Genomic DNA, 57,671 nt, shown 5'->3' with positions numbered 1-57,671 from the left:
CGCCCTCCTTCGTTGCGGCTGGGCGACGTGGCTGATCTTCGTCGGAGCAGTCCTCGGTGGGCTCTACGGCGAGCACCACCTTGACCAGTTCGCTCAGTGCCCGGGCCAGGTGCGGATCTGCCAGTGCGTAGCGGACCTGGCGTCCCTCGTAAGTCGCGACGACCAGTCCGCACCCACGCAGGCACGAGAGGTGGTTCGACACGTTGGAGCGGGTCAGGTCGAGTTGAGTCGCGAGCTGGCCGGGATAGTTCACTCCGTCGAGCAACGCGATCAGGATCCGGCACCGCGTCGGGTCGGCGAGCGCGCGGCCCAGTCGCGCCAAAGCGGACTCCCGCGTCTCGCATGTCAGCATGGGCAAAACTGTACAGTCACGACTGATCTATCTCAAGTTGCTGCCGGATCAGGCGAGGCCACCGCGGAACACCGCCAGCAGAAGACCGGCGAGCGGACCCACCACGACCGACGCCGCAGCCGTGACATAGGCCGTGGTCTCCGACCACCGGTCGAGCTCGGGCGCGGTCTCAGTGGAAGCTGAGCGCATCGCGCCCACGATCCACCGCAAGTAGTAGAAGAGGCTGGCCACGGTGTTCGCCGCGGCCACGACGACGAGCCAGGCGTACCCGCCGTCGAGAGTGGCGGTGAAAACCGTGAGCTTCCCGGCGAACACCGCGGTCGGCGGGGTACCGACCAGGCCGAGCAGGCACACCGCGAGGCTGATCGCGAGCCACGGCTTGTGACGCAGCAAGCCGCGGTAGTCCTCGACCGTCTTCAGCCGCGGCAAGGCACAGACGACGGCGAACGCGCCAAGATTCGTCAGCGCGTAGGCGGCCAGGTACAGCAGCATGCCGGGCAAGGCGAGGGAGCTGCGGGTCGCGACGGTGACGGCCATCAGCAGGTAGCCGACCTGGCTGATCGTCGAGTAACCGAGCAGCCGGCGCACGTCCTGCTGGAAGAACGCCGCCAGGTTCCCGAGCGTCATCGTCGCCGCAGCGATGATCGCCAGGAGCAATGGCCAGTCGACTGCGGTACCGGCCATGGTGGACGCGACGAGGCGGTAGGCGGCGATGACGGCGCCGATCTTGGGCACCGTCGTGAGGAACGCGGCCGCGGGTGGCCGGGTGCCTTCGGTGACATCCGGGACCCAGAAGTGCGCCGGGACCGCGCCCATCTTGAACAGCAGCCCGGCGAGCACGCCCACGAACCCGACGGCGACCGCGGCCGCCGGTGCGGCGCCGAGCGGCTTGGCGATCTCGGCGTACGCGCTGGCGCCGCCGACGCCGAAGAGCACCGTCGCGCCGGCGAGCATCGTGATGCCCAGCAGTGCGCCGAGCAGGTAGAACTTGAGCGCGCCTTCGGTGCCGAGGTCGTCCTTGGCGAACCCGGCGATGGCGTAGAGCGGGATGCTGGCGAGCAGGTATCCGGCCACGAGCAGCAGCAGGTCGTTCGCGCCGGTCAGCACGATCGTGCCGAGGGCGGCGAGCAGCACGAGGACGTACAGCTCGCTTTCTCGCGGCGAGGACCGGAACTCACCGGCCGTGACGCCGAGCGTCAGCAGGACGGCGACCACGACGATGGCGCGACCGGCGTTGGTGGCCACGTCGATCGCGTACGTGCCGCCGAACACCGTCCGGGCCGGGTCGGACCAGACCGTGACGGTAGCGACGAGGGCGCTGATGCACGCGAGGGCGGTCAGCAGCCGCACCGGCCATTGCCGCTGCCGGGGCAGGTAGGACCCGAGCAGGAGCCCCACTACCGCGGCGAGCGCGAGGATGATCTCGGGCAGCAGCGCGAGTGGGTCCTCGTTCATCATCTCCACGGCCGCGTCACCTGACCAGCAGGTTCAGGACCGACCGCGACGCGGGTTCGATCAGGTCGAGCAGGAACCGCGGGAAGACCCCGATGACGACGGCCAGCACCAGCAGCGGCGTGATCGATATCCCTTCGGCCACCGTGAGATCGGTGGCCGGTGTCCCCGGTTTGCCGAGGAACACCTTCTGGAAGGCTCGCAGGAACAGCGCGGCGGTGATGAGGATGCCGAGGAACGCCAGCACCGTGGCCACCGGGGCGGCGCCGAGCGATCCGGTGAAGATCTGGAACTCGGCGATGAACCCGGAGAAGCCGGGCAGCCCCAGCGAGGCGAACGCCGCCGCCGCAGTGAGCCCGGCGAACCGTGGTGCGCTGTCCGCGAGACCGCCGTAGCGGTCCATGTCGTAGGTGCCGCCGCGCTCGTAGAGCACTCCGGCGAGGAGGAACAGCGCGCCGGTGATCAGGCCGTGGCTGACCATCTGGGTGACCGCGCCGGTGACGGCGAGCTGGCGTGCTTCGGTCGCCGAGTTCGCGACGAGCCCGGCCGCGCCGACGGCCAGCACGATGTAGCCCATGTGGTTGACCGAGGTGTAGGCGATCAGCCGCTTGAAGTCGCGCTGGCCCAGGGCGACCAGCGCGCCGTAGAGCACGCTGACGACGCCGACCACGACGAACACCAGCGCGTAGCGGCGCCACGTGTCGGGCAGGATCGGCATGGCGATCCGCACGAAGCCGTAGGTGCCCATCTTCAGCAGGACCCCGGCCAGGATCGCCGACCCGGCCGCGGGTGCTTCGGTGTGCGCGGGCGGGAGCCAGGTGTGGAACGGCACGGTCGGTGTCTTGATCGCGAACCCGACGCCGAGGGCGAGCAGCACCAGCCCGGCGGCCCACCCGCCACCGGCCAAGGGCATCTGGCGGGTCAGGTCGACGATGTCGAAGGTGTGTGGCGACGCGGTGACGTACAGCGCGATGAACCCGACCAGCAACGCCAGCGAACCGACGAAGGTGTAGAGGAAGAACTTCAGCGCGGCACGGGCGGCGTCACGGTGGCCCCACCCGGCGATGACGAAGTACATGCCCACGATCGACAGGTCGAAGAAGACGAAGAACAGGATCAGGTCGAGCGCGACGAACAGCCCGAGGCACACGGACTCGAGGAACAGGAACAGCACCGCGAAGGACCGGATGCGGTCGTCCTGCCGCAGCGAATACACCGCGCAGGCCAGGAAAAGGACAGCCGTCAACGCGATCAGCGGGAGGCTCAGGCCGTCGACGCCGAGGTGGTAGCCGGAGCTGACGCTGGGGATCCACCGCAGGTTCACCTCGTAGGCGTAGCCGTCCCCTCCGGGGTAGCCGGCCCAGAGCGCGACGATCAGCGCGAGCTCCACCAGGGACGCGCCGATCCACCACCAGCGGACGAACCCGCCGGCGGCGCGCGGCACCGCGAGCAGGACCACGGCTGCCACCACCGGCAGGAACACCACGACGCTGAGCACGCTCTACCTCACGTTCGTCAGAGAACCAGCAACAACACGGCGAGCACACCCAGCGCGACGGCGGCTTGGGCGTAGTAGTGGTGCAGCTGCCCGGTCTGCGGGCGCGGCGCCTGCCTTCCGAGGGCACGCGCCCCGGCGGCGATCCCGCGGACGACGGCGTCGATCGAGACCTCGACGCGCAGCGTCGCCAAGCGCCCGAGGGCCGCCCCGGTCGCCGCCGCGGCGCGCACGCCGCCGTCGACCACCCGGTCGTCGAACCGGGCCAGGCCCGCGGCCAGCCGCTCCACCGGCCGGGCGACCGCGACTTGCGCGGCTCGCTCCAGGTGCAGCCAGCCGGCGAGCACACCCAGCCGTGGGGACGAGCGCCGCCACGATGCGGCGGCCACGACTCCGGCCACGGCGACCAGGCCGGACGCGGCCAGCTCCCACCATGTCGGCGCCGGAGTCGCCGGGCCGCCGATGAGCCGCGAGAACCGATCGGCCAGGACCGGCAGGCCGCCGATCCCGAGCAGGGCGGCGGCCGCCGCGAGCACCGGCAACGGCCAGAGCAGCAGCCGGCTCAACGGATTCGCGGCCGGGTCGGCCGGTTTCCACACGATCGCCAGGACACGGCCGACGTAAGCGCCGCTCACGAGCGCGGCCGCCAAGCCGGCGACGTACAACGCCGTCGAGTCCGCCAAAGCCGTGGCCAGGACGGCGTCCTTGCTCAACCAGATCGACAACGGCGGCACCCCGGCCAAGGTGAGCGCCCCGATGGTGAACACGACGCCAAGTAGCGGATAACGCCGTGCCGCGCCTTCCAGCCGCCGGAGGTCCTTGGTGCCCAGACCGACCAGCCAAGCGCCGGCGCCGAGGAACAGCAGGCTCTTGGTCGCCGCGTGCGCGACGAGCTGCCCGGCCCCGGCGGCGGGTCCACCCGCGCCCGCGGCGAGCACCATGAACCCGATCTGAGAGCAGGTCGAGGCGGCCAGGACCTGCTTGAGGTCGCGCTGCACCACCGCGATCGCCCCGAGCACGAGCGCGGTGACCACGCCGAGCCACGCCACCACAGTGGACGCCCACGCCGTCGACGCCAGCAGCGGCTCGAGCCGGATCAGCAGGTACGCCCCGGCCGCGACCATGGTCGCCGAGTGCAGCAGCGCCGAGACCGGGCTCGGGCCGTCCATCGCGCGGGAGAGCCAGAAGCTGAACGGCAGTTGCGCGGACTTCCCGGCGGCGGCCAGCACGATCCCGGCCGCCACGACGTCACGCCAGCCCTCCGCCGCGGCCGGCAGCCCGGCCAAGGTGAGCCCGCTGACGCCGCCTGCCAGCGCGGCCCCGGCCGCGAGGTACAACCCGAGGTCGGCCGTGCGGGTGGTGAGGAAGGCGAGGGCGCCGGAGTCGACGCGGTGGTCTTCTCGCCACCAGAATCCGATCAGGGCGTACGAGCAGGCGCCCATGACTTCCCAGGCCATCAGCAGCACCACGAGGTCGCGGGCGGTGACGGTGACGAGCATGGCGCCGGCGAAGACCAGCATCAGGCCGTGGAAGCGGGCCCGGGACTCCTCGGAGTCGAACTCACCGGCTGCGAACACCAGCACGGCCACCAGCACCGCGGTCACGGTGAGCACCATGACCGCGGACAGCCCGTCGACGGCGAGGCCGATCCGCAGCCCCGCCAGCAACGGCGCGGAGACCTCCGGGCGGGTGATCGCGGCGACGATCGCGAGCACGACGGACACGACCGCGGCTGCGACACCCGTCGCGGGGGCGACGCGGTCGGCGGGGCGGCCGGTGACCAGCAAGGCGGTCCCGGCGACCAGGGGCAGCGCGATCAGCAGCCACAGCGTCATCGGCTCAGCCCTTGAGGTCCGTGGCGGAGTCGGTCAGGTCGACGTCGCGGCGGCGGAAGATCGCGGTCGTCACGGCGAATCCGATCGCCATGTCGACCGCCATCAGCGTCACCGCGACGAGGACGACGACCTGGCCGTCCGGGCGGGTGGGGGAGGCGAAGTACCAGAACGCGGCCCCGCCGACGATCACGGCGTTGGCCATCAGCTCCAGGCCCATCATGATCATCACGATGGACTGCTGGGACAACGCGCCGTACAGGCCGACGCTGAACAGCGCCGCGGCCAGCAGCAGATACTCCTGCAGCGTCAACGGTCCAAGCCTCCTCGCACCGGGTCCTCCGGCCGTTTCGCCCGGAGAGCGTCGCCGTAGCGGTCGTACCGGCCGCGGTGGGTGGCCAGTACGACGGTGGCGACCATCGTCGCGAACAGGCACAGCCCGAGCACCATCATCACCAGCATCTTGGAGCCCATCAGCGCCTCGCCCAGCGCGCGCGTCGGGTCTGCCGGTCGTGGCTGGTCCGACGTCGGCCAGGGGACGAGCAGGATGCCGGCGGCGAGCGCGGCGAACACCCCACCCGCGATGGCGAGGGAGCCCTTCTGGTTGTGCACCATCGTCATCGGCATCAACCCGGCCGGGTTCATCATGTACATGAGCATGAACACGACCATGACGACCATCTCCATGATCATCATGAGGACGACGAGCACGCCGAGGTAGGCGAGGTTCAGCAGCAGGATCGTGCCGGCCGCGAAGAGGAAGGACAGCAGCAGCGCGAACGTCGCGCGCGCCATCGAGTCCACCCGGAACACCGCCACGCCGGTCACTACCGAGCCGGCCGCGCACGCCCAGAAGACGATCTGTGTCCACATGCGACGGTGCTCCTTTCGTCAGCGGGCGAGGACGACGACGGCGACCACGAGGGCCTGGACGAGGGTCAGCGGGATGAGCACGATCCAGGCGATCTCCTGGTAGCGCTCCATCCGCAGCGTGGGGATCCGGCGCTTGGCCCACACCAGCAGTGCGAGCACGGCCAGGGTTTTCGCCAGCGACCACAGCCAGGCGGGCAGGACCGGGCCGGCGCCCCCGCCGAGGAACAGCGGTACCGCGAACGCCGCGCCCGAGGTCAGCAGCAGCCACCGGGCAGCCGTGAACACCAGCCGGTCGACTCCCGACAGCTCGGCGGCGGCACCCCCGGCGGCGTCCGCGCCGACCGGCTGGTCGAACGGCCCCCAGAACGCCATGGCGAGCACCGACGCCAAGTAGACGACGAAGGCGAGCGGCATCCAGACCACGAACCACACCGAGCTCTGCGCGGCCACGACGTCGGCCACCCGCAGTGAGCCGGCGCCGAGCGCCGCGGTGATCAGGGCGAACATGTGCGGCAGCTCGTAGGCCAAGCCCTGCGCGATGAACCGGTAGCCACCGACCAGGCCATACGCCGAGTTCGCACCCCAGCCGACCAGCCAGACCGCCGCCCAGGCGACGACCTCCATCGCGTTGAACCAGACGATCCCGATCGACAGGTCCGCCACCGCCCAGTGCCCGAGCGGGGTCACGAGCGACGCGAGCACGGCGGCCAGCAGCAGCGCGAGGGCGCCGCCGCGGCCCAGGAGGACATCCGCGGCGAGGGTCCGGCGGCGTTGCTGGACGAGCAGCCCGCCTGCCTCGCGCAGCGGAAGCGTCATGGACGCTCGCCAACCGGGGCCACCGCTTGCCCGGTCGTGCAGGACCGCGTCCCACGACGCGGTGGCCCCGGCCAGGGCCAGGAGCACGATCGGCAGTAGGAGGCCGCCCCACCAGGGGAGTTCGTCAACCATGGGTCACCCGCACGCGCTCGAGGTCGGGGTCGAAGCTGGCGACGATCAGGCGAGCCGTCGCGAACTCGGCGCCGGCCAGCAGACCCGGCAACGCGTCGAGGACCGCGGCCGGGTCCTCGTCGACCGCGCTCGCGGTACCGTCGATCGCGGCCTCGGCCTCGTCGATCCAGCGGGTCAGGCGGTCCAGGGCGTCGCCGGAGTCCGCGTGGATGCCGACGCCGGTCAAGGACCACCGCAGGACCCGAGAGCGGCGGACCAGCTTCGCCCAGCGCGCGAACCGTGGGCCGGGTTCCTGCTCGGAGAGCAGGTTGTCCCGCAACCGGGCAGCCGTGACGGCGGCGTGCTCCCAGCCGGCGACGGTCAGCAGCCGTGCGCAGCTGTCCAGCCGCCGCGCGGCGATCCTGATCCGGTCGGAAGCCAGGCTGTCCCAGAACGCGGCCGTCCCGTGGGCCGGGGTCAGCACGGTCTCGACCACCGCCTCCTGCACGACGTCGCCCTGGAGGACGGCGTGCACGAGCAGGCCGGCCGGCCACGCCGGGAGTACCGGTCCGAGCGGCACGGTCAGCCGGTCGAGCTTCAGACCGTCGCGGTCGTCGGCACGGTCGGCCATCGGGATGCCGCCGGGCATCTCCATGCCGCTCATGTCGTGCCCGTGGTGGTGGCCGTGGGCCATCTGACCGGAGTGGCTGCCGTCGGCGTGCTCGTCCTGCGACCCGTGCCCCTCGTGCCGGCTGTGCTCGGTGTCACCGTGGCCCGAGTGGTGAGAGTGCTGCTGGTCGTCGTGGCTTCCCGGCGCCGCGTGGTGCGCCTCGATCGCGGGAGTGTGATGATGCTCGGCGTTCAGCGCGACCGTGTCTTCGGTGGCCGCCGAGCGTTGCTCTTCCGGCGAGCGCAGCCGCCGCTCGGCGCTGGACAGGGCGGACGCAACTTCGGACGCGTCCACCAGATCGAGCCGCACACGAGGCGCCGGGATCAGCTGCCACACCGCGTTGGTGAACGGGGCCATTGCCGGGTCGGCGGGACCCGGGACGATCAGCAGATTGGCTTCTGCCGGGTTCAGTGCGGGCCGCCAACCGCGTCGGCGGATCTCCTGCTCGACGGCAAGCCGGGCGCCGGTCCCGCCGACTGTCGTGGCGACCAGCGGCCGGACCGGGGTCCGGCCGAGCAGCCAAGCCGTCAGGTCCATCGGAAGACGCCCTCGCGCCCGGCGTACCAGACCCCGGCGAACAGCACGGCGAGGAACGCGAACATCTCGACCACAGCCGTCGTCCCGACCTCCGCCACGACGAGCGTCCACGGGTACATGAAGACCATTTCCATGTCGAAGGCCAGGAAGACCATCGTGATCGTGTACCACCGGACGTGGTACCGGGAGACCGCGTGCTCGGCCGGGGAGCCGCCGGAGAGGAACGGCAGAACGTCCCGAGCCGCCGGGAGCAACCGAACCAACCTCGCGACGCCGTAGACCGCGGCGACCAGCGCGAGGAGGCCGACGAGCGCTACGAGCGCACCTTGCACGACACCTCCTCGGCTTATCGATCTACTAGGAAGCTTAGCAGGCTGATCTCGTTGGAGTGGCCCGAAAACAGATCATACATACGGTTAGGGGGTAAGGCTATTCAGCACTGTCGGCGTGCTCTTCTTCGTGGTCAGGTGGCGCGGACGCAGAACCGGGCGGCATCGCGGGTGTGCGATGCCGCCCGGTTCTGTTCTTCGAGATCAGGCCGTGGGCCGGGTGGCCCCGGTGTACTGGCTCTGCAGTGGCGAGATCTTCACGACGTCGCCGCTGGTCGGCGCGTGGACCATCTTCCCGTCGCCGATGTACATCCCGATGTGGTGGACCGGGGAGTAGTACGCGACGAGGTCGCCGGGTTGCAGTTGGTCGCGCGGCACCGGGGTGCCGTACTGGGCCTGGGCCGCGGAGTTGCGCGGCAGCGTGATGCCGGCCTTCGCGTACGCCCAGAGCATCAGGCCCGAGCAGTCGAACGAGCCCGGCCCGGTGGCGCCCCAGACGTACGGACTGCCCAGCTTGCTCAGCGCCGCGTTGACCGCGGTCTGCGCCGCCGCTGTCGGAGCCTTGACGTTGGGAGCCTTGCCGCCGGTGTCCCGCTGCAGTGCCTTGTCGGCGGCGCTCAGGTTCTTGTCTGCGGCCTTGACCTGCTCGATCTGGTCGTTGAGGGTCTTCTGCTTGGCCTTGATGTCCTCGGTCAGTTTCGCCGCGGCGTCGCGTGCGTCCTGCGCCCGCTTCGCGGCGTCCGACGCCTTGTTCGTGGCGTCGGTGGCCTGCTGGACGGCGCCGGTGAGGTTGTTCATCGCGGCGTTCTTGTCCGTGGCCAGCACTTCGAGCGCCGAAGACCGGTCGAGGAAGTCCTGAGTGGACGTTCCGGACAGCAGGGCCGACAGCTTGTTCAGCTGGACACCGCTGGTGAAGGACGCTCCGGCGAACTTGTCGACCTCGGTCTGGTACTTCTTCTGGTTTTCGGTGGCCTTGGCGCCTTGTTCCTTCGCCGCGTTGACGTCGTTGCTGGCCTTGTCGAGTTCACCTTGCTTGGTCGTCAGGTCGGCTTGTGCCTTGAGAAGATCCTCGTTGAGCTTCTCGGCCTGCTCCGCGAGTTCGCGGTACTTGGCCAGCGCATCCGACCCGCTGGGCGGAGCTTGCAGGAAGGGGACTGGGGCGGCGTCGGCCGTCGGCTGGGCGACCGTGACCACGAGGATCACCGAGGTCGCTGCCAGGACACCTGAAACCACGCGCCTGATGGGATGCGACTGCACGTCGCGCGGATCTCCTTTGCTCGTCGCCCGCCGGCCGGCACCTGGGACGAAGAGGCCGGGGGATCCTCTGCTCGCTGTCCCGACGCGCATCTGGCCGTGCTCTTCCGCAACAGGTGATGCGCGCGGTGTGTTTCCGGTTTCCGGCTTCCCGGCAAAGCCATGCCCGGCGGCGATCCCGCGTCGCCGTCCGGTCGACGGCAACGCCGCGAGATCTCGGACAGGCTACGAAAAGATGTCGGCGACGTCTACCTTTCAGGGAAAGAAATTCGGGGGCTTCCGCTTCATCGCTGGTCAGGCCGGGGAACCGCGCAGACGTCTGTGACAGTCTGCTATCTGCCCTAGTACTACCAGTTATCGTTGGTACTGAACGAGTGATCGGCATCACCGTCACTGGTTCATCTTGGCCGTTGCGGTTCTGGTTCGCCGGCCGATGCGCGTGGCCGGCACTCGCCGATGCCGGGCGGCTGGTTGCGTTGGCGCCTGTGCCGGGTGTAAAACCTTGTATACCCCCATAGGGTAATTGCCGGGAGGATTCGTGGCATCACAACCCTTTCACCATGGCCGCCTCCGCCGTGCTGTCCGTTCGCCGGCCGCCCGTGCGGTCGTCGTCTGCGTGCTCGGCTGTGCTATGACCGCGCTGCGGGCTGCCCACGCGGCTTCCATTGCCTCTCGGCCTACTTCGAAGCGGGGTACTTCGTGCCGCGACTGAAGGTGCTCGATCCCGAAGAGGCGCATCCGTCGGCCGGGCGACTGCTCGGCGACATCGTTCAGCGGCACGGCGACGCCGGCGAGATGGTTCGTGTCATGGCCCATTCGCCGGCGCTGCTGCAGGGCTACCTGGATCTCTCGCGGGCGGTCAAGCGGATCAAGATTCCGCGTGCGCTGGCCGAGAAGATCTCCCTGGCGGTGCAGGAGTGGATCGGCTGCCCGCGCTGCCTCGCTGCGCACGTCGATGCCGCGCGCGCTGCCGGGCTGACCGATGCCGACATCGAACTCGCCCGGCAGGGCACGTCGATGGACGGCCGGGAAGCGGCCCTCGTGACCCTGGCCGTCCGGCTGCTCGTTGAGCCGTCGTCGATCGAAGACGCCGACATCGCCTCGATCCGTGAGTGCGGCTGGAGCGACCGCATCCTCGGGGATCTCGTCGCCCTGGTCGCGCTCAACCAGCTGACCGGCAGCTTCAACCTGCTCGTCGGGCTCGGGGTGGACGAGACCCAGCTCACTTGAAACCCCTACCCCCTAGGGGTATATTCAATATATGAACGGCTACAGCGGCGACAAGGACGCCTTCGTGCAGCGCATGCGACGCGTCGAAGGCCAGGTCCGCGGCATCGCCAAGATGATCGAGGACGACAAGTACTGCATCGACGTGCTCACGCAGGTTTCCGCGGCGACGAAGGCTCTCGAAGCCGTCGCGCTGGGGCTGCTCGACAACCACCTGCGGCACTGTGTTGCGCAGGCAGCTGCGGAGGGCGGCGACATCGCCGACACCAAGGTCGCCGAGGCCAGTGCGGCCATCGCACGTCTCGTCAAGTCCTGACCCGTCATCCACGAAGGAGAACGCCATGACCACCAGCAGCTACACCGTCACCGGCATGACCTGCTCGCACTGCGTGGCTTCGGTCAGCGAAGAGGTCGGCGCCGTCGACGGTGTCACCGACGTCGCCGTCGACCTGCCCACCGGGGCCGTCACCGTCACCAGCGACCGGCCGGTCGACGACGCGCAGGTTCGCGCCGCCGTCGAGGAGGCCGGCTACCAGCTCGCCGGGTAGACCCGGCTTCACGCGAGGGAAGCAGACATGAACACCACAGCACGGCTCGCCGGGTTCGGCGGAGCGCTCGTCCTGCTGGCAGCCGGAGGGTTCGCCGTGGGGAACGCGGTCGGTCCGGTCTCGGCCGCAAACCGCGAAAACCCCGGCCACGGCGACATGGGTGGCGAGCACGCCGGCATGGCCGCTCCGGTGGACGGCTTGCCGGGCGGGCTCGCCTCCAGCAAGGACGGCTACACGTTCACGGTCGCCGACCCGACTCCGGAGCCCGGCCGGTTCTCGTTCACGATCACCGGCCCCGACGGCGAACCCGTCACGGCCTACGACGTCGAGCATGAGAAGCAGTTGCACCTGATCGTGGTCCGCCGCGACACCGCCGGCTTCCGGCACGTCCATCCGGACTTGGCGCCGGACGGCACGTGGAGTGTCCCGCTGACCCTGCCGGCGGCAGGTTCCTACCGCGCGTTCGCCGATTTCGCGCCCACCGGCGGGCCGTCGCTGACCCTCGGCGCCGACTTCTCCGTCGCGGGGGACTACCGGCCGGCGGTGTACGCGCCCAGCCGCACGGCCCAGGTCGACGGTTACACCGTCGAGCTCGCCGGGGACCTGACGGCGGGGAAGACGTCGCCGCTCACGCTGACCGTCAGCCGCGACGGCGTCCCGGTGACCGATCTGCAGCCCTACCTCGGCGCCTACGGGCACCTGGTCGCGCTGCGCGAAGGCGACCTCGCCTACCTGCACGTCCACCCCGAGGGCGAACCCGGTGACGGGAAGACGGCCGCCGGGCCGCACGTCAAATTCGCCGCCGAAGTTCCCAGCGCGGGGACCTACCGGCTGTTCCTCGACTTCCAACACGGCGGCGCCGTGCGGACCGCCGAATTCACCCTCACGACCGCCGGGACTCCGGCGGCAGCGGCGCCCGCGTCGGCGCCCGCCGACGGCCACGGCCACTGAACCGCGAAAGGAGCCGATCATGACCAGCACCACCGCCCCGACCGGCGGACCGGTCACCGAGATCGAACTCGCGATCGGTGGCATGACCTGCGCCTCATGCGCCAACCGCATCGAACGCAAGCTCAACAAGCTCGACGGAGTCACCGCATCGGTCAACTACGCCACGGAGAAGGCGCGCGTGTACGCGCCCGAGGGTGTCGACCCGGAGATGCTGGTCGCCCAGGTCGAAGCCGCGGGCTACCACGCGACCGTGCCACAACCGGAGAAGCCCGAACAAGCCGAGGAGGTCGACGACCCCACGCGGCCGCTGCGGCAGCGCCTGATCACCAGCGCCGTGCTCGCGGTCCCGGTGATCTTGCTGGCGATGGTGCCGGCGCTGCAGTTCACGTACTGGCAGTGGATCTCGCTGACGCTCGCCGCGCCGGTCGTCACCTGGGGCGCCTGGCCGTTCCACCGGGCGGCGTGGACGAACCTCCGCCACGGCGCGGCCACCATGGACACCCTGGTGTCGATGGGCGTGCTCGCGGCGTCCGCATGGTCACTGTGGGCGCTGCTGCTCGGCACCGCCGGCACACCGGGCATGGTGCACCCGTTCGAGCTGACGATCGCCGCCTCCGACGGCGCGGGCAACATCTACCTCGAAGTCGCCGCCGGCGTCACCACGTTCATCCTCGCCGGCCGTTACTTCGAAGCCCGATCCAAGCGCCGCGCCGGCGCCGCGCTGCGCGCCCTGCTGGAGCTGGGTGCGAAGGAGGTCGCGGTCCTGCGCGACGGCGCCGAGGTTCGCATCCCGACCGCCGAGCTGGCGGTGGGGGACCGGTTCGTCGTGCGCCCGGGTGAGAAGATCGCCACCGACGGCGTGGTCGAGGAAGGCAAGTCTGCGGTCGACGCCTCGATGCTCACCGGCGAGTCCGTTCCCGTCGAGGTCGGCGAAGGCGATTCCGTCACCGGGGCGACTGTCAACGCCGGCGGCCGATTGGTCGTGCGCGCCACCCGCGTCGGCACCGACACCCAGCTTGCCCAGATGGCCAAGCTGGTCGAGGACGCCCAGAGCGGCAAGGCCCAGGTTCAGCGCCTGGCCGACCGGATCTCCGGCGTGTTCGTGCCGATCGTGATCGCGCTGGCGGCTGCGACGCTCGGCTTCTGGCTCGGCACCGATGTCGGTACGGCGGCCGCGTTCACCGCGGCGGTCGCGGTGCTGATCATCGCCTGCCCGTGCGCGCTCGGGCTGGCCACCCCGACGGCGCTGCTGGTCGGCACCGGGCGCGGCGCCCAGCTGGGCGTGCTGATCAAGGGCCCGGAGGTCCTGGAGTCGACGCGGCGTGTCGACACCGTCGTGCTGGACAAGACCGGCACGGTCACCGCCGGCCGGATGACACTCACCGACATCCACGTCGCCGACGGCGTCGACGAAGCCGAACTGCTGCGGTTGGCCGGCGCGCTCGAGGACGCGTCCGAGCACCCGATCGCCACCGCGATCGCCCGCGGGGCGCGGGACCGTGTCGGTACCCTGCCCGCGGTCGAGGACTTCACGAACGTGGAAGGGCTCGGGGTGCAGGGAGTCGTTGACGGGCACGCGGTCTTGGTGGGCCGTACGGCGCTGCTGGAGGACTGGAGCCAGCCGCTGCCGGACGACCTCGCTACCGCGAAGGCGGCGGCGGAGGAACGCGGGCAGACCGCGGTGGCGGTGGCCTGGGACGGCGCGGCCCGTGGCGTGCTGCTGGTCGCGGACACCGTGAAGCCGACGTCGGCCGAGGCCGTCGCCCAGCTGCGTGAGCTGGGCCTGACTCCGGTACTGCTCACCGGCGACAACACGGCCGTCGCCAACGCTGTCGCGGCCGAGGTCGGGATCGACGAGGTGATCGCCGAGGTGCTGCCCGCCGACAAGCTGGACGTCGTCAAGCGGCTGCAGGATGAAGGCAAGGTCGTCGCGATGGTCGGGGACGGCGTGAACGACGCGCCGGCGCTCGCGCAGGCCGACCTCGGGCTGGCCATGGGCACCGGCACGGACGTCGCGATCGAGGCCAGCGATATCACCCTCGTCCGCGGCGACCTGCGTGCGGTCGCCGACGCGATCCGGCTGTCCCGCCGGACGCTTCGGACGATCAAGGGCAACCTGTTCTGGGCGTTCGCGTACAACCTGGCGGCCCTGCCGCTGGCCGCGGCCGGGCTGCTGAACCCGATGATCGCGGGCGCGGCAATGGCGTTCAGTTCGGTGTTCGTGGTCGGCAACAGCCTGCGGCTGCGCGGCTTCACGTCCCGATCGACGGCTCAGCCGAACCGGACCTGAGCGCTGCGCGGTCCGGGCCACCCGACCGGGTGGGCCGGACCGTTGTTTCTCGAGCGACTCAGTGCCGGTCCGGCGCCAGGGTAGGGCGAAAAGGCGTCTGATGGCAACGTATGTGCTCGAAGAATTCCTTTCGATCAGCGCCATGGCGGTGGTGCGGGTTATTCGCTGGCTCGCCGACGTGGAACCGTCGATGTCGATTTGGTCGCCAGCGTGGTCGACGTCTGCTTGTACGCCCCGGCGATTGTTAGTGGCTATGCGAAGACGATGATGGTCGCCGGGCTTCAGCGACGCGGAACTCGACGCCGACAAAGTGCGGGCAGCCGTGAACGGCGCAGGCTACGAGATCGTCGCCTGACCGCGGACCGCCTCGAAGGAGACCTTGTGGCCGTACAACAGGAGAACGAGCCGGCGGTTGTGATCAAGATCGTCGACAACGGCCCGTACCAGGTGAAGGGACCGATCAAGGTCGTCGATCACGTGGGCAATGAGTACCAGCTCACGGGCAGGACGCAGCTCTTGTGTCGTTGTGGCCGCTCGGCCAACAAGCCGTTCTGCGCGGCGCACACGCCAGAACCGAATTCGAGGCGACAGGTCGTGTGTTGTTCACTGCACGGCGCCTCGCGCCTCGCGCCTCGCGCCTCGCGCCTCGCGCAGTGAACACCGTGGACAGAAGTTTGCCGGTCGATCAGCGGCAGGCTACGAACCCGGCGATCAGCACCAGTGCCACCGCGATCACCTGTGGGGCGAGGAATGCGGCGATGCTGCCCGCGACCGTCCTCAACGCCATCGACCGCGGTGGCGACGAGCGGGTGTCGAGTCGGCTCAACCGGATCGCCGTGTCGCCGCCGGCCATCGCGAGGGCGCGTCGGGGACCGTCCACCGCCTTGATCGTCCGGAGTGCGGAGCGGAGCGGCTCGCGTCCGCACTGCGCGGCCGCCGTCCGGTCGGCGGCCAGTTCCACCAGCAGCCGCGTCGCGCCAGGCAGTTCCCGCATCAGCGGCATGAACCGCAGCGTCCGGCCGAGTACTTCCGACCAGCCGATGAGCAGGTGATGGTGCCCGTGGACGTGGGCTCGTTCATGCGCCAGCACCGCGCCCAGTTCGCGTTTCGTCAGTCGTGCCGCGAGGCCGTCGCTGGCGACCACCAGCGCCCGGCGGCCGCCGAGGCTGTACGCGATCGGTTGCTCTTCCGGCAGCCACAACGTGGGCAACGGCCTGGTGTCGCGGGTGCCGGCGAGCCGGAGCGCGGTCAAATGGCGCCGATGCAGAACGTGTCGCCGTCGGCGGCGGCGTAGTGAAGCCAGCGCCAGCCGACCGAGCGCGGTGGCCAGGACGGCGCCCGCGACGGTTCCGACCAGCGGGTCGAGGCCGGGAACGTCGTCGTGGTTCAGCGCTGACCAGCAGTCGTGGAGCACTCCGATGACCGCGTCGGCGGGGCCGTGTCCCGGCAGCACGAGCAGCAGCACCGCGGCGATCGCCCCGGCGACCACGCCGACGGCGGTCAGCAGCCACCAGACGATCGCCGTTCCCGGGTCGATCCTCGCGGCCAGCCTGCTCAACAGCACTGGAGACCACCAGCCGATCGTGATGGTTCCGAGCAGCAGAGCAGCCGCGAGGATCACTGCTTTCTCGGCTTCCGGCGCAGCGCCCGGCGGAGGACGTCCGACTCCTCCTCGGTGACGGTGCTGATGAAGTGCAGCAGGACGGACTCGCGGTCGTCGACGGAGTCGAGCACCTCCCGCAAGCTCTGCGCGGTGGCTTCGGCCCGCGTGGTGACGGGACGGTAGTGGTAGGCGCGGTTTTCCAGGTCGCGAGTGACCCGGCCTTTCCGGTGCAGGTTGTCCAGGACAGTCATCACCGTCGTGTATGCCAGGTCCCGATGCTGGTTGAGCTCGTCGAGCACCTGGCGGACCCGCATGGGTTCCGCCGCCTTCCAGAGCACGTCCATCACCGACGCTTCGAGCTCGCCCAGACCCAGCATGACACCTCCGAAAGCCAGGATACTTCCTGCGCGTCGGGCTGCCGATGATCGCCGGGGCAACGCCTGCCGCCCCGGCGATCGGTGATCAGCTCTGCGTGAGCAAGCCCTGCATCTCGGTGATCTCCGCCTGCTGGGCGTCGATGATCTTCTGGGCGAGAGCCTTGGCATCGGCGTTGCTGCCCTTGGACAGCTCGGTCTTGGCCATGTCGATCGCACCCTGGTGGTGCTTGATCATCATGCCCAGCCACATCTTGTCGAACTCGGTGCCCTTGGCGGCCTCGAGCTGCTTCATGTCATCGGCGGACATCATGCCCGGCATGTCGTGGTCCATGCCGGGCATCGACTCGTGGGTCATGCCCGGCATGCCGGACGTGCCGGCGCCCCAGGTGGTCAGCCAGCTCTGCATCTGCTGGATCTCTGGGTCCTGGGCCTTCGCGATCCGGCTCGCGAGGTCGACCACCTTCGGGTTCGTGCTGCGCGACGGGACGAGCTTCGCCATGTCGAGCGCCTGGCTGTGGTGCGGGACCATCTGCTGGGCGAACGTGACGTCGTCGGCGTTGTGCTCGGCCGCCGTCTGCGCGGAGGGCGATGGCGCCGGTGCCGACGAGCTGTGGTCCGTTCCCGACATGGAGTCGTTGCTGCTGCAGGCGCCGAGCAACACGGTGGAAGCCAGGGCGATGCCACTGATGAGGACGGTTTTGCGCATGACAAATCCTTCTTTGTGCTTGTTGGTACGTGAATCGACGGGGCCGTGTAGGCGGGGCGATCACGTACGCAATACGCACAAAGAAGTCAGGATGCTCCGGCCGGATCTGTCAGGCGGACGCCCTCGACGTGGTGAGCCGCGAGGCTCGGTCATCTGAAGGAGCAATGCCTTGCGATGTGACATCGCCAGGAAGGCGGCGACGGCCGCGAGGAGGGCGCCCGCCGCGGCCAACACGGCCAGGCAGAGATGCAGGATGTCGTGCATGTCGCTAGGCATGCCCGGTCCGTGTTCACCGGAGGCGGCGACCTGCGGAGCGGCGACCGCCTCCATCCCGGCGACGGGCATGGCGTGTGTGGTTGCCGCTGCGGTATCCGACATCCCGGAGGTCGAGCTGACGTGATGCATCGCGACGACGCAGAAAGCCAGCACGCACAGCAGAACGATCCGCTGCACGTTGCTGAACCGATTCGTCGTCACTACCGTTGCACGAGGAATCGTGCGAGCCGGTTCACTGCGTCGGCGAGGGGGAGGACCGACGCAGCAAGTGCGACTCGTCGCTCTGCATCTTCGGATCAAGCGCAGGCGATGCCTCGGAGGACTGCTCAACGAGTACCAACCCGCCGCATAAAACCCCAGCTCGCAGCCAGTCGCATCGATTTCGACCAGGACAGGATCCTCTGGCGGATCTTCTGGCGGCGACGGAGGCGGAGGCTGTGTCTCGTCCCGGAAGCATTGCCCGGGACCACCCGTCCGTCACAGCGCCCGGTGCTGTGACGGACGGTTTACGCCGAGGGGCCCAGCTCGGTGCGACGCCAGGTCAGGGGGTCGGCCGTGTCCACGTCCCACCGTTCGCGGAGGAGGATCTCGGTTTCGTCGTCCGGGTACAGCCACGAGTACGTGTGGACGGTGGCTTGCTTGCCCGACACCATGGGCGCGGTGGCTGGATCGAGGAAACGGGCCACTGGCTGGGGTTCCGCGTACTGCGCCACCAGGTTCGCGATTTCCAGCGGCGAGGGCGAGGCCTGGCGGTGGAAGGTCCGCAACTGCTCCTCGTCGCCCAGGCGGAAGGCCTGGCCGTCGGGCAGGACCGCGAAAGCTTCCACGGGTTCGCCGTTGTCCATTGTGGCCTTGCCCGCGGTAAACAGCCGGTAGCCCTCGTCGGACGGCAGCGGTTCCACCCGCCAAGCGGTCCGGGAGGTTTCCACGATGGACGCGGCGGTGCCGTCCCGCACGTCCAGGATCTCCTCGCCGGCGGGGAGCAGGAAGCCGGCGATCAGGTGGCGGCTGAGGTCGGCGTTCACTGGGTCTTCACCGTCTTGATGATCCAGGCGGACGACTCGTCGAAGTTCTTGAACGTCACCGGTCCCAAGCCCAGCTTGTAGCGCGCCGCGACGTGGGCGCTGATCGCGGCGTTGTCGGCGGTCATCAGCCACTCGTAGCCCTTGGGCACGCGGTGAGGCGGGAGGTTGAGGTTCCGGAGGAACTGCTGCTGCGCGTAGAACGCCTGGAACTCCATATGCATCGTGCCCATGTTCTCCAGGCCCACCAAGAGGTTCTGCTTCTGGTGGGTCAGTTCGTGCGCCAGGGTGGCCGCCACCGAAGACGCCGACCTGTTGCCCTTCACGATGATCGTGTCGGTGACCGGGTCGTAGATGCCGGCGACGCCCGCCCGTTCGATTTGGGCGCTCAGTTCGGCGGCCCGTTTCCCGGCGTTCACCCCTCTCTTCGCGTGGCGTTGGACCAGCGCGAGCACCATCGCCTGCTTCTCTTCCGCGGTGCCGGCGTACAACGCGATCTTCTCCTGGGCCATCGCCTTCTCCGCCGCCTTGAGGAACGCCTCGGTCAGCTCGGCGTCGCCGCCCACCTTACGAGCCCGCTTGAACACCTGCAGGATTTGATCGAGGCTGGTCGCGACCTTCTTGGTGTCCTCGCCGGTACCCATCGCGGCGGCGACGAGCCTGCTTTCGGTCTGCTCGGACAGCCCCGCGCGGCGGGCGGCCTGCACCAGCTCGGCCGTCTTCTCCGCCGACTGCGCGGCCTTGGCCTCTGCCAGCAGTGTCTTGACCGTCTTGAACGCCCCGGCGGCGGCCTTGATATCGACGATGGCGGTCACGATGTCCACGGCCAGCCAGAACACGTCCGGAGGCTCGCCCTGCGAGATGGCCTTGGCCTTGTCGAAGCTGGACGCCTGTGCGGCGGCGGCCAGTTTGTAGTCCTCGTAGTGCTCGTACGCGCCGTAGATCGACAGCACCATACTGCCCACCGCCGCGGCGGTCACCACCCCGGCAACGACGAGGCTGCCGCCCGCGGTGGGGATCGCGGCGATCAGTCCCAGGCCGATGGCGATGGCCGCGATCATCAGCTGGGTGTTCTGCTCGGTGGCGGCGACGGCGGCGACTTTCTCGTCGATGACCCGGCTTTGCCACGACTCGGCCTTGACCTCTTGCTTGGTCATCTCCCGCAGGTGGGGTTCCTTCCACACCGAGAACCGGCCGCCGATGTCGCCCCGGACGGTTTTGATGTTCTCAAGCTTCTCCTGCGCGATCAGCGCGATCTTCATCGCCATGTCGTCGGGCTTGCGTCCGGCCAGGTCGATGAGCTGCTGGAGCGCGTCGGGCCCGCTGGTCACGGTCGCGAGGATCGGAAACGCCCGGTGCTTCTCGGTGACCAGCGCGTCGTATTCTCCCGCGACACGCAACCCGTCCGCCTTGGTGCTCTCCACCCGCCGGTGCAGTTCGGGCGGCAGTATCAGTTCCGGCAGGGCCTCGGCCAGTGACGGGGCGGAGTTCCGCGCGAAGATCGCCCGTGCCTCGTCCCGTGCCTTGAAATAGACCGACGCGACCTTGTCCGCCTCCCGGCGTTTGGTGATCAGCTCCTGGGTAGCGGCTTTGAGCGCGCCGGACTTTCCTCCGTCCATGACGTAGCCACCGGTCTTGAAGCCGAGGAACGTGTCCTCCTTGATGCCCAGCGCCGTGACCTGCCCGGTGATTTCCCTTTCGCTCGAGGTGAGCACCTCTCCGGCCTTGACCACCGATTTCTGCTCGAATTCGAGCAGAAATCTCCTGCGCTGATCGGACAACAGGTCGAGCTGTTCGTTCAGCACGTCCCGGAGCCGGCGCAGGACGTCGCGGGGGATTCCCGGGCCCAGTTCGCCGTAGCGCAGCTCCGCGGTCATATCCATGTTGATGAACCGGGTGGCCCAGCCGCGTGCGCTGTCCCAGCCCTTCAGCACTACCTGCTGTTTCAGCGTCTCGGCGACCTGCGCGGCGTCGGCGGTGATCACGGCGCCCTCGTGCACGGCCGTCGTCGGGACGGCGGTCTGCGGGACCCGCTGGAGGACCGCGCCAGCGACGGCGTGGTTGCCCGCCGCCCGCTGTAACCGCAGCAAACCCGCGTGAGAGCGGGGGAGCGGCGCGGAGGCGTGGGCAGACGCCGGGTGAGGCTCCCGCCGCCCCGCTTCCCCCTCGGCCTTCCGGTCGAACTTCTGCGCCATGGTTCTCCGCTCCCGGGCGGACATTCCCGGCTAACACGGTAGGGGGCCTTTCACGCCGGGGGAACGTCCGGCTGACCGAGCGAACGCGCAGCGCAGGCTGCCCGTTCGGGCGGACCATAGCGGCAGCCGCCGTTGCCGGATTCTGGTCGCTGAGGCGATAGTGGCGCCAACGGCGTCGGCGAGCGCATCGGCCGCACCCACCTTGTATGTCACGAACGGGGGCACTGACAACATCTCAGTGTTCACGATCCGGCCTTCCGGGGACCTCGACCCGGTGGGTGATCCGGTCCCGACCCTGGATATGCCACGCGGCATCGTCTTCTTACCGCGCGGGGACGCGCCGACGAAGTTCGACCGCCAGATCCGCTCGACCCGAACCACCAGACCCCGATCCGGCGCATCGACCATCTCCTCAGCCGAGACCGCGATCCCCACATGCGTCATCGCTCTCGGCCCGGAACCGAAGAACACCAGATCGCCCGGCAAGATCGGCTGCTCAGCAGGCACACGAGGACCCGCGTTGTACTGGTGGCTGATCTTCAGCGGCAGTGTGTGGTCGATGGTAGTCGTAGTGGATGTTCCAGACGGCGAGGGTTGCCGTGCGGTGGGCTTCGCTGGTCCAGGCGTGGGCGCGGTAGCAGGCGCCGTTGTCGGTGACGATGCGGTGGATGAACCCGATCGCGGTCCGGGCTTTCTCATCGGGCAGGGTTTCGGTGTAGGCCAGGCGTGAGTAGCCGTCGACGGTGGAGTGCACGTCGAGATGGACCATGTGCCCGGGCCAGCGAGCGATGATCCGCCTCGGGCCGCGGTTGGTGGCGCCGGTCGGGTCGATGAAGCGGGTCTGGCAGCGCGCGACGAGCCAGCGGCGGCCTTCGACAGATAGCGGGGCATTACGGTGGTGCATGGACGGGTCTTTCTGCTTGGCGGACGAGTTGGTCGCACTTCTCATCCTGCCGCCGAAAGACCCGTCCTCTCGTCTCAGGCCCCATCAGCCGTCACCGACGTCATGACCCGCAACAACCAGCCCTGGTTCGACGCGAGGTCGATGATCATCTGGCAAGAGGTGAAGCTGCTGTCCGTGCCGGTGACGAGGAGAGTCCGGCCGTCGTCATCGTCGCGACGAGCAGGGAGGTAGGCGATGGCGCGTCGGCTACGGGCTGGTGCAGCGCGGTGGGGCAGTCGGCGATGTGCCGTTGGCGAGGAAGCCGAAGGTGGTCGAAGCGGACGCCTGCAGCGAACCGTTGTACGAGACGTTGCCGATCGAGACGGACTCGCCGGACGTCGTCAGGTTTCCGTTCCACACCTGGGTGATGGCCGGGCCGCCGGACGTCCAGCCGACCGTCCAGCCGTTGATCGCCACGCTGCCTGCCGTCACCGTGACCTCGCCCTGGTAAGCGCCCTCCCACGAGCGAACCGTCCGGTAACTCGCGCTGCAGGCGCCGGTCGGGGTGGTGGGCGTCGTCGTAGTGGTCGGCGTGGTCGTAGTGGTCGGCGTGGTCGAGGTCGGCGGGACCGAGGAGCTGAACTGGGTGATGAACTTCCACACCTCGCCCGAGGTCCAGGTCTGCCAGCCACTGCAGGTGCACCCGTCCCGCGGAGCGGGGTCGTGACCCCCGTCGAACGCCGCGTACACGACCGGATATCCCGCCCGGCACCCGGAATACGCGGTCACGATGTGGGTCAGGCTGCCCTGCGACGGCTCAGGCGGGTTCTGCGACGTACAGCCGTTGTTCCGGACGAACGTGTCACGCAGTGACCGGCCCTGCGAAATGTTGAGGACGTTGTCCCTGATGCCGTGCATACCGATGTACGCGACCGGCTGGGTGCCACCACTGCATCCGCTGAGGTTCGCACCGGAATAGACGGCGACCGCACGGAAGACCGTCGGCCGGGCACAAGCCAGCGCATAGCTCATCGCACCGCCATAGCTGAACCCGCCCGCGAAAACCTGCGAGGTGTCGACACACAAAGCCGCCTCGAGCTGGTTCAGCAGGTCGTCGATGAACGTGACGTCCTGACCGCCGGGGTTGGCCCAGCCGTTGTTGTTGCCCTGCGGCGCCACGAAGATCGTGCTGTTGTTCGCGTTGTCCGCCAGCCGTCGCAGCCCGTAGTAGGACCAGTTGTAGCCGTCGGACCCGCCCGTGTCGACGTCGTTGGCCGTGCCGCCCAGCCAGTGGAGCCCGACGAACAGGCGGTACGAGTGGTTGTTGTCGTAGTTGCTGGGGATCCGCAGGATGTAGTTACGGTTCTGGCCGCCGCTGGAGATCGTGTGATTGCCGTTTGCCAACCCGGGGGCTTTCCCGCAGCCCGCGGTCGCCGCGGCGGCCGAAGCCGCCGGGGGGAAACCGAGGCCGCCGCCGACCACCAGACCGGCCAGCACGGCCAAGAGAGCTGTCACGAGGGCAATAGGCCCGGCAACGGCGCTGTGTTTCACGATCCACGCACCTTTCACCGAAAATGTCGGTTGACGCCGCCCGCCCGCCCGACCGGCGGCTCTGCCGGGAAGGCGCCGCAGCAGGCGCTGCGGAAACCCTTTCTTGCCCGGGTACTTCAGCTGTCCTGACGAGATCCCGGTCCGGCTCGCGCTCTATCAATAGCAGCCGGCCGGCCGTGCGGCAAGCAGCCGGATGATCGTCCGGCCGGTGCGCCACCGGCCTGCCTGCCGTGGCGTGCCGCGCGAAACTTTCGCAGTGGATCCTTTGGAGGCAAGCAATTATCGCGCTGCGGGGTACGGCGGCGGGGTGATCGAACACGTCTGTGCACGGCTTTCCCGGAATGCTGAGCGTGCTCGATCGCCGGCGGAGCCGGCCACCGGGGCGCCGCCCGCCGACGCACGATCGCCGGCGGGCGCTTCGGTGACCGCCCGTTCAGGTCGCCACGCCGGTGGCCTCGCGCCGATGAAAGTTTCAGCGCGATCGGTCGATGGGTCGCGATCGAACCGAGACCTCCGAGCGCTCGCCAGAGCCGATCTGGGGCTGTCCGTGTCACGGTCGTGATCACCGCATCGCAGGCGTGTCCCCATGCGAACTGGGCACCGCTGGCTACGCCCCAACCGAGCCGAGGCCGCGCGGCTGTGGGTGCTGCCCGACGATCTGGTCGGGGCAGCGGCGCGCTGAGCAGCTCGGCGGCGAGTGCTCAACTGCACAAATTGTGCCGAGCGACCATACATGCGTTCCACCTGACAATTTCCACCTGACAATACGGAGGCACCTGGAACGACTCTGTTGCGAATACTGCATCGAACTCGACGCCCCACTTGTGCAGACAGATGATGTCGACCGTGAGCTCGGCATCGTCGGGGGCACCTGGAGCCGGTCGACCTGGATCTGTTCACCAAGCGAACGCGTCAGCGCCCTGCCGACGGCGAACTCGGTCGCCGCGGCCAGACCTCGTCGTGAACACGTATCCCGTGCAGGGGTAACTGTTCAGGTCCTTTCCGGGCTGTGAGCGGGACTGTGGGATGATCTTGTTGTGGGGGAGGGTGTTCGTCCGTCGTATGACGAGCTGGCCGCGCTGGTCGCAGCGCAGGCCGTGGAGCTCGCGCGTGCGCGGGAGGAGATCACCGCGTTGCGGGCCGAAGTCGTCGCGCTCAAGCGCTGCTTGGGCACGAACTCGGGCAACTCCTCGATGCCGCCATCCTCGGACCGGTTCGCCAAACCCGCTCCGAAGTCGTTGCGGGGCAGGTCCGGACGCAAGCAGGGCAAACAGCCCGGCACGCCCGGAGCGAACCTGTCACTGGTCGAAAATCCGGACATGATCGTCGACCACGCACCGTCGGCGTGCTCGGGATGCGGCGCGGGGCTGCGCCGCACCGACCGTGCCGGGGTGATCCGCCGCCAGGTCGTGGACCTGCCACCGGTGCGCCCGTCGGTGACCGAGCACCGCCTGCACCGGCTGCGGTGCCGCGGATGCCGCCAGGTCACGACCGCGCCCGGACCGGCCGAGGCGACCGCGCCCGCCTGCTACGGACCGAACGTGACCGCGTTGGCGATCTATCTGCTGACCTACCAGCACATCCCGGTCGCGCGGACCGCGCAGCTGCTGGCGGACCTGCTGGGACTGCCGGTGTCGACCGGCTGGGTCGCCGGTGTCCTCACCCCGGTCGCCGCCAACCTCGACGAGTTCGCCGAGCGGGTCGAGCAGGCGTTGCAGGCCGCGCCGGTGGCGCATTTCGACGAGACCGGTATCCGGGTCGAGGGAAAGAACTGGTGGCTGCACGTCGCCTGCACGCCCCTGTTGACCGCCTACCTGCCTCACCGTCAGCGTGGTGGTGAGGCGATGGACGACTTCGGGATCCTCACCCGGTTCCGCGGCGTCGCGGTCCACGACGGACTGATGTCGTATCAAGACTTCGGGCGCAACCACGCCCGCTGCAACGCCCATCATCTGCGCGAGCTGGTCGCGGCCGGCGAGGCTTTTCCGGAGCACACCTGGCCCAGAATCGCCATGAAGACCCTCAAACAGCTCAACACCGCTGCCCATACCGCACGCGACGCCGGCCTGGACGCCATCCCCGCCCATATCGTCGATCCGTTGCTCTCGAGGTTCGTCCGCACCGTCCATCTTGGCCTGCTGCTGCACCCACCGGATCGGGGCCGCAAGCAAAGCAAGACACGGAACCTGCTGGTGCGCCTACGCGACTACCAGCACCAAGTGCTGCTCTTCGCCCGCGACCTCACCGTCCCGTTCACCAACAACCAAGCCGAACGCGACCTACGCATGATCAAAGCCCAGCTGAAGATCTCCGGCGGCTGGCGCACCCAGCACGGCGCCCACGCCTGGCTACGCGTCCGCAGCTACATCTCCACCGCCCGCAAAAACAGCCTCCACATCATCACTGCACTCCGCGACGCCATCACCGGAAACCCTTGGCTACCAACAATTGTCGAAATGGCCTGAACAGTTACTGCAGGGATGCTACGAACATGTGTTCGAGTCCCCCTCGGACACTTCCCATAACCCCAGCTGTGCGCATCGAGACTAGGGCGTGTCCTGCGGATCTTGTTCATGATCGTGTGCAGATGATGTGACGTGGTCGGACGTGGTGAACTGACAGACAAGGCCTTGGCCAGGATCGTGCCGCTGCTGCCTGCGTAGACCGGCCGGCGGGGTGGGCGGTGGCGCAGCCACCGCCCACGTGATCAACGCGATCCTGTGGCACGAGCGGACCGGTGCCCCGTGGCGTGACCTGCCCGAACGCTACGGACCGTGGAAAACCGCACACGAGCGATTGCGGAAGTGGACCGCGGACGGGACCTGGGACCGGATCCTGGAGCACGTGATCGTGAAAGACGACTCCCTGGGCACGCTGGAGGACAACGTCGAGTTCGTGATCAGCGTTGATTCCACGAGCGTTCGCGTAGACCTTGGCGTGCAGCAGCGCCGTGGCGAAGTACACCACCACGAACTCGGGGCAGTTGGTCAGCGCCAGCAGCACGGTGCCGCCGGGCCCGACGCCGTGCAGGCGCAGCCCGTCGGCGCCGGCACGGACGGACCGGTAGGGCTCCTCGTAGCTGATCCTGCGGTCGAGGTGGACGATCGCGTCGTGAGTGGGCACGGCGGCGGCCGTGGTCCGCAGCATTTCTTCGATCATTGTTCCCCAGGGGTGATAGAAGTGGCATAACCTGCTCGTGGCAAGGGCCACGGCGGAATTCATCGACTGAAAATGAGCCTGGCAACGCTTGTGCGGCAGGGGCAACGTCGGTCGATGTGCAACATATTCGGTGTGCAACCGCGGTCCACGGCGGTAGTCTCCGGTTCGGTCAATCGAGAGAAAGGTTTCGAGGGTCTTGGCAATCGAGGAATCAACCACCGGCATTCCGCCGCGTTCGTCACCTCGCAGTCGAGGCGGCGCCGTCCTCATCGTCGCGCTCGTCGTGGACTCGATTGGCAATGGACTGTTCCTGCCGCTCGGTCTCATCTTCTTCACCAAGATCACCGACGTCCCGCTGATCCTCATCGGCGTCCTGCTGAGCGTCGCCAACATCATGCAGCTGCCGATCCCGGTGTTCGCGGGCGCGCTCGCGGACCGGTACGGTGCCCGCCCGCTGGTCGTGCTGGCCCAGGTCCTGCAGGCGCTCGGCTACTTCGCGGCCGGCCTGGTGACCGGGCCTGCGGGAATCCTGGTCTCCGCCGTGCTGACCGCGCTCGGCGTGCGGTTCTTCTGGTCCTCGGTGTTCACGCTGATCGCCGACTACGTCGACGGGTCCTCCGGGGGACGCAGCAAGGACTACTGGTACGGCTGGTCGAACATGGCCCGCACGGGCGGCCTCGGCGTCGGCGGCGTGCTGACCGGCATCGCACTGGCCAACCCGCAGACCAGCGAGCAGGTGTTCCGGCTGATCGCGTTCGGCACGGCCGGGTGTTTCGCGATCGCGGCCGTGACGATCGCGTTGGTGGTGCGCGCGCCGCGACCCGTGCAACCCGGGGCGGCAGGGCCGGCGGGCTACCGCGATCTGTTGCGGGACCGTCCTTACCTGGGGCTCATCGGGGTCAACGTGGTGTTCGCGCTGTCCGGCATGATGTTGCCGCTCGCGCTGCCGACCCTGGTGGTGATCCACCTCGACGCCGACGCGTGGCTGGTCTCCGCCGTGCTGGTGGGCAACACGATCGCGGTTTCGCTGCTCACCGCGCCCGTCGTGCTGCGGCTGCGCCCGTTCCGGCGGACCGGGATCCTGGCGGCCGCGGCCGCGCTGTGGGTCGCGTGGGCGCTGCTGTTCGCCGTGCTGGTGCCGGGGCAGCTGGGGTGGGGGATACCGGTGCTCATCGGGGCGGTGGTGGTCTTCACCGCCGCCAGTGTCATGCACGCGCCCGTGTCGATAGGGCTCGCCGCGGCCGCGGCGCCGGCCGAGACCAGGGGCCGGTACCTGGCGATCTTCCAGTACTCCTTCACCCTGGCCGAGATCGTCGGCCCCGGCTTCTTCACCACGCTGTTCGCCGTCGCGCACGGTCTGCCCTGGGTGGCGCTCGCGGCCCTCAACGGGCTCGCGATCGTGGCGCTGTTCGCACTGCAGCGGCGCCTGCCCGCCGCCGCGCTTCGCGACGAATAACACCGCCCAGCCACACCGGTTTTCGCGCCGGTCCGCCGGATCTTCGACGGCGGACCGGTGCTTTGACGTGTCCGGCCCTCGCACTGGTCAACCGGAACTCCCGGTTGATTGACCGATCGACTTGCCCGGAATACTCTGAGGATACGATGACGGTAATGACCGGCAGGCGTGAAATTCTGGGGATTTCGGTGACGATGAGAATCGGTTTGATCGGTGTTGGCCGGATGGGTTCGGTGCATTCCAGGAATCTCGCACGAATGCTTCCCGCTAATTCACTGCTTATTTGCGACAATAATCCGGACGCGGCGCGGAGGGTGGCCGGGGAAGTCGGCGGCTCGGTCCGCCCGACCGCGGCGGCGCTCGTCGAGGACGTCGACGCCGTGGTCGTCGTGACACCGGCGTCCGCGCGGTCCGAGGTGCTCGACGCGGCGATGGCGAAGGGCATCGCGGTCTTCTGCGAGAAGCCGCTCGCGGCCGAGTTGACCGAGGCGCGTGCGATCGCGGAGACGGCCCGCCGCACGGGTGCTCGCGTGCAGGTGGGTTTCCAGCGCCGGTTCGACCCGGACTACCGCGTGCTGCACGAGACGGTGGCTTCCGGCGCGGCCGGGCGGGTTTCGGGGAGCCTGTCCGGGTCGACTCCATCGGACGAGCTCTGGGCGCGACGCGGCCAGCGAGTTCTTGACCGCATCGTCGGGCTCGACCGGGTTGTGCTCCTTGAGGCTTGCCTGTCAGGTGAATCGCCTCTTCGGAGGCGGACGTCATCGTCGGCGCCAGCTGAACTGCGGTCAGTCCCGGGTCAGGTCGGCCGACACCTTCCAGAGGAGCTCCGCGGTGGCCGGGTCGAGGGCCCATGCCTTCACCCCGTGCGGGTGGTCGGCGAGTTCGGCGGCGTCCGGCACGGTGTACGCCTCCTGTGCGTCGTCGAGGTAATGGCCGCCGGTGTGGGCGAACTCTGGTGCGACCGCCGCGACGACGCTCGTCGCCGCCCCTTGCTCGACCGTCTTGTAGGTGAAGATGCCCGCGGCTTCGGCCGCGGCGAGGGATTCCTTCTGCGCCGGGGTGAAGTTCCGCTGCAGTCCGGTCGCGACTCCGCCGGGGTTGACGGTGTTCGCGAAGATCCCGTCGGCCGCCCAGCGGCGGGTTGCCTCCACCGCGAACAGCGAGTTCGCCGTTTTCGATTGCGCGTAGGCGATTTGGGGGTCGTACGTGCGGTGTTCGAAGTGCAGGTCGGCGAAGTCGACGCCGGCGCGCATGTGCGCCGTCGAACTGACCGAGACGATCCGCGCCTCGCCGCGGTCCGCGGCGCCGCGGACGAGTGCTGGGCGCAGGCCGGTGGCCAGGGCGAAGTGGCCGAGGTGGTTCGTCGCGAACTGCAGCTCCCAGCCCTGCGCGGTGTGGGCCGGTCCGGCGGTGACGATGCCTGCGTTGTTCACCAGCAGGTGCAAGGGTCCCTCCCACTCCCGCACGAACCGGCGGACCGACACGGGGTCGGCGAGGTCGAGCCGGGCGACCCGCGAACGGGGCCCCGCGGCGGTGTTCCGGATCGCGAGGGTCACCTCGGCCCCGGCGGCGGCCAGCACGCGGGCGGTTTCCGCGCCGATCCCGGATGACGCTCCGGTGACGATCGCACGAACGCCGGTGAGATCGACGCCCGCCAGCACGTCGTCCGCGGTGCTGGCGGCGGTGAACGGCGTGGTGATGAGCTGAGGCCCGGTCATACGACCGACTATACGTACTGAACAGAACTTGTATAGTGAAGTCGAACGTCGTACAGTCGTGCCATGGTCGTTCCCGAAGCCCCGGACGCCACCGAGACCGGTCGCCGGGACGCGGTGCTCGAGTCGGCGCTGCTGACGTTCGCCCGGTACGGGTACCGCAAAACTTCCATGGAGGAAGTTGCGCGCGTGGCTCAGATCTCCCGGCCTGGGCTGTACTTTCTGTTCTCGTCCAAACAGGACCTGTTCCGGGCGGCGGTCACCCGGGCGATCGAGCAGGACCTCGCGGCGGCCGAGGAGATTCTCGCCGATACCGGCAAGCCGTTGCGGGAGCGACTGGTCGGCGCGTTCGACCGGTGGGCCGGCCGCTATGTCGGGCCGATGAGCCGCGACGTCCCGGCGGTGATCGAGCAGAATCCGGACCTGCTCGGGGCGATCACCGACACGGCCCCGAAGCGGTTCGAAGAACTCGTCGTCGCGGCGGTGGGCGGAGAGACAGCAGCCGGTGTCGCGCAGACGTTGATCAGCGCGTCGGTCGGGTTGAAGCACCAGGTCGAAACTCGGGAAGCGTATCTCGGCCGTATGGCCACTGCGGTTCACCTCCTCGTCCCCTGACGGCGCGTGGGTCGGCCTGTCGCTGCCCAAGTTCACGCCCCGACGCGCATGGAAGGTCCCGAATCGAGGCCTTGCCTTGTCTCATGGAGGGGGCAAGCGAGGAAGGCGGAACCGTCATGACGTCGGTGAGTTGGAGCGGAACGAGCGGTGGCCCTCGCGTTGGCGGCGCGTTCGCACATGTTGGCCAGCGTCAACTTCCCCCTGATCGCGGTTTTCTTCCTCCACCGACACCTCCGTTCCCACCACCTCCGCTCCCGTGTCCGGTTCGAGCTGCTGCCGACGGCGACCTCCGACCCGTCACCGCGGGCGGTGCTCGGCTTCGCGCATCAACTGGGGCGGGTGCGGCCAGTGCACGGGTGGGTGCCGCGCTCGGCGGTCGGGGTGCGGATCCGGTTCAGCACTGATCCGCAATTCGGGAAGATGGTGCGGGGAGAAGTGGCCGTCGGCGACGAGGGTGAGGTGTCTTCGTCGCCGACGGAATGACTGCAGTGATCTCTCCCCGGTGATCGGCCGTCATCGTCGTCACTTCCTGGCGGCGGCCACCTTCTTGCGCGGGGCGCGCTTGCGCGGGGCCTTCGCGGGCGCTTCGGCCTCGGCGACCTGGGCCTGCTCGAACGCGGCGATCACCTCGGAGGAGAGACGTCCTCGCTCCGAGACGTCGTAGCCGTTGGCGTTGGCCCACGTCCGGATCTGCTGATTGCGTTCGCGGTCAGTGGCGGTCGTGGTCGACCGGCCGGTCGCGACGCGGACCTTGCGGCCGCCGGTGCGACGGGCGGCGCCGATGTATCGGGCGAGTTCGTCGCGCAGGGTGGCGGCGTTGTCCTCGGAGAGGTCGATCTCGTAGGTGACGCCGTCGAGGGAAAACGGGATCGTGTGCGCGGCGGGTGTGCCGTCGATGTCGTCGAGCATCTCGACGAGGACCTTCTGGGCCATTCCTGCTCCTTGATGCGGTATATACCAGTAGGTGAGCGCACGAATATCGTGCTCCTCTGTGGAGTGTATACACAACCCCCGCATCGCGGAAATTTCTCCCTCCTTGCCGGCGGCTCGCATCAAATAGGTCACCGCGGTGCGTGACTGACATGAATCGCGATCTGCGGGAAGAGAAGCCACCGTGAAGCCGGAAAAGGCGCCAGGCGGCAACGCGGATCTGCAAGTTGCACGTGCGGAGCTTGTGCTGGCCCGGCCGGTGCACCTGCCGCCGGCGTCGCTGCGGAGCGGTGCCAGGGCCTCGGGTGCGGCTGTAGATAACCTGTACGAGACGATAAGTAGCTTACGACAATCCGATTCTCCCGACGTGGTCGAGGTCGCGGTGGCTGGAACGAATACGTCGAAGGATGTCGGTATTGCTGAAGGTGTCGATGTTCGGAAATCTGCCGGCATCCTGATCGGAGACAATGGGCAAATTAACGTGCTGAACACATGTAACGTTGTGAAACCATTGATTCAGTTCGCAGATCTGAGCTGCGCTGATGCTTGTCCATCCGCCCAAACGAACCGTTGGGCGGAGCGCGTGGCCGCTTGTCGGATACCAATCAGTCGGCCGAGCGCTGGTGGTCGGATTTCGGCGGATTGCGGCTGCTGCGCTCGGCGCCGCCGCCATCCAAGTTGACGGTGTCGACCCGCGGGCATGTCGAATCGATCCACATGACGTGGGCATGACCACGCCGACTCCCCGCGACGCTGCTGTGTCCGCGGGCACTCAGGTCCGCTGCGATGGTGGCCAGGCTCAAGTCGCCGATCCCGTCGAAGCGGACCGTTCCGCCGCCGCGGCGCTGGACCGTGGATTGGGGTTTCTGCTGCTTGATCCCGCCGACTTGCTGTGAAGCACTTCGACCGATCCACGAGTCGGATGACCATTCGGGCAGGCCTGTTTGCCCTTGGCGCTGGCCAAACGGATCCCTGCTGGAGGAAATGTGCCGCGTAGCCTCGGCGAGGAGAACTCGGGTGCAACGGAGGCCTCCCATGAAGCGGCAGGTCGGTGAGCGCGGCGCCGCACAGCCCAAGGAGCCCGGGAGCCGTCAGCGAAGACCACACCCTGCCGCCAACCTGGTCGCTCTCCAGCGTCTTGCAGGCAATGCCGCTGTCGCAGGGTTGGTCGGGTCGGGGAAGGCGCTGAGTACTCAGCGGCAACCGGCCGGAGGGCAGGCGGCCGTCGACTCGGCGCGCGAGGCGTTCGGCCGGATGGCCGAGGCGGCCGCCGGTGCCCGTGGGAGCGGTGACCGTCCGGCTGAGAACAGCCGCCGCCAGGCTGAGCGCGAATCCCGGTCCAAAGAGGGAACATCCGACCGGCAGGATGCTCGGCAACAGGGGCAGGCAGCGGCGGAATCTGCGAAGACGTCGCTGCGCGCCGCGCTCGACGCGCCGATGCCGACGCGTCCACCGGTACAGGTGCCATCGCCGCCCCAGGACAACATCGCACCTGAGCAGACATCTTCCGCGATTGCCGGGCAAGCAGCGGCGGGCCGTGCCAATCCGGACGAGCTGGCGATCGCGATGGACGAGGCGAACGGGCGTGGCCCCGAAAGCGATGCGGCCCTCTCGCAGCTCCACACTTTCGCCGAATCCCACCCCGGTCTCGTCGGTCTGGGCCACTCGATCGCCGGCCGGATCGACGGGCTTCGGCAGCGGGCCGTCACCAATGCGCAGCAGGCCTCCGCCGAGCTGCGAGGCGTCGCCGCGCAGGAGCGGGGTGCCGTCGCCGGGGGCATCGAGGAGGGCAGGAACGCCGCGGAGGCCGAATTCCGGGTTGCCAAGGCCGCTGTCGTCCAGGATCAGCAGGCTGCGCAGGGTGCGGTCGACGCGCACGGTGCTGAGGCAAAGGCGAAGGCCGACCAGGTGAGTCAGGCGGAGACGGCTCGCCTCGGCGCGATCGCGGCTGACGGGCGCCGACGGGCACAAGCTGTGTTCACCACCGCCCGCGACGACATCGGGACAGCCGGTCAGGCCGAGGCCCGCCGGGCCGGTGACCACGCCCATCAGCAGGCTGAACGGGTGCTCGCGCTCGGGCGTCATGAGGCGGAAAACCAGCGCCGCATGGAAAGCGACACCGATCTTGCCGAGCGCAAGGCCGCCGCCGTGCAAGAAGTCGCCCATGACTACGCCGGCAAACTCCGCGAGGACGCTCACGACGCCGCTCAGCACCTGCCGGAGCAGGCCGGCGAGGCGAAGGAGCAGGTCAACGCGGAAGAACAGCCGACCGTCGACAACATCGGCAAGACCGCTGACGGCGCCGCTGAAGGCGTGCGAGGTGTCCTGACGGCGGCGAAACAGGGCATCGGCGCGGTGGTGAGCCAGGGCCACGAGCAGGTCGGCGCCGCCGGCACCGGAGTGATGGGATCGCTCGACAACCTGCACGAGGCGACTCGCGGCCGCGCGACGGCGATGTTGGCCGAGGGGCAGGCCGCAGTCGATGCAAGTCTCTCCGCGGGACTCGCCGCCCATGCCAAGATCGCCGGGCAAGCGAGCCAGATGCTGGACGAGGCCGGCCGAGATGCGATCACCACGCTCGCCGGCTCGGCGGCGCAGAACCCCGCGCCGCCGATACAGGCCCAACGGCAGGCCGAGCAGACCCCGGCCATGACCGCACCTGACGCATCGGGACAGCACGGCGGTGATCACCCGGCCCTCGGCAGCCTCGATCAGCTCGGTCCTGGGCTCGACGCATCGGCGACGTCGCAACAGCAGGACGCGGCGGCGGCGGTCCAGCAGGCAGCCGGCGGCGCCCGGCTGGCGGGACAGGCGTTGTCGGGCGACGCTGCCGACGCGACGAGCCGGCTGCGGTCCACAGCGCAGACAGGGCTCACCGCGACCGCCGACACCGCGAAGTCGCAAGCCGACGCGACGGTGAACGCCGCCAAGACCCAGGTGACCGGCGACGTGAACAAGGTCGTCGCCGACGTCGATCGCACGGTCGGGGATCTCGGGAGCAGCATCCAGGCTGGCGTCGGCCAGGCGACCGGCAAGCTTCACGAGGGCGCCGACGCCACCATCAGCCAGGCGAACGACCGCAGCGGTGAGGTTCCGGCCGCAATGGCCGATGCCGCGCACGCCCAGGACAGCTGGCTGGGCAGGCTGGGCAGCTGGGTGTCGCACCAGCTGTCGGACACGTGGCAGGCGATCAAGGGGATGGCGGACTGGAGGTTCGTCCTCACCCTGGTCGTCGGGGCGGTCGTCGCCATCGGCGTCGGGGTCGGTGTCGCGTTGCTGATCGCGTCCGCCCCGTTCAGCCTCCCGGCACTGGCTGTCGTCCTCCTGGTCGGTGCCGCGGCCGGTGCCGCCGGATTCGCGGCCGCCCAGATCACGGGGAACCTGCTGGATCCCAACCCGGACCGCCACTGGTACGACGGCGTCGGTCACGCCGCGATCCTCGGGGCGTTCGTCGGGGCCGCCGGCCTGGCCGCGACGTTCTACGGTTTCGGGCTGGTCGGCGGGACCCTGCTGGTGATGGGTGCTGCGGGGGTCGGCACGGTGGTCGCCAACCTCGCGGCCGGGCGTCAATGGGACGACCATCTGGTCGCCAACACGCTGATCATCGGGATCTTCCACGGCGTTATCAAGGGCATCACGGACCGGATCCCCAGCCGGGGGACAACCGTGGACCCGGCGGAGACGCGCCGGACCAGCGATTACCGGCCGCCTCCCGGCGGCCGCCTCGAAGTGGTCGTGGACAACGCGGACAGGATCAAGGCCGGCGACCTCGAGCCCGACCGCTCCGGGCATGGGATGGTCTGCGACCTGACGGACACCCAAACTGGCGCCCAGTACGGCGTCGCCGAGGTCGAGCTGGACGCCAATGGGGCACCCAAGGGCGGCCCCCACCTCACGATCGACCCGACGAACGCGACCATGCCGGACAGAACGCCCGTGCGGCTCACCGCCAGGGGCTTCGGGTGGACGGAGGAATCCCTCCGCGCTGCGCTCGACGCCTTCCGGCGCTACTTCCGTCGCGGTCCTGCCAATATGGACGGGCTCCTTGCCTGGAAGAACCTGGCCAATTTCCAGAAGGAGTTCGCCCGGATCCGCGCCGAGAACCCGGGTCTCAGCGAGGGGGTCGTCGCCGAGCGGGCCGCGAAGTCGATCTCGTTCGGTCGCCATCGCATCGCCATCGGCTACGGCGACATCAGCGTGCGCTACGGAAACATGGGCGACGTGACCGCGGGCGGAGAGGTGCTGCGCAACGTGCCGCAGTGGGTCGAGGTGCAAGCCCGGCCGACGACGTCCGGCGCCGTGCCGGCCGTCCCCGGGAACCAACGCGGCCGAACCGACGACGACTAACGGGCAGGCAAGGTAGGTCACGATCATTTTCGGTGTGGGCCTGGAGTTCGGTGACGGTTGGCGAAACGAGGAGCTGGCCCGAGATGATTTCGTGCTAAGCGATGGATCATCCATCCATACCGTGCCGCTGGGGGAGCACAGCGGTTCCATCAGGTAGGCAAACCCGAACGAGGGAGCATTTATGCTCCATAAACGGCACCGATTGGCGCCGACTGACACCGAATCAGGGCATGAGCGAATGCAAATATCCCAGCTGGCTCGACTGACGTCGACCGGTGGCTAGAACCTCTAGTCAACCGGAGGGTTCTTGGTTCGAGTCCGGGCGGGGGAGCTTCCAGACGAGAAAGCCCAGGCCAACGGCCTGGGCTTCTCTGCGTTGTGGGCCGGCGACGCCTGGAGGGAGGATTTGGTGATCAAGAACTCCGTCACCGCGTCGCCGCAGGCATCATCGTCTCCAGGGCATCGGCGTTCCCCGCGTTGGCCATTCGCTGCTTCCGATAGTGGCGCTCCGCGACCGCGGGGGTGTTGCCGAGCTGGTCGGCGATGGCGGTGATCGGCAGGTCGGCCTCGTCGAGCACGGTGCCGACCGTCTTCCGGAACACGTGGCTGGTCACCCACTCGTAGCCGACCGCGGTCACTGCCTCGGTCAGGCGGTTGATCACGTTCGAGGGGTCGAGGAGTTCGCCGGTGAACGAGGCGAACAGGGGTCGACAAGCAGGATCTCGGCATCGTTGTGGACCAGCAACGCGCCGACAGTCACGTGCACCGGGAAGGTTCGTCGCGAAGTATGAGGGATGCCTGCCGTTCTTCGACGTCCGCGGCCAGGTCCCACGACCGCACATCATCCGCGTCGAGCACGCCGCCATCGACGGCACGACCAAGATCACCGTGTTCGAGCGCGGAATCGCTCGTTTGGTTGGCCACGAGGTCGACCACCTGCACGGCAAGTTCTACACCGACCGGATGCGCAAGGGCCTCCGGCCGATCCGCCGGCGATACACCGACGGCGTCCGTGGTGCGGTCGTCGATGAGCGCGAGCTCGACGTCGGTGACGCAGAGGACGTCGGCAACCCACGCGGCGACCTTTCGGTGGGTTCGGCGCCCGCGACGGTGTCGGGGTAGGGACAGAAGAACTCGCGAAGAAGCCGGCGCCCTCCTCTTCGGTGCCTGGCACCCATTGCGCCGAAACTTGGGCTAGGACTGCGCGCGTGAGAGGATGCCGCGGACGAGGACGTCGACCGACCACGTGAACCTCTCGTCGCCGGTGCCGGACATGATCTCGGTCCGTGCGGCGTGGATGCGGGGGTAGTCGTTCGCCGGAGCGCGGTTGATCGCCTGGGCCACAGGGCCGTCCGGTGCTCCCGGGGCCGTGCCATCCGCGTGTTCTGCCGCGGTAGCGGTGACGAACATGGTCAGCATGTCGATGGCCCAGGCCGCGTTCAGCTGGTCGACGCCGGCTTGGGCGAGGAGTTCGAGGAGGGCTTCGGCGATGCGCAGCGCGTTGGGTCCCACGGCGGTGGTCTGGAAGGCCATCATGGCGACAGCCGGGCTCCTCATCAGGACTTCGATGTAGGAGCGGAGCAGCGCTTCGAGGCGGTCGCGCCACGAGCCTGCTGTCTCGTCGACCTTGACGGCTTCCAGTGCGCGGTCGAGGACGAGCGCCTGGAGTTCGCTCATGTCCTTGACGTAGGCGTAGAGCGAGGCCGGGCCCGTGTCCAGTGCCTTCGCGATCTTGCGGAGGCTCATCGTGCCGTCGTCTTCCGAGGTGATCTGGCGCAGCGCCTCCTCGACGATCGCGTCGCGGCTCAGTGGCGGTTTCGCCGGTCTGGTACGGCGGCTCTGAACTCCGGAGGCGCCGAAGGGATCACGCTGGGGCACCGGCAAATGGTATTCGTGACAAACACTGTTCGTCAACTACTTGACGAACAGTGTTTGTCACGAATACTGTTCGCCAGGTGGCCACCCCGGCGCTCAGGGGCAGCGGGCGTCGTCCGGTCGCGAGCACCTTTTGTCGGCCACGGAAACGTTTTCTCCATGAGGAGAGGGGTGAATCAGCATGTCTACACGCAGTATCGCCATTGTGGGCGCGGGCCTGAGCGGTCTCGTCTGCGCGCGAATTCTCCAGCGGAACGGAATACCGGTCACCGTCTACGAAGCGGACGCCACGCCGGATTCTCGTCAGCAGGGCGGCTCGCTCGACATTCACGAGGACAGTGGGCAGGTCGCGCTCAAGGAAGCCGGCCTTTACGAGGAGTTCCGCGCTCGTACGCACGTCGGCGGTGAGGACATGCGCCTGCTCGACAAAACCGGGCGAGTGCATGTCGACAGGCGCGAACCGGTGGGCGGCAGTGGCCGGCCGGAAATCGATCGGACGGAACTGCGGCAGCTGCTCGTCGAGTCGCTGAAGCCGGGCACGATCGACTGGGGGCGCAAGGTCGTCGCCGCGCGGCCCGTCACGGCGGGGCATGCACTGGAGTTCGTGGACGGCTCTGCGATCCGCGCCGATCTCGTCGTCGGCGCGGACGGCGCGTGGTCGAGGATCCGGCCCCTGCTGACTCCGGAGAAGCCCGGCTACACCGGGATCACCCTGGTCGAGATGCGCCTGACCGACGCGGTGGCCGAACACCCGGACGCGCTCGCACTCACCGGGCGGGGGAGCTTCTTCGCGCTGTCGGACAACAAGTGCATCGGCGGGCACGGCGGGAACACCATCGCGTTCGCCTGCGGCCTGCGCGTCCCCGAGAACTGGGTCGCCGACAGCGGTATCGACTGGCGCGAACCGGAATCCGCTCGGGCGGGGCTGCTGCGCGAGTTTCCCGACTGGGTCCCGGCCCTGACCGACCTGATCCGCGAGTGCGACGACGGCGCCATCTGGCCCCGGCCGATCTACGCGCTGCCGACCGGCCTGCGCTGGGAACGGGTTCCCGGCGTGACCCTGGTCGGCGACGCCGCGCACCTCATGTCGCCGTTCGCGGGCGAAGGCGCCAACATCGCGCTGATCGACGGCGCCGACCTGGCGCGGGAGATCCTCGGCAGTTCCGACGTCGAAACCGCACTCACCCGATACGAGAACACGATGTTCCCACGCGGCGCCAAATCGGCCGCGGGGTCGCAGAAAGGTCTCGATCTGATGTTCGTCGACGGCCGACCGATTAAGATGATCATGTTCTTCAAGGGTATGTCTGTCTTTTCGACCCTGACCAAACCGTTCGAGCGCCTTTTCGCCGGCACGAACAAGGAGAACAAGAAATGACGACCAACGGGACGACCGGTCGGCTGCACGCGAACCTGACGTTGGGCGCCGTCGAACTGACGGTCGCCAGCCTGGACCGCAGCCTGGACTACTACGCGCGGTCCAGCGGCCGGCAGGTGCTCGATCACGAGGCGGGCAGTGCGTGTGGCCCTGCTCGTCCTCGCCAACCGGTTCAGCCCCGACGGGGAGAGCCTGCTCCCGAGGACACCGCGCACCTCGTCGGCGTCGACCTGCTGCTGCCCGCGGCGAAGGACGTGCGCGCACTGGCCGAGCGGCTCGCCGCGGCCGCCTATCCCCACGCGCTCTCGGTAGAAGGGCTGGAAGCGCGTGACCCGTCGGGAAACCTGTTGCGCTTCAAGGCGAACGCAATCTGATCGGGGTCTGTCCCGTGATCGGTGTTTCCGGCGTTGTTGATCAGTAGGTTTCGGCTTCCGGTCAGCGGTCACCGAACGTGATGGCGAAGGCGTTGATCACTGGCTTCCAGTGCATCGTCCATCGGGCGCGGCCGGTTCCGGTCGGGTCCAGACTGCGGGTCGCAAGGTACAGGCACTTCATCGCGGCCTGCTCGGTCGGGAAATGCCCTCGCGCGCGGATCGGCCGCCGGTAGCGGGCGTTCAGCGATTCGATCGCGTTCGTGGAGCAGATCATCGTCCTGATCTCGACGTCGTAGTCGAGGAACGGCGTGAACTCATCCCAAGCATTGCGCCATAAACGAATCGCCGCTGCGTGCTTCACGCGCAATTCCCTTCCGGTGGCCCTGATACGTCAGGACCGCTCGCCGCCCGGGCGGGTATTCGGGCACGGAGTTCTGCACGATATGATCCGGGCGTGCTGCGGTCTCGACGATTCTCGGGTTTCGTTCTTTCGCTCGCGGGGCGGCGAAGTCCGGCCATCCGACAAAAGCGGTCGCGGTACGAAGGAGCAAGGCGCGGAGGGGGCAGGTTCCCCGGTGCCGATATTCTACCGGGGCGACGGAGCGTGACGGGCGAGGGGGACGGTCATGGACGAGGTGAACGAGCAGTCGTCGGCGTTCGGCAAGCTTCTGCTGAGCCATCGCCGGGCGGCCGGCCTCAGCCAGGCGGCGCTGGCCCGGCTCGCCGGGGTGAGCATCCGCGCGCTGCGGGACCTGGAGCGCGGCCGCGCCCAGGGAGCCAAGCAACGCTCAGCCGAGGTGCTCGCCGCTGCCTTGACGCTGACGGGTACGCAGCGTGAGCTTTTCCTGGCGGCCGCGAAGGAAGGCCGGCGTCGCGTTCCGAACCTCTCCGCGGCGGCACTGTGTGCGCTTCCGCCGCGAGTGCAGTCCCTTGTCGGGCGGGTGCGTGATCTCGCCCGGTTGCGCGCGGAAGCGACCGCCGGCGGCGTCGTCGCCGTCATCGGACCTCCGGGCGTGGGAAAGACGTCGCTGGCCGTCGCCGCGGCCTACGAACTGAGCCACCGATTCCCGGACGGTTGTTTTTTCGTCGACATGCGCGGCATGGATGACCAGCCGCTTGCTGTACGCGGCGCACTCGATCGGCTGCTCCGTGCGCTCGGCGTGACGCCGGCCCAGATCCCCGCTTCGGAGCCGGAGCAGGCAAGCCTGCTCCGCGTCCTGCTGGACAGCCGCCGCGTACTGGTGTTACTGGACAACGCCACCGACGAAGCGCACGTTCGCCCGCTGCTGGCGACCGGCCGCGGTTGCCTGACCTTGATCACCTGCCGTCGGGCGCTCGGCGGGCTGGAGCACGTCCGGCGGCTGTGGCTGGACCCGCTCAGCCGGGCGGCGGCCGTCGAACTGCTTTCGGTGACCGTCGGCTCCGCTCGGGTCGAAGCCGAGCCCGAGGTGGCGGCCGAGCTGGTCCGGCTGTGCGGACACCTGCCGCTGGCGGTCCGGATCGCGGCCAACCGGCTGGCGAACCGCCCGCACTGGTCGTTCGCCTACCTCGTCAACGAGCTGCGCGACGCGCGGCTCAGGTTGAGCTCCTTGTCCTCGGGTGACCTGCAGGTCCGCTCCGCCTTCGAGATTTCCTACCGCCGGCTGTCGGCCGCGGCGCGGGTCCTGTTCCGCCGGTTGGCGGCCGTGCCCGGACCGGACTTCGGGATCGAGCTGGCCGAGGTCGTCTCGGCGGCGACCGAGCCACAGGTGCGCCTGCACCTCGAAGAGCTCGCCGAGGCCAACCTCGTCCAGGCCACGCAGACCACGGGTCGCTTCCAGTTCCACGACCTGATCCGGATCTACGCCGCGGAGCGCCTGGAGGCCGACGAGCAGGTGGCCGCGCGCGAGCGGCTGACCGGCGCCGTGCTCGACCATCTCCTCGGCACGGCGATCGCCGCCGGCCGGGAGTTCTTTCCCGACGCCCGGGAGAACCACCAGTTCGCTTCGAAGGACGAGGCGGCCGGATGGCTGGATCTGGAGGCCGGGAACTGGCAGGCCGCGCAGGAGCTGGCGATGCGGCTGGGCCGGGAGCACGAGGTGCTCGAGCTGGCCAAGGCGATGCACTGGTACTCCGACACCCGATTCATGAGGCACCCTTGGGACCGCATCTTCGGTCTCGGCGTTGCCGCCGCGCGGACGCTCGGGAGCCGGCGCGACCTGGCCACCTTGCTGAACTTCCTCGGCTGGGCCCGGCGGGATCGGGGCGACGACGAACCGGTTCTGCGCACGCACCAGGAGGCGCTCGCGGTGGCGCAGGAGGTGGACGACCGGCAGGAGCAGGCGTGGGCACATGCGTACCTGGGCACGACGCTGATGCGGCTGGGGCGGTCCGAGGAGGCGCGGGAGCAGGCGCTGGAGTCCACCCGGCTGGCCGAGGAGTTCGGATGGTGGTCCATGCAGGCCCCTCTGCGCTACCGGCTGGGCCGGGTGCTGCGGGCGACGGGCCGCTGTGACGAGGCGCTTGCGGTGCTTCAGCAGCTGATCGAGGACGCGGAGAGACACCGCGATGGAGCCTCGCCCGAATCCCGCCGGTGGATGATCGGATTCGTCGTGGAAGAAATCGCCCACACGTTGAAGGAGCTGAAGCAGTGGCGACGAGCCGCGGAAAGCTACCGGGAGGCCCGGACGGCGTATACGTCCTACGCCGCGGGGGATCGCGCGCACCTGGTCGCCACCATCGCTTTTCACGAAGGCACGGCGTGGCGTGAGGCAGGCGAGTACCCGAAAGCCCGCGAATGCCTGAACCTCGCCCTGGACGCGCTGACGGAGCAGAACGTGTCTTTGCGCCGCGAAGAAGTTCTGGCCGAACTGGAGCGCACACCGTCTTCGCCGGGCCGATGAACCGAGCGACGCCGTCACCCGCTGCACATGTCTTGCATGCTGACTCGCGTGAGGCACTCGGACGCCTTCGCCGCGTGGCGGACGGCGGACGCGCCGTCACCGGAGTGCCGGGCGCGCAGGGACTCGGCGGTCAGGGTCAACCCCATCAGCAGATCGACGTACATGGTCTGCGTGTACGGCGTCGGCTGCTTGGCCACCCCGGCCACGAGCCGATCCACGCACCGATCCAGCTCGGCGGCGATCCCGGGGACGCGCTCGTCGCAGCCGCCGGGTGCCAGCATGGCGCCGGCCGCGGTTCCCTCGAGTTCCAACGCCCTGAGCAGTTCCTCGGCCGGCATCTCGGTCACCTCCGGGCTTTCTTCCGATGTCGGTCGCCAGTATGGGCGGTTGCCCCGCGGCACGGCGACCGTCCTGGCACAGTCCGCCGTTCGGGCGGTGAATCGTGCCCGGGATGACCGCCGGACGAGTGGCAACGTCCCGCCGGCAGGGGCATCCGGGAAGCACGAACAACGCACCGTGCCGCTACCGGCAGGTTTCCCGCGCGGGAAACCTGCCCCCCGTCCGGTCTTGCGATCGCCACCCCGAACCGCTTTGTTGATCCCATGTCCGCCCAAGCTGCCCCGACGACCGGGCGCACCAATGCGCCGGAGGTACGGCGTGCCCTGATCGGCGTGACCGTGCTGGCTCCCGATCCGCTCCTGCGCACCGGGCTTCTCGGTGAGCTCCGGAACCGGCCGGGCATCGAAGTGCTCGATGACGCCGGCCGAGCCGACGTCGTCGTCGTCGCCGCGAGATCCGGCCTGCGAGACGTGCTGACCTCGTCCCGGCGGCTTGTGCTGATCGCCGACGACGTCCGGCAGGACGACCTGTGGGCCGCGATCGAAAACGGGCTCACGATCCTGTTGCCGCTGGCCGAGGCGACCCCTGCCCGGTTGCTGCGGGCGATCAGTGAGGCCCATCGCGGCCACGCACGCCTTCCGGCCGCCCACCTCGAACGCCTGCTGCGCTCGTTGTCGCAGCTGCACAAGAACGTGCTCGCTCCGCGGGACCTCACGTTGAGTGGTCTCACGCACCGGGAGACCGACGTCCTGCGGCTCCTCGCGGACGGACTGGACACCGCGGAAATCGCCCTGATGCTGGCGTTCTCCGAACGCACGGTGAAGAACGTCCTGCACTCGATGCTCACCCGGCTCGGGCTGCACAACCGCGTGCACGCGGTCGCTCACGGAATCCGCAACGGGATCATCTGAGCAAGGTCAGATGATCCCGGCTCGAATCGCGTAGGCCACCGTGTGGGAACGGTTGCGGAGGCGCAGCCGGCTGGTGACCGTGTAGACGATGTTCTTCACGGTGCGATCGGAATAGTTCAGCCGGCGCGCGATCTCGTGGGTGGCGAGCCCGTCCGCCATCATCCGGAGCACGTCGATCTCCCGCTGGTCGAGCACACTCGCACGTGCCGCGGGCGGACCGAGCAACTCTCGCTGGAGCCGGTCCGTCTGCACGAGCAGTTGACCGGCCAGGTCCGCCTGGATATCCGAAGTCCCCTCCGCGACGGCGTGGATCCGGGACACCAGCCGGTCGTCGGACGCCGCTGCCCTCGGCAGGATCGCGACCACGCGAAATCCCGCTCCGGCCAGCGAAACCGGCGTTTCGGCCGCGTCCACCAGCAGGATGACCGGCTTGGCGGAGCCGGCGGTCACGGTCCGCAGTTCGACGACGGCTTCCGGGGTGAAATCGTCGAACGCCGCGACGACGACCGTGGTCCGTTCCCCGTCCAGCCCCTCGTTCACGACCACACCGGACCGCGCCTGCAGGCAGTTCACCAGGCCCGCCCGGGTGATCGGATCCTGAGCACAGACGGTCACGCGAACGTCGTCCACCAGCTCCTCCAAGCGTCGCGGCAGCACGAGATCCGGCCGGAGCCGACCCACCGGCTCCCCACCGCTTTCCCATCGTATCGGGAAATTTCCGGCCGTGACGCGCACCTCGTCTCGGCGACAGCGCCCGGATCGGGATCGCGCCGGCGAACCCGGTGGCACCGGAATTCCCGTTACGGCAGGGGATCCGCAAGTTCGTCCCGCACGGCCAGCACGCCTTTGCGGTAGTTTCCGCGCAGTCCGCCGAGTTTTTCGAAACCCGCGTTCATGTCGTCCAGCGAGAGGCAGTGGGTGAACAGATCGCCGTGCCCCACGGAAGACTGCGCGAGCAGCTTCGCGGCCCAGCGCATGGCGGCGAGCACGCGCTTCGGGTCGCGGAAGTGCCCGTTCACGATGCGGATCGCCTCGTGGTTCCACCCGCCGAGGTCCACACTCCTCCGGCCGTCCTGGTGATAGCCGCCGATGACGAGCGTCCCCTCTCGCCGCACGAGGCTGCCGGCGAGCTCGAGACCCGACTGGGTTCCGGTCAGTTCCACCACGACGTCCGCTCCCCGGCCCCCGGTTGCCTGCCCGACCACCTCCCGGGCGCTCTCTTCGCCCACGGTCCCGGTCCCGGTTCGAGCGCCGGCCGGGTGCCGGCGCTCCGACGGTCCGCGCCCGACCTGAACGACCTGGGTGAACCAGCTCATGTCCAGGAGCCTGGTCATGAGTTCCCCCATGAACCCGGCCCCGACCACGACGGCGGTCTCCCCGCCGGCCGCGGGCAGGCAGGACCAGGCGTTCAGGCAGCACGCCAACGGCTCGACCAGGACGCCGTCGACCCCGGGCACCAAGGGAACGACGTGCTCCGACTCCGCGGACACGTATTGCGCGTAGCCGCCACCGGGGACCCAGGCCGTCACCCGGCGCCCCAGGAGATCCCGGGGCGCGTCCTCGCCCAGTGCGCAGACCACCCCTTCGACTTCGTGCCCGAGGCGGACCGGGACCGGCGGTGCTCCGAGTCGCCACCGGTCAAGGTCACCCGAGCAAATGCCGGTCCGCGTCACGCGCAGGAGGACGGAGGTGCGGTCCGGCGGCCCGACACGTTCCCGGACGATCTCGAACTGCCGCGGTCCGGTCAGGACGACCGATGTCGCAAGCTCGTCTTCGCCTGGGGGGTTCACCACGAGATCAGTTCTCCGTCCTTGTCCGCCGACTGGTAGGCGGCGGTGATCAGCCGGGTGCTCGCCACCGCGTCCTGCGCACGCGCACCGGGGGGCACGTAGGCCGCCACGCCGGCGTCGGCGGCCTCGACGAGGGTGATCAGCTGCCGGATGTAGCACTCCCGCGCCGGTGTCTCCCATTTCCCCGCCACCCCGGTGGCCCGCGCTGACCGCGCGTCGACCCGCACGCGGACCACAGCGTCGCCGCACCCCTCGTCCAGGTGCATGGCGAAGGCGGCCTCGGTGCCCCGCAGCAGGATCGTCAGTTCGGCTCCGGTTCCCCGGCCGGACCACGCGACGGACAGGGTGCCCGCCCCTTCGAGACCGCCGGGCCGGGACCGGAACATCGCTATTTCCGCCGAGGAGTCGCGACGGATGGGCCCACCTTCGAGAAGCGGTGTCGCCAGGGCTGAAACCATCTTCGAAGTGACGGCGCAGATGGGTGATCGACGCCCGAGAACGGGCAACATCACCCCGAGCAGGTGCGGGCCCAGATCGAAGGTGGCGCCCGGGCAGTGGCCGGTGCGGAAATGTCCCCAGTCCGGATCACCGTCCACCCGGAGCCACGTCCCGGCCACGTCCACCAGCCGGCCCAGGCCCCCGGCAGCCAGCCAGGACAGGACAGCGGGCGGGATGGCCGACAGGAGGTGCAGACCGAACTGCAGGTGCACTCCGGAGTTCTTCGCCAGGCTGACCAGCTGCATGACGTCCTGGAGAGACCACGCCGCCGGTTTCTCGCAGAGCACGGCTCTCGGCCGGGTCGGCAGCCGCAGGAGTTCGGCGAAGTTCGTCAGGTGCGCGTTCGGCGGCGTGGCGATGATCCACACGTCGGCATCGGACCGATCGCAGTCGCCGATCCTCGTGCGGGCCGCGGAGCTCGGCAGGTGGCACTCCGCGGCGACGAGCTGCGCCGAGCCGATCTGCGGATCCACGACCGCGACGAGCTGGGCGCCGGCCACCTCCATGAGGGCGTGGCCGAGGGTCCTTCCCTGCCGTCCCGCGCCCACGAGTCCGACCCGCACCGGGCCGCCGCCCCGGCCCTTCGCGCGGCCGGCCGCGTTCGGGCTGCGTCGCCGGCGCCCGATCACGGTGTCACCGCTTCGCCCAGGGGCCGGTGCGGGTTGTCGATGACCCGGTTCAGCAGCCGCAGCAGGCGTTCCTCCTGCGCCGGCACGAGGTCACGATCGCCGGGCGCCACCCGCATCACGAGACTGATCCGCAGCCCGGAGGCGTCCGGGCTGCCGGACGCGAAGAGATCGAAGCCGGTGGCGCCCATGCGCCGGTGCTGGTGCATCGTGGTGGCGCAGCCGGGCAGGGCGAGCTCGGCGTGGAACGGGGTGATGTTCACGCTCGGATCACCCCGGCCGAAGGACTCGCCCCGGTCACCGAGGTCGGCCAGCACCTGTTCACACGGCAGGCGCTGGTGCGTGACGTCCGCCCGGTTGTGCTCGGCCGTTCGGCGCAGCAGCTCGTGGAAAGTCATGGTGGGGGACACCGCCACGGTCAGCAAGTACCGGTTGGCCAGGTACGTCGGGACGCTGCGGGCCAGCGCGGTCAACCGGTTGGACACCGGTACGGTCAAAGTCACGACCGGGACGTCCCGCTCGAGCGCGATCTGGGCCGCGACCATCGCCAGGACGAGGTCTGGCCAGGCCGTACCGGCGGCCTGCGCGGTGGCCTGGATGTGGTGTGCGGCCGGTGGTTCCAGGCCGGCACCGCTCACCGCCCGGGCGTCGGGGCCGGCGGCCCCCAGGCGCACCGGTGCCGGCACGCCGGCAAGACGGCGGCGCCAGTACTCCCGGTCGTCGTCGTACCTGGCGGACTTCCGGTACTCGTCCAGTTCCGCGTGCAGAGCCCGGAGCGAACGGAACGGGCTGGGCCCGGGCTCGGTTCCGGCGCGGATGGCGGTGTACACCTCGGCCACCCGCTGCAGGAGCAGGCCCGCGCTGAAGGCGTCCATCACCATCGGGAGGAACCGCAGGTACCAGCGGAAGTGGTCGGGCCCCAGCCGGAGCAGCGCGGTGGAGAACAGCGGAGAGTCGCCGGGCGAGACGGGTACGCGGTGCTCTGCCGCGGCCCATTCGTCCGCGGCGGTGGCGGGGTCGGCGGAGCCGGACAGGTCCACCACCGGTAGCCGCCACCGCACCGCAGGCAGGATCTGCTGCTTGAGGACGCCGTCCCGCTCGACGAACCGGGCCCGCAGTGCCTCGGTCTGCGCGATCACGCACTGGGCGGCGGTCTCCAGGGCCCGCGCGTCCACCGGGCCGCGGATTTCGACGTACTGGCCGACGGTGTTGGCCTGCCGCTCGGCCGCGAGCCGCCGGCTCGCGTCCCACAGCGAGCGCTGTGGGACGGTGACGTCCAGCAAGTCCGGCGGTGCCGTCGTGGCTTTCACACCGCACCGCCGAGGGCCGGGGTGCCGGGAAACCGGCGTCCGGTGCCGACGCCGGGGCTCCCGGCGGTTCCGGGCCACCGGATCCCCGGCGCGAGTGCGGTGGTCACCGGGCGCCGCCCAGGATCGTGCAGAGCAGTTTCTCGCTCTCGCCGAGGCCGAGCGCGGCTTTGGCGGCACGGAAGTCGACCAGGCCGATCTGACAGGTGTCGATACCCAGGCTCGGCGCCGTGGTGGTCAGCAACTGGGCCATCGCACCCGCCTCGAGCAGGCAGAACGGCTCGGCCCGGTCGCCGTAGAGCCGTTCGAATGCGGCGGTGTCGGCGACCAGGAAGAGCGAGAACCCCGCGGTCTCGGACGCCTCTCGGTTGTCGCTGGTGCGGTGGTGCTCCGCCAACACCAGCGGGTCGTCACTGACCGGTACCAGCTGGTGCCCTTCGGCGTCGTAGCGGTAAAAGCCCTCGGCGAGCGCGCTCACGCCGGCGTTGTGCACCTGGACGTAGACGTCGACGGGGTAGACGCCCGAGGCCGATCCCCAAGCGCGGCGGGCGGTGCCGTCCTCGGTCCACTGCCGCAGCTGGGTGAGCAGGCCGCCGAACGCCTCCAGCCGCACCTTGGAGCCGCTGAACTTGCGGACGCTGCGCCGGCGACGGTCCGGTTCGGCACCGGCCGGAAGGCCGATGCCGGCCGGCGATCCGGGATGCCGGTGCCGGGCTTGTTCCTTGACCTCCTCCCGCGCGTCCACGTCGAGCAGCACCGGCGGCGGCCCGGGCTCCGTGCCCAGGGCAGCGGCCGGGGGAGCCGCCGGAGTGCCGCCGGTGTAGTAACGCACCAGCTCGTCGGCCGAACGGATCTCGTACAGCAGCTCGAGACTGGGGTGGTGGCCGAACTCCGACGACAGGCCGTTCGCGATGCGGATCAGGTCCATCGAAGTCAGCCCGGCCGTGCCGAAGTCGATCTCGGAGAGGTCGGTGCCGGCCGACCCGGACCCGGCGAGGATCTCGGTCAGCACCGAAGTCACCCTGGCGGCGACGTCGTCTTCGTCAGCCACGGGTGCGGGCGCTTCGCCGCCGAACAGGGCACCCCGGTCGACCTTGCCGTTCGCGGTGAGCGGGTAGTCGTCGACCACCCGGATCAGGTCCGGCACCAGGTAACGGGGTAGTTCGCGGGCCAGCTCCGCGCGCACCTGGGCCGGATCGAGCACCGAGCCGGGGTGGGACCGGACCGCGGCGACGAGCCGCCGGTCCTGGTCGCGGGCGCCTTCGGCGCCGACCACCGCGTCCCGCACCCCGTCGAGGCGCGCCAGCGCACTTTCGATCTCACCGGGTTCGATCCGGTGCCCCTGGATCTTCATCTGGTCGTCCTCCCGGCCCAGTAGTTCGAGTACCCCGTCCGGGCCGACCCGGGCGAGGTCGCCGGTGCGGTAGAGCCGTTCTCCCGTGGCGGGCCGCACCGGGAAGCTGCGCCGGGTCCGCTCGTCGTCGCCCCAGTAGCCCCGGGCCAGCCCGGCACCGGAGAGGAACAACGGGCCGGGGGTGCCGGCCGGCACCGGTTCGAGCCGCTCGTCCAGCACCACGGCACCCTGGCCACGCATCGCCTTGCCGTACGGGATGCTGCGCCACGCCGGGTCGACGGTGCCGACCTCGTGGAGCACCGACCAGATCGAGGCCTCGGTCGCCCCGCCCATACTGATCAGGCGGGTGTGCGGGAGCCGGTCACGGAGCCGTCGGGCCAGGTCCACCGGGATCCAGTCGCCGCTCAACATGATCAAGCTGAGCTGGGCGGCCCAGTCCAGGTCGTCCCCCGTGGTCTCGGCGAGCAGCCGCAGCAGGGCGGGCACCGAGTTCCACATCGTCACCCCGTGCCGGACCATGAGGCCGGCCCAGTGCTTCGGGTCGGAGCGGTGTTCCGCCGCCGGCACGACCAGGCTCGCGCCGGCCGACAGGGTGCCGAAGATGTCGTACACCGACAGGTCGAAGGTGAGCGGCGTGAGCGCGAGCAACCGGTCGGCGGGCCCGACGGTGAACCGCTCGTTGACGTCGGTGATCGTGTTGAGCGCGGCGCCGTGTTCGATCGCGACGCCCTTGGGCCGCCCGGTCGAACCCGAGGTGTAGATCAGGTACGCCAGGTCGCCGCTCGTGGTGCCCGGGTCGTCGAGGTCGGCGGGCCGGTCGTTCCACACGTCTTCGAGCACGAGCAGCCGGGTGCCGGCGGGCCAGTTCCCCGCGGCGGCCCTGGTGGTGAGCGCGAACCGGGCGGTGCTGTCCCTTAGCAGCAGCTCGAGCCGCCCGGTCGGTACGGCGGGATCGACCGGGACGTAGGCTCCGCCTGCCTGCAGCACACCCAGCACCGCAGGGGCCTGTTCCCAGCCGGGGGGCACCCCGACCGCGACGAGGTCGCCGGGGAGCAGACCGGCCTTCTTCAGCGCCGCGGCCACCTTTCCGGCCGCACCCACGACGTCCTGGTAGGACACCGAGCGCTCGTCGGTGCGGATCGCGATCGCGTCCGGGCTCGCGGCGGCCCGGGCCAGCACCGGGTCGTGCAGCCGGGGCGACTCGGCGACGCGGACGGGTGCCGGTCGCGGCTCGGGCCGGCTCAGCGTCGCCGGGCCGGCGGTCCAGTCGCGGTGGCGGGCCAGGCCGCGCAGCAGCGACAGGTACGCGTCGAACATCTCGTCCAGCAGCCCGGGCGGGAACAGCACGTCGACCGAGTCCCAGGTCAGCACCGCGTCGTCGCCCCAGCGCATGGCCTGGTGGTCGAGCCACACCTGCGGGGTCTGGGACAGCCCGTACAGGCGGCGGCCCAGCCAGTCCATCTTGCCGATGTCCTTGTCCAGCATGCTGGTGAACACCACGGGAGCCACCGACTCGGGCTTCTTCGCCCGGTCCTGCGACTTCGACCGTTCCCGGCGCACGGTCACACTTCCCAGCTCACGGTGTTCGAGCGCGACCAGCATCGAGCTCTGGAACTCCCGGAGGTAGTCCTCGAACGAGCCCGGGCCCGGCCGGGCCGCGACCAGCAGCACGCTGGTGAACTCGCCGATGGCCGGGGCGGCCCGGCCCAGCTGTGGCCCGTCGAAGGCGGGGACCCCGAGGGTGAACGGGGTGTGCCCGCTGAACCGGCCGAGCACACTGGTGAACGCCGCGCCGAACAGCGAAGACACCGTGATCCCGCGCGCCGCGGCGGCGTCGCGCAGCCGCTTCCAGTCGGACTGGTCGAGCACGGCGCTGCGCCGCGTGAACTCGGGCCGCCGCACGGTGTCGGGGTCGGTCGCCAGCGGCAGTGCCGGCGGTGGGGGCAGTTCGCCGGCCAAGCGGGTCAGCAGCTCCCGGTCCGCGCCGTTGCCGATTTCCTCGAGCCGACGGCGCCGATCGCGCGCGAAGGTCCGGAACGCCCCGGCGGGCCCGGCCGGCGGCAGGGGAAGGCCCCGGTACCGCACGCCCCACTCGTGGATCACCACGAAGATGCTCTGCGCGTCCAGCATGAGCAGGTCGAAGCTGACGTGGATGCGCACTTCCCCGGGGAGCAGGGTGAGCCGCAACTCGAACAACGGCCCCCGGTAGGCGTCCAGTACCTGGCACGACATCCGGGCACGGGTGGCCGCAACCTTGTCCGCCGCCCCGGGATCGGCACGCAGGTCGTCGACCTGCACCTGCCAGGCATCGGTGGGCGTGGTCTCCCGCTGCCGGCCGTCCAGGGTGGCGACCATCCGCAAGGCCGCGTGCCGCCGCACGATCTCGTCCCAGGCCGCGATCGCCCGGGCCGGGTCGAGATCGGGCATGGAGTACTCGCCGTAGGCGTGGCTGGACACCCCGCCCAGCCCCAGCCCGTCGAACCGGCCGACCAGGTACGCCTCCTGCAGTTCGGTGAGCGGGATCGGTTCGTCCTCGTCCCGCGGTGCCGCCGGCCGCGGTACCGGTTCGGGCCGAGGCGGCGTCGGCGGCGTCCGCGGCGCCGGCTCGGTACCGCCCTCGGGCACCGGTCCGAGGTCCAGGCCGTCCAGCACGAGGGTGGTCAGGTCGGCCACGCTCGGCCCGCGCATCATCGTCATCGTGGTGACGGTGACGCCCAGCTCCCGCTCGATCCAGGAGCTGACTTCGACCGCCAGCAACGAGTCCATGTGCATCGTGGTGAGGGGCGCATCCGGCGGGAACTCCTGGTCGGGCACGCCGAGCAGGGCGGCGCACCGGGCCTTGATCCGCGTCCGGAGCAGCTCGACGCGGGCGTCACCGTCCAGCGTCCGCAGCCGCTGCACGATCGAGCGCCCGTCCGCATCGGCCGGTCCGCCCGGCGCGCCACCGGTCAGCACCTCGGCGTACCGGGGTTCGTGATCGGCGTCGATGCCGAAGTGCCGGATGATCCGGGCGAAGTCGACCCTCGTGACACCGACCCGGGGTGCGGATCCCCGCCAGAGCAGCCGCAGTGCTTCGAACACCTGCTCGGTGCCGAGGTGGCCGACCCCGGAGGCGGCCAGGGCGCGGGCCGCGTGCTCGTTGCGGGTCAGGTAGCCGGCCCCGTGGATCGCGCCCCAGTTGACGGTCAGCACCGGCCTGCCGAGCGCCGCGCGGTAGTCGGCGAACTGGTCGAGGAAAGCGTTTGCCGCCGCGTAGTTGGCCTGGCCCGCGTTGCCGAGCAGCGAGGTGGTGGAGGAGAACAGCACGAACGCGTCCAGGTCGTGCCCGGCGGTGGCCCGGTCGAGGTTCCAGGTGCCGCGAACCTTGGGTTCGAGCACTTCGCGGAACCGGCGCTCGTCGAGTTCGGTGAACGGGTCGTCGTCGATGACCATCGCGCAGTGCAGGACGCCGCGCAGCGGCGGCAGCTCCCGGTCGATCCGGGCCACGAGCGCGTCCACCTGGGACGCCGAGGTCACGTCGACCGCTTCGGCCAGCACCTGCACGCCGTCCGCCCGCAGCCGGTCGAGTGCTTCGGCGGTCTCCGGCCCGGTCACTCCGGAGCGGCTGACCAGCACCAGCTGCCGGACCCCCGCCCCGGCCAGCCGGGCGGCGAGGTCGAGGCCGATGCCGGCGAGCCCGCCGGTGACCAGCCAGGTGCCGTCGAACCGCTCCGGACCCGCCGCCGGAAGCGGGGTCACCGGCAGGTCGCGCTCGCTCATCGCCAGCACCAGCTTGCCGATGTGCTCGCCCGCCGCGAGGTGCCGGAACGCGGCCCTGGTCTGGGACGGGTGGTAGACGCGGTGGGGCAGCGGGCGCAGCGCCCCGGACGCGAACCTGGCCAGCAGCTCCCGGAGTTCCCCGGCCACCAGAGCCGGCCGCTGGGCGATCATCTGCTGGAGGTCGAAGCTCGAGTAGGACAGGTTGCGCGTGAACGGCCGCAAACCCAGCCGCCGGTCCGCGCGCAGATCGCGTTGCCCGATTTCGACGAACCGGCCGTACGGGGCGAGGCACGCGATGCTGCGCGCGGTGGCCTCGGTGCCGACCGCGCTGAGCACGACGTCCACCCCGGCTCCGCCGGTGACCGCCCGCACTTCGTCGGCGAACGCGAGCGAGCGTGAGTCGAAGACGTGCGCGACGCCGAGCGAGCGCAGCAGTTCCCGCTTCTCGGGAGTGCCGGCGGTGGCCAGCACCTCGGCTCCGAGCTCGTGGGCGAGCTGGATCGCGGCCAGCCCGACCCCGCCCGCACCGGAGTGGATGAGCACCCGCTCGCCGGAGCGCAGTGCGGCGAGGCGGCCCAGTCCGATCGCGGCGGTGAGGAAGACCAGCGGCACGGTGGCCGCCTCGGCCGCGGACAGGTTGGCCGGCTTGGGAGCGACACAGGTCGCGTTCACCGTGACGTGCGAGGCGAGCGTGCTCATCGTCGAGTCGACCGCGACCACCTCGTCGCCGACCTCGAGCCCGGTGACGTCCGGGCCGATCCGGGTGACGCGGCCGGCGCACTCGGCGCCCATCCGCAGCCCCCGGCCGCCGGCGGTGGAGGGCATCCGGCCGAGCGCGACCAGCACGTCACGGAAGTTGAGACCGACCGCGCCGACTTCGATCTCCACCTCGCCCACGTCGGGTGCCCGCCGCGGCTCGGCCGCCCACCGCAGCTCGTCGAGCTGCCCCGGGTGGTCGGTGACCAGTGCGTACGCGTGCTCCTCGGGCAACGCACGGGCGTCCACGCTGCCGAGCACCGCCGTGGCCGGATGCGCAACGATGCGGCGTACGTAGCGTTCGCCCCCGCGCAGCGCGATCTCGTATTCGTCGTCGTCGCGGCACAACTGGGCCCAGAGCTGGTCGAGATCGTCGACGGCGGCCGCGTCCAGGTCGACCATCAGGCAGCGGGTGTGCGGCAGCTCGAGCCGGGCCGCCAGGCCGATGCCCCACGCCGAGGTGCCGCCGAGCCGCACCGCCTCGCCGTGCAGGCTGTGTGCGCCCTTGGACACCAGCACGAGCCGGGGGCTCTGCTCGACCGGGAAGTCGCGGAACACCCGGACCGCGTCGGCGAGCTCGACGCAGCGGTCCTGGATCGCCGTGGCGGGGTCGGCGGCGTCTTCGGCGCCCGTGTTCCACAGCTGCACGATCCGGTCCGGCCGGAGGTCGCCGAAGTGCACCGGATCGCCGGGCGGGACGATCAGGGCGCGGCCACCGTACTCACGGACCCGGGCGGCCAGGCCGGCGGCGAGCGCCGGGTCGTCGCCGAGGATCACCCAATCGGCGGCCGCAGGCGCCGGTGGCGCGGCGGACGCGGTGCTCTCCGGGCCGGTGGCGAACAGCACGGTGTGCGGGGCGGTGTCGTTGCCGGTTTCGTCCTCGACCGCGGCGACGTCGGAGAACCCGCCCTCGCGGAGCAACCCGACCCACCGATCGGCGGCCAGCAGCGGGCCGGTGGTGCGCACGTCCCGGTCGGTGAAGGACCACCAGCCCTTGGTGAGGCCGAACGTCAGGTCCGCCCAGATCCGGCCCGGCAGCACCTCGGCCAGCACCAGCAGGCCCCCCGGGGCGAGCAGGTCACGCAACGAAGTCAGCGTGCGGCGCAGGTCGGGGGTGGCGTGCACGACGTCGGACGCGAGGACGACGTCGAACGAGTGCAGGTCGACGCCCTGCCCGGCCGGGTCGCGGTCCAGGTCCAGCACCCGGTATTCCACGAAGGGGAAGTCGCGGAAGCGTTCCCTGGCCCGTTCGGTGAACGCGGCCGAGACGTCCGTGAAGACGTACTCGGTGCGGTCCGCCGGCAGGACGGGAAGGACGGCCGCGGTCAGGCCACCGGTGCCCGCGCCGACTTCGAGGACGCGCAACGTACGCCCTCGCGCGGCGGTGGCGGCAACGCGCTCGAGGACCTGCCGGACGACGTCGTTGTGGAACCGGACGGCCTTGGCGGTCTGGAAGAAGCGCTCGGCCTCGCCGTGGTCGCCGTCCGGGAACAGCAGATCGAGCGGGTCGGTCGTACCGGTCAGCACGGCGTACAGGTGGGCCGCGGTCTTGCGAAGCAGGCGCAGTTCGCCCAGCGCGTCCGGATAGGCGGTCAGCATCCGGGCCCAGCGGGCGCGGTGGTCGCCGTCGACGTCGCGCAGCACCCGGAACGAGCCGTCGTCGTGGGCGGCCAGGATCCCCGCGTCGGTCAGGAACCGCAGAAAGCCGTCGAAGGCCGGCCGGTAGAGCGGGAGCAGCCCGGCGAGGCCGTCGACGCTGATCGTGCGCCCGGCGGTGAGTCCGGCGCCGAAACGCGCGAAACAGTCGGCCAGATACGCGGCGCAGAGGTCGCTCAAGTCCGCCCGGTACTGCGGGCTGTCGCCGGCCAGCGCCGGATCGAGCAGGCTCAAATCCGCTACCGCCTCCTGGGCGCCGAGAGTGACCGCGCCGGCCGCCGGGCGGACCGAGGAGCGCCACCGCATCCGGTAAAAGTGGTCCGAGACCGCCCCCTCCGGGCTTTGCGGCCGGGGAACCGGGGCGCCGCGCATGCCGACCAGCTCGGCGAGCACGGCACCTTCGGCGTCCAGGACGGCGATGTCCGCGTGCAGGGCGAGCGAGTCACGGGTGTGCACCCGGAGGTGGGCATAGGCCGGCGGCCTGCCGTTCCGGTGTACGCGAACGGCATCCACTCCGGACGGCACGTAGTTGACGGGGATCAGCCCGTCCGGCCGCCGCGCGGCGCCGTCCAGTACCGCGGCCTGGATGCAGACGTCGAGCAGCGCCGGGTGCAGCACGTACTGCTCGAGCGTGCCCGCGAGCTCGGCCGGGACGGCGAGCCGGACCAGGGTCTCGCCGTCGCCGGTGTGCAGCTCGGCCATCCCGCGGAACGCCGGGCCGTAGACGTAGCCCCGCCCGGTGAACGCTTCGTAGACGTCGTCGTGGGAGTGCCGGGTGGGGCAGCGTCGCCGGACGGCCGCGAGGTCGACGTCGCGGCCGCACCCCGGCTCGGGGTGGTACCGGCCCCGCGCCGTGCGCGCCCACACTTCCCCGGCGAAGGAGCGGTGGTGCAGCTCGAAGGTGCCGTCCTCGGGGTTCAGCTCGATCCGGCCGATCTGCACGTCCTCCGGCTCGAGCGCGCACGACCGCTCGAAGTCGACGAACTCGAGTGCGGCCGGGCCGCCCAGTTGCTCGCGGACGGCGGCCAGCGCCGCCTCGACGTAGGCGGCGCCGGGCACGATGACCGTGCCGAACAGCTCGTGCTGGCGCACCCAGGCGAGCCGGTGGTCGTCCCAGCGGATCTCCCAGGTCGGCCTGGCCGCGTCGACCCGCTTGAGCATCGGGTGCGGCTGCCCGCCGGTGCGCCTGGCCTTGGCGGCCGATGTCTCGTTCCAGTGCGTCTCGTGCTGCCAGACCGGTCCGGGCAGCGGGGCCGCCGGGACCGGGCCGGGGTAGCGGCGCGCCCAGTCGATCTTCCGGCCGGCCGCGTAGAGCGCCCCCAGCGACTCGAGCATTCCGGCCCGGTCGTCACCGCCGCGGGAGAGCGAGGCCACGGTCACGGCCGGGCGGCCGGTGTCGTCGAGGATTTCGCGGACCGAGCCGAGCAGCACCGGGTGTGGGCTGAGCTCGACGAACGCGTCGTAGCCGTCGTCGAGCATCGCCCGCAGCGCGCCCTCGAAGAGCACCGGCTGCCGGAAGTTGCGCCACCAGTAGTCCGTGTCGAGTTCACCGTCCTCGATCCGGCGAGCGAGCACGCTGGAGTACATCGGGATCGTGGCCGGGGCTCCATCGACACCGGCGAGTTCACGGACCAGTTCGTCGCGCAGCGGGTCCATCTGCGGGCTGTGACAGGGACAGGCGACCCTGAGCTTGCGAGCGAAGACGCCCCGCTGCTCCAGGAGGGCGGCGACCCGGTCGAGTTCCTCGTGCGGGCCGGACAGCGTCGAGCCGCGTGGGCTGTTTTCGGCGGCCAGGCACACCGAGCCTTCCGCTTCGGCGCACACCTTGCCGGCCGCTTCGGCGCCGAGCGCGACGAACATCATCCCGCCGGTGCCGTCGGCCCGGGAGTGCACGCGGGCCCGCTTGCAGACGAGGCGCACGGCCGACTCGAGGTCGAGAGCGCCGCTCAGGTGGGCGGCGGCGTACTCGCCGACGCTGTGGCCGAGCACTCCGTCCGGGCTGACGCCCCACGAGCGCCACAGCTCGGCCAGCGCGACCTGGACCACGAAGATGGCCGGCTGGAGGCAGAAAGTCTCGTTGACCCGGCTGTCCGCCTCGTCGGCCGCGAGCGCGTCGAAGATCGACCAGCCCAGGTGCGGGCGGGCCAGCTCGTCGCAGCGCAACGCGGTCGACCGGAACACCCCCTCGGTCTCCAGCAGGGAACGGGCCATCGCCCACCACTGCGGCCCCTGTCCGTTGAAGAGAAAGGCGAGCTTGCCCGCCGGATGCCCGCTGGGGGCTCCGGCGAAGACGCCGGGCCCGCTCTCGCCGTCGGTGTAAGCGCGAAGCTTGGCCACGGCCTCCGCGGCGTCGGTGGCCACGAAGGCCAGCCGGTGGCCATGGTGGCTGCGCCGGCGAGCCAGCAGCGCGGCGATGTGCTCCAGGCCGCCATCGGGCGCATCGAGGCCCGCCAGCCACTCCGCGTACCCGCCCGCCAGCCGCCGCAACGCGGTCTCGCTGCGGGCGCTGAGCGTGAGCAGCACCGGCCCGGTCCCCGCCGCGGCGGGGACCGGCTCGGCGACCGGCGGCGCCTCGGCCAGGACCACGTTTGCGT

General features: G+C 69.9%; 44 protein-coding genes and 5 pseudogenes (1 of these 49 running past the window's edge). 18 read left to right on the top strand and 31 right to left on the bottom strand.

Annotated features, from left to right (window positions below):
- The 10 genes from AB0F15_RS23525 to AB0F15_RS23480 form a co-directional block, all read right to left on the bottom strand.
- Positions 1-352, bottom strand: the 5' portion of a protein-coding gene (locus AB0F15_RS23525) for a metalloregulator ArsR/SmtB family transcription factor (protein ID WP_360273937.1). The gene continues 11 nt to the left of window position 1, outside the view; only the first 352 of its 363 coding nucleotides appear in the window; its start codon is at positions 350-352; its stop codon lies beyond the left edge, outside the window.
- 48 nt (positions 353-400) lie between these two features.
- Positions 401-1,807, bottom strand: a complete 1,407-nt coding sequence (locus AB0F15_RS23520; protein WP_360273934.1) for an NADH-quinone oxidoreductase subunit N — start codon at positions 1,805-1,807, stop codon at positions 401-403.
- Between the two features lie 16 nt (positions 1,808-1,823).
- A complete protein-coding gene (locus tag AB0F15_RS23515; protein WP_360273931.1) occupies positions 1,824-3,302 on the bottom strand; it encodes an NADH-quinone oxidoreductase subunit M in 1,479 nt (492 codons plus the stop codon).
- Positions 3,303-3,319: 17 nt separating this feature from the next.
- The gene (locus AB0F15_RS23510; protein WP_360273928.1) at positions 3,320-5,134 is read right to left on the bottom strand and encodes a proton-conducting transporter membrane subunit; all 1,815 of its coding nucleotides are present in this window, start codon (positions 5,132-5,134) and stop codon (positions 3,320-3,322) included.
- A 4-nt stretch (positions 5,135-5,138) separates the two neighbouring features.
- On the bottom strand, positions 5,139-5,444 hold the full coding sequence (nuoK, locus tag AB0F15_RS23505) for an NADH-quinone oxidoreductase subunit NuoK (protein WP_360273925.1): 306 nt from the start codon (positions 5,442-5,444) through the stop codon (positions 5,139-5,141).
- Positions 5,441-6,004, bottom strand: a complete 564-nt coding sequence (locus AB0F15_RS23500) for an NADH-quinone oxidoreductase subunit J (RefSeq protein ID WP_360273922.1) — start codon at positions 6,002-6,004, stop codon at positions 5,441-5,443. Before AB0F15_RS23500 ends, nuoK begins: the two co-directional genes overlap by 4 nt.
- 18 nt (positions 6,005-6,022) lie before the next feature.
- Complete coding sequence (locus AB0F15_RS23495; RefSeq protein ID WP_360273920.1) at positions 6,023-6,952, bottom strand: complex I subunit 1 family protein; 930 nt, start codon at positions 6,950-6,952, stop codon at positions 6,023-6,025.
- Positions 6,945-8,138 (bottom strand): hypothetical protein, encoded by a 1,194-nt coding sequence (locus AB0F15_RS23490; RefSeq protein ID WP_360273918.1) that lies wholly within the window; start codon positions 8,136-8,138, stop codon positions 6,945-6,947. The genes AB0F15_RS23495 and AB0F15_RS23490 overlap by 8 nt, the downstream gene beginning before the upstream one ends.
- On the bottom strand, positions 8,129-8,470 hold the full coding sequence (locus tag AB0F15_RS23485; RefSeq protein WP_360273915.1) for an NADH-quinone oxidoreductase subunit A: 342 nt from the start codon (positions 8,468-8,470) through the stop codon (positions 8,129-8,131). Before AB0F15_RS23485 ends, AB0F15_RS23490 begins: the two co-directional genes overlap by 10 nt.
- Positions 8,471-8,671: 201 nt before the next feature.
- Positions 8,672-9,724, bottom strand: a complete 1,053-nt coding sequence (locus tag AB0F15_RS23480; protein ID WP_360273912.1) for an NlpC/P60 family protein — start codon at positions 9,722-9,724, stop codon at positions 8,672-8,674.
- Positions 9,725-10,435: 711 nt separating this feature from the next.
- Here AB0F15_RS23480 and AB0F15_RS23475 point away from each other — a divergent pair.
- The 6 genes from AB0F15_RS23475 (at position 10,436) to AB0F15_RS23450 (ending at position 15,394) form a co-directional block, all read left to right on the top strand.
- A complete protein-coding gene (locus AB0F15_RS23475) occupies positions 10,436-10,951 on the top strand; it encodes a carboxymuconolactone decarboxylase family protein (RefSeq protein ID WP_360273909.1) in 516 nt (171 codons plus the stop codon).
- Between the two features lie 31 nt (positions 10,952-10,982).
- The gene (locus tag AB0F15_RS23470; RefSeq protein ID WP_360273906.1) at positions 10,983-11,264 is read left to right on the top strand and encodes a metal-sensitive transcriptional regulator; all 282 of its coding nucleotides are present in this window, start codon (positions 10,983-10,985) and stop codon (positions 11,262-11,264) included.
- 25 nt (positions 11,265-11,289) lie between these two features.
- Positions 11,290-11,496, top strand: coding sequence for a heavy-metal-associated domain-containing protein (locus AB0F15_RS23465; RefSeq protein WP_360273903.1), 207 nt, complete (start codon positions 11,290-11,292; stop codon positions 11,494-11,496).
- A 27-nt stretch (positions 11,497-11,523) separates the two neighbouring features.
- Positions 11,524-12,447, top strand: a complete 924-nt coding sequence (locus AB0F15_RS23460) for a hypothetical protein (protein ID WP_360273900.1) — start codon at positions 11,524-11,526, stop codon at positions 12,445-12,447.
- Between the two features lie 19 nt (positions 12,448-12,466).
- Positions 12,467-14,737 (top strand): heavy metal translocating P-type ATPase, encoded by a 2,271-nt coding sequence (locus AB0F15_RS23455; protein WP_360273897.1) that lies wholly within the window; start codon positions 12,467-12,469, stop codon positions 14,735-14,737.
- Positions 14,738-15,118: 381 nt separating this feature from the next.
- Positions 15,119-15,394: a CDGSH iron-sulfur domain-containing protein gene (locus AB0F15_RS23450; RefSeq protein ID WP_360273894.1), complete on the top strand. Its 276-nt coding sequence runs from the start codon at positions 15,119-15,121 to the stop codon at positions 15,392-15,394.
- A gap of 28 nt (positions 15,395-15,422) precedes the next feature.
- On the opposite strand, the gene AB0F15_RS23445 is transcribed toward AB0F15_RS23450, so the two are convergent.
- The 9 genes and pseudogenes from AB0F15_RS23445 to AB0F15_RS23405 all read right to left on the bottom strand — a co-directional run bounded on the left by AB0F15_RS23445 (position 15,423) and on the right by AB0F15_RS23405 (position 23,296).
- Positions 15,423-16,358 carry a M56 family metallopeptidase gene (locus AB0F15_RS23445; protein ID WP_360273891.1) on the bottom strand — a complete coding sequence of 312 codons (936 nt, stop codon included), beginning with the start codon at positions 16,356-16,358 and terminating at the stop codon, positions 15,423-15,425.
- Positions 16,355-16,717: a BlaI/MecI/CopY family transcriptional regulator gene (locus AB0F15_RS23440; RefSeq protein WP_360273888.1), complete on the bottom strand. Its 363-nt coding sequence runs from the start codon at positions 16,715-16,717 to the stop codon at positions 16,355-16,357. Before AB0F15_RS23440 ends, AB0F15_RS23445 begins: the two co-directional genes overlap by 4 nt.
- Positions 16,718-16,802: 85 nt before the next feature.
- Positions 16,803-17,423, bottom strand: a complete 621-nt coding sequence (locus AB0F15_RS23435) for a DUF305 domain-containing protein (protein WP_360273885.1) — start codon at positions 17,421-17,423, stop codon at positions 16,803-16,805.
- 60 nt (positions 17,424-17,483) lie between these two features.
- Complete coding sequence (locus AB0F15_RS23430) at positions 17,484-17,900, bottom strand: DUF6153 family protein (protein ID WP_360273882.1); 417 nt, start codon at positions 17,898-17,900, stop codon at positions 17,484-17,486.
- A gap of 305 nt (positions 17,901-18,205) precedes the next feature.
- On the bottom strand, positions 18,206-18,724 hold the full coding sequence (locus AB0F15_RS23425) for a hypothetical protein (protein WP_360273879.1): 519 nt from the start codon (positions 18,722-18,724) through the stop codon (positions 18,206-18,208).
- Positions 18,721-20,811, bottom strand: a complete 2,091-nt coding sequence (locus AB0F15_RS23420) for a hypothetical protein (RefSeq protein ID WP_360273876.1) — start codon at positions 20,809-20,811, stop codon at positions 18,721-18,723. The genes AB0F15_RS23425 and AB0F15_RS23420 overlap by 4 nt, the downstream gene beginning before the upstream one ends.
- Before the next feature lie 135 nt (positions 20,812-20,946).
- Entirely contained in the window at positions 20,947-21,423 is a 477-nt protein-coding gene (locus AB0F15_RS23415; protein WP_360273874.1) for a hypothetical protein, read from the bottom strand.
- Positions 21,413-21,760, bottom strand: a pseudogene (locus tag AB0F15_RS23410) (IS481 family transposase); the annotation flags it as partial. The pseudogene AB0F15_RS23410 and the gene AB0F15_RS23415, both read right to left, overlap by 11 nt.
- Before the next feature lie 306 nt (positions 21,761-22,066).
- Positions 22,067-23,296, bottom strand: coding sequence for a cellulose binding domain-containing protein (locus AB0F15_RS23405; RefSeq protein WP_360274074.1), 1,230 nt, complete (start codon positions 23,294-23,296; stop codon positions 22,067-22,069).
- A 1,091-nt stretch (positions 23,297-24,387) separates the two neighbouring features.
- Between AB0F15_RS23405 and AB0F15_RS23400 the strand changes: the two genes are divergently transcribed.
- Positions 24,388-25,815 (top strand): IS66 family transposase, encoded by a 1,428-nt coding sequence (locus AB0F15_RS23400; RefSeq protein WP_360273871.1) that lies wholly within the window; start codon positions 24,388-24,390, stop codon positions 25,813-25,815.
- Between the two features lie 211 nt (positions 25,816-26,026).
- Positions 26,027-26,173, top strand: a pseudogene (locus AB0F15_RS23395) (transposase); the annotation flags it as partial.
- Between the two features lie 171 nt (positions 26,174-26,344).
- Here the strand turns inward: AB0F15_RS23395 and AB0F15_RS23390 are convergent.
- Positions 26,345-26,497: pseudogene (locus tag AB0F15_RS23390) on the bottom strand (long-chain fatty acid--CoA ligase); the annotation flags it as partial.
- 208 nt (positions 26,498-26,705) lie between these two features.
- Between AB0F15_RS23390 and AB0F15_RS23385 the strand changes: the two are divergent.
- Complete coding sequence (locus AB0F15_RS23385; protein WP_360273868.1) at positions 26,706-27,965, top strand: MFS transporter; 1,260 nt, start codon at positions 26,706-26,708, stop codon at positions 27,963-27,965.
- A 146-nt stretch (positions 27,966-28,111) separates the two neighbouring features.
- Positions 28,112-28,498, top strand: a pseudogene (locus tag AB0F15_RS23380) (Gfo/Idh/MocA family oxidoreductase); the annotation flags it as partial.
- 252 nt (positions 28,499-28,750) lie between these two features.
- On the opposite strand, the gene AB0F15_RS23375 reads toward AB0F15_RS23380, so the two are convergent.
- Entirely contained in the window at positions 28,751-29,683 is a 933-nt protein-coding gene (locus AB0F15_RS23375; protein ID WP_360273865.1) for an SDR family NAD(P)-dependent oxidoreductase, read from the bottom strand.
- A gap of 63 nt (positions 29,684-29,746) precedes the next feature.
- On the opposite strand from AB0F15_RS23375, the gene AB0F15_RS23370 reads away from it, so the two are divergent.
- Positions 29,747-30,295, top strand: coding sequence for a TetR/AcrR family transcriptional regulator (locus AB0F15_RS23370; protein WP_360273862.1), 549 nt, complete (start codon positions 29,747-29,749; stop codon positions 30,293-30,295).
- A 522-nt stretch (positions 30,296-30,817) separates the two neighbouring features.
- Here the strand turns inward: AB0F15_RS23370 and AB0F15_RS23365 are convergent.
- Positions 30,818-31,228, bottom strand: coding sequence for an Lsr2 family protein (locus AB0F15_RS23365; RefSeq protein WP_360273859.1), 411 nt, complete (start codon positions 31,226-31,228; stop codon positions 30,818-30,820).
- 181 nt (positions 31,229-31,409) lie between these two features.
- Between AB0F15_RS23365 and AB0F15_RS23360 the strand changes: the two genes are divergently transcribed.
- On the top strand, positions 31,410-31,907 hold the full coding sequence (locus AB0F15_RS23360) for a hypothetical protein (protein WP_360273856.1): 498 nt from the start codon (positions 31,410-31,412) through the stop codon (positions 31,905-31,907).
- A gap of 353 nt (positions 31,908-32,260) precedes the next feature.
- Entirely contained in the window at positions 32,261-35,572 is a 3,312-nt protein-coding gene (locus tag AB0F15_RS23355) for a hypothetical protein (protein WP_360273853.1), read from the top strand.
- A 425-nt stretch (positions 35,573-35,997) separates the two neighbouring features.
- Here the strand turns inward: AB0F15_RS23355 and AB0F15_RS23350 are convergent, their stop codons facing one another.
- Positions 35,998-36,234, bottom strand: a complete 237-nt coding sequence (locus AB0F15_RS23350) for a hypothetical protein (protein WP_360273851.1) — start codon at positions 36,232-36,234, stop codon at positions 35,998-36,000.
- Positions 36,235-36,259: 25 nt separating this feature from the next.
- On the opposite strand from AB0F15_RS23350, the gene AB0F15_RS23345 reads away from it, so the two are divergent.
- Positions 36,260-36,694 carry a peptide deformylase gene (locus AB0F15_RS23345; RefSeq protein WP_360273848.1) on the top strand — a complete coding sequence of 145 codons (435 nt, stop codon included), beginning with the start codon at positions 36,260-36,262 and terminating at the stop codon, positions 36,692-36,694.
- A gap of 72 nt (positions 36,695-36,766) precedes the next feature.
- On the opposite strand, the gene AB0F15_RS23340 is transcribed toward AB0F15_RS23345, so the two are convergent.
- Positions 36,767-37,450, bottom strand: coding sequence for a TetR/AcrR family transcriptional regulator (locus tag AB0F15_RS23340; protein ID WP_360273845.1), 684 nt, complete (start codon positions 37,448-37,450; stop codon positions 36,767-36,769).
- A 178-nt stretch (positions 37,451-37,628) separates the two neighbouring features.
- Between AB0F15_RS23340 and AB0F15_RS23335 the strand changes: the two genes are divergently transcribed.
- Positions 37,629-38,825, top strand: a complete 1,197-nt coding sequence (locus AB0F15_RS23335; protein ID WP_360273843.1) for an NAD(P)/FAD-dependent oxidoreductase — start codon at positions 37,629-37,631, stop codon at positions 38,823-38,825.
- Positions 38,822-39,199 (top strand): hypothetical protein, encoded by a 378-nt coding sequence (locus AB0F15_RS23330; RefSeq protein WP_360273840.1) that lies wholly within the window; start codon positions 38,822-38,824, stop codon positions 39,197-39,199. The genes AB0F15_RS23335 and AB0F15_RS23330 overlap by 4 nt, the downstream gene beginning before the upstream one ends.
- A 61-nt stretch (positions 39,200-39,260) precedes the next feature.
- Here the strand turns inward: AB0F15_RS23330 and AB0F15_RS23325 are convergent.
- Positions 39,261-39,557, bottom strand: a pseudogene (locus AB0F15_RS23325) (transposase); the annotation flags it as partial.
- 268 nt (positions 39,558-39,825) lie between these two features.
- Here AB0F15_RS23325 and AB0F15_RS23320 point away from each other — a divergent pair.
- Complete coding sequence (locus AB0F15_RS23320; protein ID WP_360273837.1) at positions 39,826-42,081, top strand: NB-ARC domain-containing protein; 2,256 nt, start codon at positions 39,826-39,828, stop codon at positions 42,079-42,081.
- A gap of 14 nt (positions 42,082-42,095) precedes the next feature.
- Here AB0F15_RS23320 and AB0F15_RS23315 read toward each other — a convergent pair whose 3' ends face one another.
- The gene (locus AB0F15_RS23315) at positions 42,096-42,428 is read right to left on the bottom strand and encodes a hypothetical protein (RefSeq protein ID WP_360273834.1); all 333 of its coding nucleotides are present in this window, start codon (positions 42,426-42,428) and stop codon (positions 42,096-42,098) included.
- Positions 42,429-42,683: 255 nt separating this feature from the next.
- On the opposite strand from AB0F15_RS23315, the gene AB0F15_RS23310 reads away from it, so the two are divergent.
- Positions 42,684-43,331 carry a response regulator transcription factor gene (locus tag AB0F15_RS23310; protein ID WP_360273831.1) on the top strand — a complete coding sequence of 216 codons (648 nt, stop codon included), beginning with the start codon at positions 42,684-42,686 and terminating at the stop codon, positions 43,329-43,331.
- A gap of 6 nt (positions 43,332-43,337) precedes the next feature.
- Here AB0F15_RS23310 and AB0F15_RS23305 read toward each other — a convergent pair whose 3' ends face one another.
- From AB0F15_RS23305 to AB0F15_RS23285, 5 genes are all read right to left on the bottom strand, one after another.
- The gene (locus AB0F15_RS23305) at positions 43,338-43,961 is read right to left on the bottom strand and encodes a LuxR C-terminal-related transcriptional regulator (RefSeq protein WP_360273829.1); all 624 of its coding nucleotides are present in this window, start codon (positions 43,959-43,961) and stop codon (positions 43,338-43,340) included.
- A 170-nt stretch (positions 43,962-44,131) separates the two neighbouring features.
- Complete coding sequence (locus AB0F15_RS23300) at positions 44,132-45,124, bottom strand: alcohol dehydrogenase catalytic domain-containing protein (RefSeq protein WP_360273827.1); 993 nt, start codon at positions 45,122-45,124, stop codon at positions 44,132-44,134.
- Positions 45,118-46,248, bottom strand: a complete 1,131-nt coding sequence (locus AB0F15_RS23295) for a Gfo/Idh/MocA family oxidoreductase (RefSeq protein ID WP_360273824.1) — start codon at positions 46,246-46,248, stop codon at positions 45,118-45,120. Before AB0F15_RS23295 ends, AB0F15_RS23300 begins: the two co-directional genes overlap by 7 nt.
- The gene (locus AB0F15_RS23290; RefSeq protein WP_360273821.1) at positions 46,245-47,555 is read right to left on the bottom strand and encodes a condensation domain-containing protein; all 1,311 of its coding nucleotides are present in this window, start codon (positions 47,553-47,555) and stop codon (positions 46,245-46,247) included. The genes AB0F15_RS23295 and AB0F15_RS23290 overlap by 4 nt, the downstream gene beginning before the upstream one ends.
- 103 nt (positions 47,556-47,658) lie before the next feature.
- A complete protein-coding gene (locus AB0F15_RS23285) occupies positions 47,659-57,663 on the bottom strand; it encodes an amino acid adenylation domain-containing protein (protein WP_360273818.1) in 10,005 nt (3,334 codons plus the stop codon).
- Positions 57,664-57,671 lie beyond the last annotated feature (8 nt).

This window comes from Amycolatopsis sp. NPDC026612, assembly GCF_040638285.1.
Taxonomy (GTDB): Bacteria; Actinomycetota; Actinomycetes; order Mycobacteriales; family Pseudonocardiaceae; genus Amycolatopsis.
Note: the sequence above shows the minus strand (reverse complement) of the source record. Positions and strands in the feature narration are given on the sequence as shown.

Bases quoted from the DNA above. Each gene is read 5' to 3' on its own strand.
- AB0F15_RS23520 (WP_360273934.1), bottom strand. From the start codon at position 1,807: ATGAACGAGGACCCACTCGCGCTGCTGCCCGAGATCATCCTCGCGCTC.
- AB0F15_RS23510 (WP_360273928.1), bottom strand. From the start codon at position 5,134: ATGACGCTGTGGCTGCTGATCGCGCTGCCCCTGGTCGCCGGGACCGCC.
- AB0F15_RS23500 (WP_360273922.1), bottom strand. From the start codon at position 6,004: ATGTGGACACAGATCGTCTTCTGGGCGTGCGCGGCCGGCTCGGTAGTG.
- AB0F15_RS23495 (WP_360273920.1), bottom strand. From the start codon at position 6,952: ATGGTTGACGAACTCCCCTGGTGGGGCGGCCTCCTACTGCCGATCGTG.
- AB0F15_RS23490 (WP_360273918.1), bottom strand. From the start codon at position 8,138: ATGGACCTGACGGCTTGGCTGCTCGGCCGGACCCCGGTCCGGCCGCTG.
- AB0F15_RS23470 (WP_360273906.1), top strand. From the start codon at position 10,983: ATGAACGGCTACAGCGGCGACAAGGACGCCTTCGTGCAGCGCATGCGA.
- AB0F15_RS23465 (WP_360273903.1), top strand. From the start codon at position 11,290: ATGACCACCAGCAGCTACACCGTCACCGGCATGACCTGCTCGCACTGC.
- AB0F15_RS23460 (WP_360273900.1), top strand. From the start codon at position 11,524: ATGAACACCACAGCACGGCTCGCCGGGTTCGGCGGAGCGCTCGTCCTG.
- AB0F15_RS23455 (WP_360273897.1), top strand. From the start codon at position 12,467: ATGACCAGCACCACCGCCCCGACCGGCGGACCGGTCACCGAGATCGAA.
- AB0F15_RS23440 (WP_360273888.1), bottom strand. From the start codon at position 16,717: ATGCTGGGTCTGGGCGAGCTCGAAGCGTCGGTGATGGACGTGCTCTGG.
- AB0F15_RS23435 (WP_360273885.1), bottom strand. From the start codon at position 17,423: ATGCGCAAAACCGTCCTCATCAGTGGCATCGCCCTGGCTTCCACCGTG.
- AB0F15_RS23375 (WP_360273865.1), bottom strand. From the start codon at position 29,683: ATGACCGGGCCTCAGCTCATCACCACGCCGTTCACCGCCGCCAGCACC.
- AB0F15_RS23370 (WP_360273862.1), top strand. From the start codon at position 29,747: ATGGTCGTTCCCGAAGCCCCGGACGCCACCGAGACCGGTCGCCGGGAC.
- AB0F15_RS23365 (WP_360273859.1), bottom strand. From the start codon at position 31,228: ATGGCCCAGAAGGTCCTCGTCGAGATGCTCGACGACATCGACGGCACA.
- AB0F15_RS23355 (WP_360273853.1), top strand. From the start codon at position 32,261: ATGAAGCGGCAGGTCGGTGAGCGCGGCGCCGCACAGCCCAAGGAGCCC.
- AB0F15_RS23335 (WP_360273843.1), top strand. From the start codon at position 37,629: ATGTCTACACGCAGTATCGCCATTGTGGGCGCGGGCCTGAGCGGTCTC.
- AB0F15_RS23330 (WP_360273840.1), top strand. From the start codon at position 38,822: ATGACGACCAACGGGACGACCGGTCGGCTGCACGCGAACCTGACGTTG.
- AB0F15_RS23320 (WP_360273837.1), top strand. From the start codon at position 39,826: ATGGACGAGGTGAACGAGCAGTCGTCGGCGTTCGGCAAGCTTCTGCTG.
- AB0F15_RS23310 (WP_360273831.1), top strand. From the start codon at position 42,684: ATGTCCGCCCAAGCTGCCCCGACGACCGGGCGCACCAATGCGCCGGAG.